The organism is uncultured Piscinibacter sp., from assembly GCF_937952055.1.
Taxonomy (GTDB): Bacteria; Pseudomonadota; Gammaproteobacteria; order Burkholderiales; family Burkholderiaceae_C; genus Piscinibacter.
Genome location: NZ_CALFYO010000019.1, coordinates 277,999 through 332,821 on the forward strand (window position 1 = coordinate 277,999; position 54,823 = coordinate 332,821).

Genomic DNA, 54,823 nt, shown 5'->3' on the forward strand with positions numbered 1-54,823 from the left:
GAGCGAGCCGCTGGGGCTCGACCTGTACGCCGACGGGCTGATGGTGCAGTCGGCGATCGATCCGAAGCTGCAACGCATCGCCAACCAGGCGGTGGCGCGCCAGCTCGACGCGCTGCAGGCGGTGGCCGACGTCGAATGGGGGCGCAGCAGCGCCGCCTTGCTGTCCACGCGCAGCGCCGCCTACGTGCAGGCGCGCGGCAAGACCGAGCCGTTCGGCCACTTCTGGTCCACGCGCCGCGAACTGGTCGACGAGTTCGTGCGCGAGTCGCCGGAGTATGCCGAGCTCGTCGATGCCGGCCACTCGAAGGACGAGGCCGTGGCCGCGCTGCGCTCGGATGCCGGCTTCATGGCGGCGCTGCGCGAGCGCAAGACGCGGCTGGAGGCCGGCTTCGTGGCCATCGACCCGACCAGCGGCGCGGTGCGCGCCTGGGTGGGCAGCCGCGACCACGGGCTCGGTGCCTTCGATCACGTGCAGCGCTCGCGCCGCCAGCCCGGTTCCACCTTCAAGCCCTTCGTCTACGCGGCGGCGCTCGAGGCCGGCATCGCCCCGCAGCGCGAGTTCGACACGCGCGGCGTGAGCCTGCGCCTGCCCAACGGCACGCGCTGGCAGCCGCGCGACATGGGCGCCGCGCCCGACGGCCGTTCGACCATGGAAGATGGCCTGGTGTTCTCGCGCAACAGCGTCACGGCGCAACTGATCGGCGAGGTCGGCGCCGACACGGTGCAGCGCATGGCGCAGCGGCTCGGCGTGCGCGAGAGCCCGCTGGAGGCGGTGCCTTCGCTGGCGCTGGGCACCAGCCCGGTGAGCCTGCTGGAGATGACGAGTGCCTACGCGACCATCGCCGCGCAGGGCGAGTTCCACACACCGCTGCTGGTGACGAAGGTGAGCGACGCGAACGGCAGGCTGCTGATGCAGGTCGCCCCGGCGGCAGGCACGCCGGGCGAGCGCGTGATGGACAGCCGTGTCGCCGTGGAGCTGATCGACATGCTGCGCGGCGCGGTGGACCGCGGCACGGGGCAGGGCGTGCGCGGCACCTGGGGCATCCAGGCCGACGTGGCAGGCAAGACCGGCACCACGCAGAACAACACCGACGGCTGGTTCATCCTCATGCAGCCGCAGCTGGTTGCCGGCGCCTGGGTCGGATTCAACGACCCGCGCGTGACGTTGCGCAGCGAGCACTGGGGGCAGGGCGCGCACAACGCGCTGCACGTCGTCGGTGACGCGATGCGCCAGGCGCTGGCGCAGCGCCTGGTCGACCCGCGCGCCGAGTTCCCTTCGGCGGCGGGTGCGGCGCTGCGCGAGTTCGTGCGCAGCGCCGGCGAGACGCTGCGGCGCTGGTTCGGCATCGCGGAACCTTGAGGCGACGCGCGCGCCTATCGCCTCGACGCCGGCGGCGTTGCGGCCGCACGAGCCAGGTTGGCGGCGATCAGCGCCGCCGCCAGTGTCACCAGCCACGAGAAGTACAGCCACAGCAGGAAGACCGGAAAGACCGCGAAGGCGCCGTAGACCGCCTTGTAGGTCGGGATCTTCAGCAGGTAGGCCGTGAAGCCGCGCTTACCCAGCTCGAGCGCGACGCTGGCGATCAGGCCGCCGGCGATCGCATCGCGCCGCCGCACTCTGGTGTTCGGCATGAAGTAGAACAGGCACGCCAGGCCTGCCCAGCTCAGCAGGGCCGGGCCCAGGTCGAGCACGAACCGCGCCCGCGGCGGCAGGGGCCCGATCCAGCCGAGCGACGCCCCCAGCACGGTCGACGTGGCCCAGAGGCTCACCCCGAGTGCGGGCGGGCCGACGGCGAGCATCACCAGGTACAGGCCGACACGCCGCAGGAGCGGCCGGCGCCGCTTCACGTTCCAGATCTGGTTGAGCGCGTTCTCCACCGTCAGCAGCATCGCGACCGCCGTGCCCAGCAGGAAGAGCGCGCCCAGCCAGGTCAGGCCGCTGGCATTGGCGGCGAACTGCCTCAAGGTCTCGAGCACGGTGCGCGAGATCTCGACCGGCAGCAGGCTCCTCAGCAGATGCTCCTCGAGCGCCGCCTGGAACCGGCCGAACGCCGGGAAGCGGGTGAACAGCGCCAGGCTGACGGCCAGCAGCGGAACCGCGGACAGCAGGCTGGTGAACGCCAGCGTGCCCGCCACCTGGGGCAGGCGTTCCTGCCGTGCACGGCGCAGGGTGAGGCGGGTCAGGCTGAACATGTGGCTCGGGCGCCCGGTGCGAACGGGGGTGGGGCGGCAACGGGGATTGTGAGTGTCTCTGACCGGCCAGCACCGGTCAGCCGCCCCAGTGCCGACGACCCACTCCAGTCCCGGGGCGCTCAAGGTCGCCACGGATCAATGCGAGCATGCGCAAGCCATTCGCGTCAGAACGCCTCATGCCAATGCAACGTCGCCGTCGATGATCTAGACCAACAGATCCGATGTGTGCCGACCCGGGGGCACTCTCAACGGACGCTAGCCGGGCGGTGGCTTCGGAAGCGCATCGAGGACATCTTTGCCTAGCTGGACCACGAGATTCCGCAGCAGCTGACTTCCAATGTCCGGATTCTTGGCCCATTGCGCGACCGACAGCGAGCTCGCTCTGTCCAGCATGACGCTCGGGGTCGACGTCACGTCCGTGCCTGGAGACGCCAAGCGCATCTCCGCCGAGACCCGCATCCGCATCGAACATGTCTTAGGCTGCGGTTCGATATTGAAGGACACGTCGGCGACCACGAGCAGGGGGGCGGAGAGTCTCCTGCCGACTTCCTCCAACGCCTGAGCGCCTTGCGGGTTCGCCGCACCTTTTGGCTCAACCTCGAGCGTCAACTCGCGACCACGCCGGGCAAGATCCAGTCGCACGGCCTCTTCAAGCAACTTGAGCGCGGTACGCCGAACCTCTGGTGGATCGAGCCACTGGGGCGGGTTCGTCACCGTCAATTCGACCCAGCTGTCTGCGCATTCCGGCGGGAGGTCCAGAACCAAGGTCCCGTGGCGTTCGAGGACGTCAGGCGTCTGAGCCAACGCCCCGCCAAATGTCAAGAGCCCCGTGATCGACATCCAAAACAGCTCTCCGCCCAGTCCGGAGGTGTACCCGGCCCGCGTCGGCGCCCTCATATTCACCGCGACAGTGCCCGGGCGCAGAACGAGAGGCGCCCGCCACGCATCCGAGTCAGCGCCAAGCGGAAGTTGCTTCATTGGAGGGTCGTTCTGGATTGCGCACCCTTGCGAGACCAGAATCGACATCAGAGCCAGCATCGCACTGAAGAGCCTCGCTGGACGCACAGAAACTCCCGTCGAATTTACTTCGCGACAAACGCTACAAGGGGCGGGCAGGCTGGCGCCTGCGTCAACTCAAGCTGTCGTATCAGCGGCTTCAGGCTTCCGTCAACAGCTGGACCGGGCGAAACGGCTGCCCGCAGGTCAGCAAGCACAAGGGCTGATGCTTGTGACAACGTCTGACGCTCAGTGGCGCACTTCACTGGACTTTCGGCGCCCCCGCTGGAAGCCGCCTCGGACAGCGCTCTAGCGGAGCCCAGACGAGGCTTCGCAGGGTTCGTAGCGAACCACGCGCGGTATGTCCGCTTCGGGTCGAGCCTGTGTGCAAACGCTTGTTGAAGGCGCCGAGGCCGTCGCCTAGATTCTGGCAACGCCACGAAGCGGGCCAGGGCATGAAGCGATTCATCGAAGGGGAAGAGCGAAGCCAGGTCACGCTGCTGCCAGAGTGCGTGGACGACTACATCGGCGAGGACAACCCGGTGCGTGTGGTCGACGCCTTTGTCGACGAGCTTCGACTTCAGAAGCTGGGCTTTGACGGTGCCGCACGCGCCGCCACCGGGCGGCCGTCTTATCACCCTGCGGTCCTCCTCAAGATCTACATCTACGGCTATCTCAACCGTGTGCAGTCCAGCCGGCGCCTGGAACGCGAGGCACAACGCAACGTCGAACTGATGTGGCTGACCGGACGCCTGGCGCCCGACTTCAAGACCATCGCCGACTTCCGCAAGGACCACGGCGAGGCGATCCGCAAGGTCTGCCGCGAGTTCGTGGTGCTGTGCCGTCGGCTGAAGCTGTTCACCGATGGCATCGTCGCCATCGACGGCAGCAAGTTCAAGGCGGTCAACAACCGCGACAAGAACTTCACCGACCGCAAGCTGCAGGCGCGAATGCAGCAACTCGAGGACAGCATCAAGCGCTACCTGGTCGAACTCGACCGAGCCGATCGCGAGCCCACGACAGTCCTTCCCAGCCGAGTCGATCACCTCAAGGAGAAGATCGCCAAGGTCAAGCAGCAGATGCAGGCCTTGGACGAGATCGGCGAGCGGATGAAGGCGTCAGAAGATGGACAACTCTCTCTGACCGACCCCGATGCGCGCTCCATGGCCACCAGCGGGCGAGGCACCGGCATCGTGGGCTACAACGTTCAGACGGCCGTGGACGCCAAGCATCACATGATCGTCGCCCATGAGGTCACCAATGTCGGCCACGACCGAGAGCAACTGGCCCACATGGCCAAGCTCGCCAAGCGCGCCACCGGCCATGCCGATCTGATCGCCTTGGCGGACCGCGGCTACTACGAGGGCTACGAGATTCTCAAGTGCGAGCAGACTGGCGTCGCCGCGATCCTGCCCAAGCCGATGACCTCGAACAGCCAGGCCCAGGGGTACTTCGACAAGCGGGACTTCGTGTACGACGAGCGCAAGGATGAGTACCGCTGTCCGGCCGGGCAGATCGCCATCTACCGGTTCACGGCGGTCGAACACGGCAAGACGTTGCACAAGTACTGGACCTCGGCCTGCCCGAACTGCCCGATCAAGTCCAAGTGCACACGCGGCGACTACAGACGCATCACGCGATGGGAGCACGAGCGCATCCTGGACATGGTGCAGGAGAGGCTGGACGGCGCTCCCGAGGCCATGCAAATTCGCCGGCAGACCGTCGAGCACGTGTTCGGAACGCTAAAGGCCTGGATGGGGTCGACCCACTTCCTGACCAAGACGCTGCCACGAGTACGAACCGAGATGAGCTTGCAGGTTCTGGCCTACAACCTGAAGCGAGCGATGAAGATACTCGGAACGCAGCCGCTGATCGCGGCGATTAGGTTGTAGAGGAACGTAGGGACGAGCTACAAGCCCTCGAAGGTCAACGCTCTCCGTCTGAACGAGATCGTCAAGCCAGGGACGTCAGCCCGCGCTTGCAGTAGCGGTAGCGCGCACCGGCACTGCTGCCAAGACGTTTACACACGGCCTCGGTCGGCAGCGGTCGGTCAGACGATGCCGACGCGCCTCCGCTCGCGGCCGGACACGGACATCGGGGCCCAGCGACAGTTGTCGTCCGATTCCGAGACTCGGCCTGTTCCGCCCTGGACATGGCCGGGCTCAAGTCCCGAGCGGTTCGCGTCGCGCGAGGGCGGCGTAGATCGCCAGGCCGAACAGGAGCGCCGCGGCAGCGGCGTGCAGCGACCAGGCGAAGCCCTCGGCGGGGTTGGCGCCGCGCCGCAACAGCCAGGCCACCATCGGCGGCCCGGCGATCTGCCCGAGGCCATAGGCGGCCGTCAGCAGACCAATGAGCGCCGAGGCGTTGTGCGGCCACAGTCGCCGTGCCTCCTGCATCGCGAACAGCGTGATGGCCGTGAATGGCAGCCCGAGCAACAGGCTGCCAAGCGCAAAGCCCGCCAGCGTCGGCCACCACACACCCAGCAGCACACCCGCGGCCTGCATGCCGTAACAGGTCATCAGCAGGTGGCGGCGATCCCAGTGCACCGGCAATCGCACCGTGAGCAGCGCCCCGATCGAGACGCCGATGCCGAAGATCGGCCAGAACAGATCGAGCCATATCGAGCCCGGCAGCGCCTGCCGCGCGATCACCGGCAGGAAGGTGGCGGTGACGATGTAGCCGAAACCTGCCAGCCCGTAGGCCAGCGAGAAGGCTGCGATCGCGCTGCGAGGCGGAGGGTCTCTCTCGGTGGCGGCACTCGACGACACCTTGGCCACGCCTCGCAGCTGCGGCCATGCCAGCGCCGTCAGCACGAGGGCCAGCAGCGCGAAGACGGCCCACCCGGTCGCAGCGCGCATGCCGTGCGCCACCATTGCCGTCGCTGCGAACCCGCTCACGGCAATGCCCAGGCCGGGGCCGACGTAGATGATGCCGGACAGCGTCGGTACCCCCAGTGCACTGAGCCGCGCGAGGCACCAGCCGGAGACGTAGACGAACACCAACGCGCTGGCCACGCCCGCGAGGCCGCGCCACAGTGCCCACGGCGCCGACCACGGCACCGCCATGCCGAGCGTGAGCAGCACCGTGGCCACGAGCCCGATGCGGACCATGGCCGTATGCACCAGGGGCGCACGCCCCCAGCGACGCCACAGCGTCGGCTGTAACGCACAGCCCATCGCGCCGATCCAGTAGCCGAGGTAGTTGGCAGTGGCCAGCCAGCTGGCGCCGTCCAGGTCGACGACGCCGTCGTGCAGCATCATCGGCAACAGCGGCGTGAAGGCGAAGCGGCCGATGCCCATCGCGATGGCCAGCGCGAGCAGGCCGGCAAGCGCGATGGCGATGGGACTGGGGTCGTGGACGTTTCGAGTCGGCATGCGGGGATTGTCACTGCCGCTCGCCGCGTACCGTCGGGATGCTGCCAAGCGCCGCGAGGAACGGAACGACCGTGGACGAACGCGGGACGTGCTGCAACGTCGACCTCGAAGCACGGTCCTCCGAGTGTCCTGGCAGGTCGCCGTGATCCAGGAAGCACAGGAGTTCGGCGAGCCATGCGCCGTCGCTGCCGGGGCTGGAGACGAATGGGGCAGCCGCCACGGACCGCCAAACGGCCTTCGCGACCCTTCGGCGACATGCGCTGCCTCGACCTGGCGCTCAGCGCGAGACGGGCGGCAGCGCCTCGGGCACGCGGTTCTTCACCGGCACAACGGTGCGCAAGTAGGCGTACACCGACGCAAGGTCGGCGTCGCTGAGGTTGTTGTAGACCGGCACCGGCATCGGCGGCAGCACCTCGCGACCGCGGCCCATGCGCTTGCCGGTGCGGAAGGTCTGCACGAAGTCGCGCAGCGTCCAGTCGCCCAGGCCGGTCTCGGGGTCGGGGGTCAGGTTCGCGGTGAAACTCACTCCCCAGGGACCGCTGAAGGCGGTGTTGGTGGCGGCCATCGCGACCTGCCACGGGCCCTTGCCGAGGTCCGGCGCGGGCGGCATGACCAACTGCGCCGGGTGGCCCGACAGCGCGCGGCTCATGTCGGGCTCGGGGCCCTTCGGCCCCGGCTTCCAGGGTGTATGGCAGTCGTGGCAGCCAGCTGTCGAGACGATGTACTGGCCGCGCGCGATCTGCGCGGACAGCGGCGTCGGCTGGGCCTGGGCAGGGGTGCCGGCGGCCAGGGCCAGCGCGGCGAGGAGCGATTGCAGGGTCGGGTACATGGTCAGTTCTCCGAGGTTGGCAGGGACGTGATCCAGCGCTCGACGAGCGCCAGGCCGTCGGCATCGGGCACTTCGGTGCCCAGCGGCGGCATGCGGGTCCGCGGCGCGCGCGTGGCCATGCGCTGCAACAGCAGGCTGGCCGGCGCATCGCCGGGAACGACGACCGGCCCGCCGTGGCGGCGTGCCGGAAGATGGGTCAGCGAGCGCAGCGCCGCAGCCGCTGCGCCGGCCGGGTCGGCCGCCGACTGCGCCAGCGTCAACGGCACGGGCACCCGGTTGACGCTGCGGTTGTGGCAGTGGCCGCAGTTCGCGTGCAGCAGACCGAGCGCAGCGCGTTCGACGTCGGAACGTGCGAACGACATCGGCATGGCGCGGTGGTTGCGCAGCCATCCGCGGGCCACGAGCGTGGACGCGTCGATGCCGTCCACGGCTGGCCGGGGGGGCGACAGCTGCACCGCGCCAGCCCCGAGCACCGGCACCGCGGCGCTGCCGTGGCAGGCCAGGCAGTCGTCGCGAGACGGAATGCGCCAGCGGCCGCCCGGTGCGCCTTGCACGCCGCTCAGCTCGGCGCCGGCCTCGGGCACGAGCCGGGCCTCGTGGCCGTCGGCGCTCCAGGCATAGGCGGCGAAACGCCAGCTGCCGTCGGGCAGGCGCTCGATCAGCCGCGTCTCGAGCCTGCGGCCGCCGAGCGCAAACTCCTTCCAGAGCTTCGTGCCGGGCGGGAAGACCCAGGCGTCGGCGTCCGACGCGTCGATCGTGCGGCCGCGCGGCACGTGCAGCCAGCGGCGCTTGGCCGCGCCATCGGACCACAGCGGGTACTGCGGGGTGAACAGCAGTCGGTCCGCCTCGTCGAAGCCGGTCTGCGCGAGCGTGGTGGGCGGCGCCGGCGGCGCGGCGGCCGCGGCGAGCAGCAGCGCCACGGCGGCGAGCGCCCACGACGCGAAGCGGCGCGTGTCCATCGCAGACCGATCGGCGGCTGTCAGGCTGCGATCCGTGGCGCGACCGGGATGCGCGCCGCGTTGGCGCGCAGCCAGGTCTCGAAGTCCATCAGCCCGGGGTGCAGCGCGCGGCTGGCGGCCACGTCGCGCGCGGCGCGGAACTCGGCCTCGAAGTCCTGCTTGAAGCGGAACATGTTGGCCAGGTCGTCGGCACCGGGGAAGCCGAGGGCCGCATAGGCTTCGCGCGACAGCGCGACGTGGCGCACCGGTTCGCCCAGCGCACGTGCGAGCGCGTCGGCCATCTGCGCGCCGGTCAGGTGTTCGCCGGCGATGCCGATGCTGCGGCCGATGGCGGCTTCGCCCCGGCGGAAGAGGGCGGCTGCGCAGGGACCGATGTCGGCCGCGGCGATGCCCGGCAAGGCCGCGTCTCCCATGGGCAGCACGAAGCCGAGCTGGCCGTTGGCATCGCGCTGCGGCTGCATGCCGAAGTGGATCAGGTTGTCCCAGTAGAACGAGGTCAGCAGGCGGGTCAGCGGCAGGCCGCGACCGATGAAGAGCGCGTCGGCTTCGCCTTTGGCGTCGAAGTGCGGCACGTTGTAGTGTTGCTGCAGCACCGGCAGCGAGCTGCCGTCGGGTTCGACGAACCGCCGGGTGTCCTCCAGCGTCGACCAGATCACGTGGCGGACGCCGGCGCGCCGTGCCGCCTCGGCCAGGGTGTCGGCCTGCGCGAGTTCGCGCTCGGCGCTGAAGTGGGCCCAGAAGTTCGTCACGCAGAAGGCGCCGTATGCGCCCCGCATCGCGCGCTCGACGCTGGCCGGGTCGTCGAGGTCGGCGGCGAAGATCTCCGCGCCGCGCTCCGACAGTGCGCGTGCCGCGTCGCTGCCCGGCTGGCGGGTGACGGCGCGCACGCGGAAGTCGCGCGGGCCGTCGTCGAGCAGGGCGCGGGCGAGTCCACCGCCCTGGGCACCAGTGGCGCCGAAGATGGTGATCAGGGGTTTGCTCATGGGGGTGCTCCGAAGCTGCACGGCGCCGCGGCTGCAGCGCCTGGGCCGGCAGTCTCGGAGCCGGGCGATGCGCGCGCATCGCCCGAAAGGAGCCAGTGCGGGCCTGGCCCGCCGCAGCGTCAGCGCGGCTGGGCGTGGAACCAGGACGCTGCCTGGCCGCGCGAGACGACGCCGAGCTTGCCGAGCGCGTTGGCGACGTGCCGCTTCACGGTGTGCGGGCTCAGGGCAAGCGTGCGGGCGATGAGCTTGTTGCTCTGGCCGCGCGCGATCAGCGCGACGACCTCGAGCTCGCGGGCGGACAGCCGCTCCCCTGTCGGTGCCAGCGCGCCGCCGGGCGCATCGGCGGAGGCGGGCGCGACCTCCGCGGTGGCCACCGGCGCGGCCAGCGCCGTGGCCCAGCGGCGCAGCGTCGCGGTCTGCGCCGAGGTGAGCCGGTCGGCCCACTCGACGGCGGCGAGCGCGGCCAGTGCGGCGCCCGCGAGCACCGCGCCGCGCGGCCCGTCGTCGGGCCGGTCCAGCGGCGCGGCGAGCACGGCGGCGGCCTCGTCGCGGCGGCCCTGCTGGCACAGCTGCTGTGCCAGCCGCACGCGCACCTCGGGCGCATGACCCAGCAGGTCGGCGCTCGGGCCATGGTCGAGCGCGGCGCGCCACCAGCGCTCGGCGCCGGCGGCGTCGCCGTCGAGCAGCGCGAGATGGCCGCGCAGCCCGTCCATCGGATGCAGGCGCGCCGGCAGGAGATCGGTCAAGGTCGGCTCCAGCGCGTCGAGGCGCTGCACGAAGTCGCCGAGCGCGTCGCGCCGGCCGACCGCGGCCGCGATGCGCGCGCCGTAATACAGCACGTGCCACAGACCCCAGCCGCCGTAGGTCGATGGCTGCGACGCGATGCGCGCCTGCGCCGCATCCAGCGCCTCGTCGAAGGCGCCGCGCAGCACGTGCAACGCGGCGCGCAGCGACAGCGTGTGGTTGCGCGCGATCACCTCGTGGCCGCCCCAGGCCGCGTCGGCGGCAGCGCGGTCCAGCCAGCGCTGCGCTTCGGTCGGCAGGCCCAGCCACAAGGCGCGCCAGCCCAGCGTGAGCTGGGCATAGGCGCGCAGCGGGGTGTTCGTGTCACCGACGACGGCCAGCGCGCCGTTCGCCCACTTCAGCGTCAGCGCCGCCATGCCGGGACAGGCTGTCTGGCGCGGCGCCGGCAGGTTCGACCAGTCCGGAACGGTGTGGCAGCCCAGCAGCAGGTCGACGAGCGCACCGAACGCCGGAGCGACGCGGTCGGTCTCGCCGAGCTCGGAGTGCCGCCAGCCGAGCGCGGTGGTCGCCAGCACGCGCGCCTCGGTCTGCACGAGGGGCACCTCCTGGAGGCGCTCGAGCAGCCCCGTGGCTTCCGCGAGCCGGCCGAGCGCGACGAGCTGGCAGGCGCGGCGCCCCACCATCGACAGCGCGGTGTCGGGCTCGCCGCGTGCACGGTAGAGCCGTTCCGCGAGCAGGAAGTGGCGCTCGGACTCGGGCAGCCGCCAGACCGTCTGCGTCGCATAGCCGGCCACACGCTGCCACTCGGGCGAGGTCTCGGCGAAGGCAGGTGGGAAGGCGTCGAGCAGGCGCAGCACCGTCTGGACCGCGCCGCCGGTGTTCATGTCCGGCGCGACGGCGAGCAGGTCGCGCGCCGCCTCGTCGGGCGCGCCGGCCGACAGCAGCAGTGCCTGACGCCGCACCGGGTCGGTCTCGAGCCGCGCGGCGCGCAGCCGCAGCTGTGCCTCGTCCTCGGGACGCTCGATGCGCAGCCGGTGCTGCAGCGCATCGCGGAACAGGTCGTGCAGGCGCAGCGTGCCGGCGCCCTCGTCGACGACCGTGACGAACAGGCTGCGGCGTTCGATCTCGTCGAGCCAGCGTGCGGCGCGCGCGTCGCCTGTCAGCGCGCTGCAGCGTGCGTGGTCCAGCTCGTGGAGCATGCTGCAGTCGAGCAGGAACGTGCGCAGACCGGTGTCGAGATGGGCGAGGACCTCGGTGGCGAGGTAGTCGAACGCGGCCCGGTCAATCGTCGCCGAGGGCGCCGGCCCGCGTGCGCCGCTCAGCGCCAGGCGAAGCCCGGCGGCCCAGCCGGCGGTGCGCGCGTGCAGCGTGTGCGAGGTCTCTGCGGGCAGGCCGAGGTCGGCGCACCAGGCCGCCACCTCGTCGGGGCCGAAGCGCAGATCGGCCTCGCCGAAGCTCGCGAGTTCGCCGGCCGCCGCGGTGCGCGCGAGCAGCGCGGCCGGCGTCTCGCGACTCGCGAGCACCAGCGTCCACTGCGGCGGCAGCCGTTCGAGCAGCCGTGCGAGCCAGTGCTGAGCGGCGTCGTCGACCAGGTGGTGCAGATCATCGAGCACGATCGCGCCCCGCTCGAGATCCGAGGCCGCGAGGGCTGCGGCAAGCACGTCGGCCGCCTGCTGGCGACCGCCCGCTTCGGCCAGACCGTCGCCGAGCAGGCCTTCGGGTGCCACCCGCCAGGGCAGGTCGAAGGGGTCGAGCGCAGCGAGCAGGCATTCGAGCAGGCGGTGCAGATCGTCGCCCGGGTCGAGCGAGACCCAGGCGACGTCATGGCCGGCCGGCGGCGGCAGCAATGCGCGCACCAGCAGCGCCGTCTTGCCCGAGCCGGCCGGCGCGGCGAGCAGCACGGCGCGATGCGCGGCGAGCGCGTCGCGCAACCGGCCTTCGAGCGTCGGGCGTGCGAGCAGCCGGCCGCGGCGCGGCGCGGGCGGTTGGATCTTGGCGGGCGCGAAGCTCACGCGGAATCATAGGCAGCCTGTGGTTCAGGTGGCCCGTTTCCGGCGATGCGCGTGCGTTGCCGAGACCGACGCCGGCGATCTGATCCTGCCCCCGCCCGACCTCGCGTCGGCCCCGACCTCGAGAAAGCGACGGCGCCGAACGCCGCTGCGCCGCGGCCCGGAGGTGCGCGGACTCAGGCCAGCGCGGGCTCGGCCAGCGTGGAGGCGATCAGCTCGTCAAGCAGTTCCTGGCCCGGCGTCGGGATGGCGGGCGCGCCGGCGAGGCCGCGCAGGCGGTCGAAGGCGTTGTCGAGCTGGCGGCCGCGCAGCACCGGGCCATGTGCCGACGCAACGGTCCGAGCGCCGAAGGCCTCGACCGCGTCGACGTGGCGCGCGTAGGCCGCGCGGTCCAGCCAGGCGTGCCAGGGCGACACGGCGCTGTTCATCGCCGACATCTGCGCGAGTTCGTCGTCGCTCAGGTCCGCGGCGTCGAGCGAGCCCGGCGTCAGGCAGGCGAAGGTGTCGACGATCCACATCGCGTGGGTCCGGCTGTCGAACAGGCCGCGCGTCGTCGGGCCGTCGAAGATCGGCGGCCGGAACAGCTGCAGCACGCGATCGCCGGCGTCGACGCTGCCGCCGGGTTCGATCCAGCGCATCCGGTGCAGCGGCAGCGCGGGCTTCTCGAGTGCGAGCCGCTCGACGCTGAAGAAGTTGGTGACCAGCGTCGCCCGCGGGCAGCGCTCCAGCGCGTCGAGCAGGCCGCCGGTGTGGTCGCCGTCGTCGTGCGACAGGAAGATCCAGCGCACGTCTTCGGGTTCGACGACCGAGAACACCTTGTCGAGCCACTGCGCGCGGTGCATGGGCGCGCCGGTGTCGACGATCACCGGCTCGCGGCCACGGATCACCATCGAGTTCACCGGCAGGTACAGCCCCGGCCCGGCGGGCGCGAGGTTGGGGATCAGGAAGGTGTCGGGCGCGATGTGCGCGGTCGCGGTCGCGGGCACGTCGAAGAAGGAAGGGGCATTCATCGTTCAGGTCCTTGGTTCGGTGGATGGCGCGTTCGATGGCGGTCATGGTGCCCAGCCGGCCGCGTCCAGGCATCGCCCGTAAAGAGCCATTGCGACCAGAGCACAGACGACCTCCTCGTCGGTGCCGCGCGCTTGTCGGGAACGAGAGCGCATCGGAAGCTCGAAGACCATCTGCAAGGCACCATGGTCGGTGCCCGAACCGCCTCGCGGCGCCCTCGAGCGGCTCGGTCCGGGGCGCATGGACGGGCCTCGAGGACCGTGTCGTGCTGCGCCGCCGGGTCTGCCGTGACCGCTGCGACGCCCCGCTCTCGACGCCGTCCTAGAACTCCGGCGCCATCCCGCCCCCAGGCATGCCCGCCGCCTTCGGCGCCGGCGCGTTGGCGATCATGCAGTCGGTGGTGAGGATCAGCGCGGCGATGGAGGCGGCGTTCTGCAGCGCCAGCCGCGTCACCTTGGCGGGGTCGATCACGCCCATCTGCAGCAGGTCGCCGTACTCGCGCGTGGCGGCGTTGTAGCCCTGCGCCACGCCGTCGGACCGCTCGACGCGGTGCAGCACGACCGACGGCTCGTCTCCGGCGTTGACGACGATGCGGCGCAGCGGTTCCTCGAGCGCGCGCGCGACGATGCGGACGCCGGAGTCATGGTCCAGCGACGGTCCCTTCAGGTCGGCGAGCACGCGGCGGCAGCGCAGCAGCGCCACGCCGCCGCCGGGCACGATGCCTTCCTCCACCGCGGCTCGGGTGGCGTGCAGCGCATCCTCGACGCGGATCTTGCGTTCCTTCAGTTCGGTCTCGGTGGCCGCGCCGACCTTGATCAGCGCCACGCCGCCGGAGAGCTTGGCGATGCGCTCGTCGAGCTTCTCGCGGTCGTAGTCGCTGCTGGCGGCGTCGCGCTCCTTCCGGATGCTGGCGATGCGGTCCTTGATCGCCGACGCGTCGCCCACGCCGCCGATGATGGTGGTGTCGTCCTTGCCCACCTCGACGCGCTTGGCGCGGCCCAGATTCGACAGCCGCGCCTTGGCGAGCGTGAGTCCGAGCTCGTCGCTGACCACCTGGCCGCCGGTGAGCACGGCGATGTCCTGCAACATCGCCTTGCGCCGGTCGCCGAATCCCGGCGCCTTCACCGCGCAGGTCTTGAGGGTGCCGCGGATGGTGTTGATCACGAGGGTGGCCAGCGCGTCGCTCTCCACCTCCTCGGCGATGACCAGCAGCGGCCGGCCGGCCTTCACCACCTCTTCCAGCAGCGGCAGCAGGTCCTGCAGCGAGGCGAGGTGCTTGTCGCAGAGCAGGATCGCCGCGTCTTCCAGCACGGCCGTCTGGCGCTCGGGGTTGTTCATGAAGTAGGGCGACAGGAAGCCGCGGTCGAACTGCAGGCCCTCCACCACCTCCAGTTCGCTGGCCAGGCCCGAGCCGTCCTCGATCGAGATCGCGCCCTCGCGGCCGACCTTGTCGATCGCGCCGGCGAGCAGCTCGCCGATCGAGCGGTCGTTGTTGGCCGAGATGGCGGCCACGTGGGCGATCTCCTGCGAGGTCTCGCACGGCCGCGCCAGCCGCCTGAGCTCCTCGACCACGGCGTCGACCGCTTGCTCCATGCCGCGCTTGAGGTCCATCGGGTTCATGCCGCCGGCGAGGAAGCGCATGCCCTCGTCGATCATGGCGTGCGCCAGCACGGTGGCGGTGGTGGTGCCGTCGCCGGCCTTCTCGCTGGTGCGAGCGGCCACCTCGCGCAGCATCTGCGCGCCCATGTTCTCGAAGCGGTCTTCCAGCTCGACCGACTTGGCCACCAGCACGCCCGAGTTGACGATCTGCGGCGGCCCGAAGTCACGCTCCAGGATCACCGTGCGGCCGCGTGGGCCGAGCGTCACCTTGACCGCCTCGGCCAGGGTGTCGATGCCGTGGCGCATGCGCTCGCGTGCGTCATCGCCGAACAGGAGTCGTTTCGCTGCCATGGTGTGCCTCTTCTGGTATCAGGTCACTCGGAAGTTCTTGAACTGCCAGGGGTCGGACGTGTCGAGGTCCTCGGCGAAGAGCCGGCCCCGGCCTTCCAGCGGCGTCCACTCGGTGAACACGCCGAACAGCTCGCCGAGGTAGGGACGGCACATCGCCAGGATCTCGTCGTGCGGCAGGTCGTCGGGCTCGACCACGTCGTGCCGCGGGTTGCGCATCGCCCAGATCACGCCGGCCATCACCGCCGCGGCGACCTGCAGGCTGGTGGCGCTGTTCTCCGGCGCCAGCGCGCGGGCCTGCTCGATCGACAAGCGCGAGCCGTACCAGTAGGCGCCCTGCGCCGGGCCCATCAGCAGCACGCCCAGTTCGTCGACGCCGCTGGCTATGTCGTCCTTCAGCACGCGCGAGCGCGGCTGCATGCGCCAGTTGCGCCCGGCCAGTTCGTGCAGCGACAACAGCGCATCGTCGCAGGGGTGGTAGGCGTAGTGCACCGTGGGGCGGTAATCGGGCCGTTGCGGGTCGCCGAGCGTGAGGTGGTCGGCGATCGAGATCGACTCGCCGTGGGTGATCAGGAAGGCGTGCTGCGCGCCGCACAGCGGCGTCCAGCTCCTGACCTGCGTCGCGGCACCGGGCCGCTCGAGGTAGATGGCGGCCGGCGAGCCCTGTGCGTGGCGCCGGCCGTCGGCGGGAAAGTGGCGCTCGTGCGTGCCCCAGCCCAGCTCGGCCGGCTGGCAACCCTCGCTGACGAAGGCAAGGGCCGACCAGGTGTTGACGAACTCGCCCGGTGCCTTGCGGCGCGGCGCCATCTGCGTGTCGCGCTCGGCGATGTGGACGACCTTCACGCCCAGCCTCTGCGCGAGACGCGCCCAGCGACCGGGCGCCGCCTCGTCCAGGAGGCCCGCGTCAACGCCCGGGGCGAGGTCGAGCAGCGCCTGCCGGACGAAGTGCGACACCAGGCCCGGATTGGCACCATGCGTCAGCACCGCGGTGGGTCCGCGGAGATCCGGCTCGCGCAGTGCCAGCGCGGCCTCGCGCAACGCGTGGTTGGTGCGCTGTGCCGACGGCCGTCCGGCATCGAAGTAGCCGCCGGCCCAGGGTTCGATGCAGGTGTCGAGGTACAGCGCTCCGAAGCGCCTGCAGAAGGTGATCAGCGCGGTGCTGCTCACGTCCACCGACAGGTTGAGCAGGAAGTCGCCTTCGCCGAGCAGCGGGCGCAGCACCTGCGCAAGGTTGTCCGCCGTCAGGTGGACCTTCAGCCGATGCACGCCGTAGGACTGCACCACCATGTCGCCTTCGTCGCCCGGGGCGACGATCAGCATCTGGCGAGCGCTCATCTCGATGTGGCGCAGCAGCAGGGGCACCACGCCCTGGCCGATGCAGCCGAAGCCGACCATCACCAACCGGCCACGGAACGCGCATTCCTTTCGCCACGGGTTCATGGCGGGCGCGCCACGCGGGCATCGGCCGTCAGGCCGCGGCAGCGAGCATGCGCGGCGCGCTGCGCTGCCGGCCGTTCGAGCCGTGGCGCGGCGCATCCTCGGGCAGGCCGCGGGTGTTGCGCGTGCACTGGCGCAGCGAGGCGACGTCGAGGATCTCCACTTCGCGGTTGTCCACGTGCAGGTAGCCCCAGTCGGACAGCGCGGTGAAGGACCGGCTCACCGTCTCGTGCGCCACGCCGAGCAGGCTGGCGATGTCGCGTCGGCTCATGCGCAGGTACAGCCGCCGAGGCGACTGTCCACGCTCGGCCATGCAGCCGGACAGCCAGACGAGGAACCGTGCCAGCCGCGTCTCGGCGGCCACCGCGGCCATCATCTCGGCGATCTCGCCGGCACGCGCCAACTGGCGGCTGAGCGCGAACTGCAGCGCGTGGTCCAGTGCGGGATGGTGCTGGCGCCAGCGGTCGAGATCGCGCAGCGGCAGCGAGAACACCGTCGCGTCCTCCAGCGCCACCGCGCTGCAGGTGTGGCGTCCGCGGCTGATCGCCTCGAAGCCGAGCACCTCCCCCGGACCGACGAAGGCCAGCACCTGTTCATAGCCGTCCTCCGAGGTCTTCACGCACTTGAAGCTGCCCGAGCGCACCACGTGCACCGTCTCCGGCTGCGCTCCCTCGTGCAGCAGCACGGCGCCGGAACGAGCGCGCCACACCGGCACGCTGAGCTCGTCTGTCGGCGCGGCAACGGCGGGCTCGGCTTCGCAGCCGACGGCGTGCAGCAACTCGTGCATCGGCGCCGGCGCCGAGGCGGTGAGCGCGCAGCGCTGCATGAACCAGCCGTCGTGCCCGGACAGGCTGGCGGCGGCGATCGACGGGACTGAAGACATGTTGGGCTCCTGAGCTGTCATTCGTGATCTGGCTCACAGCTTGGTATCCCCTGGCGCAGGCGGCAATCGGCGATGGGTGCGTTTCGCTGTGGGAATGCCCCGGAGCCGGCCTGCGGGCATTCCGAGTCGCCACTCGGAATATTCCTACCCTTGTGGGGGGAGGGCATCGCGCGCCTGCGTTGCGCGCCCTCAATTTCTCCCGCTTTTCAAGCGCGAGCATTCCGCTCCCGGGGGCGCAAGCCCTCATGCAACAGGAGAGAAGCAATGCACGAACTGCGCGTGAAGGATCTGTTCGAATTGGACCCGCTGGAGACCAGCTTCCGCAATCTGCTGCGCCCGTGGCGCTTCGAAGGCGCCGAGCGTGCGCCGCAGATCAAGATTGACCTCAGCGAGCACGACGACAGCTACCTCGTGAAGGCCGAGATCCCCGGCGTGAAGAAGGAAGACATCGACGTGCGCATCGATCGCAATCAGGTGACGATCAGCGCCGAGGTCAAGCAGGAGAAAGAGGAGAAGAAGGAAGGCCGCGTGCTGCGCAGCGAGCGCCAGTACGGCTTCGCCAGCCGCAGCTTCGCGCTGGCCAGTGACATCGACGATGCCAAGGCCGACGCCAAGTACCAGAACGGCGTGCTCGAACTCCGCCTGCCGAAGAAGGCGACGAGTTCCAGCAAGAAGCTGTCGGTTGGTTGAGCGCCGGGGCGCGCGGCGGCGAGCTTGCCCTCGCCGCCGCGCTCACTTCACCAGCATCACTGGCACGGTGGCGAGGTGCACGACGCGCTGCGCCACCGATCCGAGCAGCAGGCCGCCGAGCGCGTTCATGCCGCGCGTGCCCATGACGATGCAGTCGACACCGCGTTCCGCCGCGACGCGCGCGATCTCGCGCGCCGGCGGTCCGTCGGCAGCCTGTGTGGCCAGCGTCGTCAGCCCTGCAGCGCGCGCCTGAGTCAGCGCCGCCTCGAGCACGCTAGCCTGTCGCTCGCCCAGCGCCTTGTCCAGCGAGGCGTAGTCGAACGGCGGCAGTTCGCCGTAGTAGGCCGGGCTCTCGCGCACATTCAACAGCACGGCGTCGATGGCTGCGCCCTGCTGGGCGAGCCGCGCCGCGGTGTCGATGGCGCGGCGGGCATGGTCGGAACCGTCGATCGCGATCAAGACCTTCATCATGGCGCCTGTCCTTGCGGGGCGTGCGGGGCGCGGCCTCAGCCCGCAGCCAGCCGTTGCGCCAGATCGGCGTCGCTCAGCGTCGTGTAGTCGTGCGCCACCGTGCGCAGCACACGCTGGCGCGCCTGCGCGCCCAGGTGCGCCTTCAGGTGCCCCAGGAAGGGATTCGACGCCACCAGCACCAGCCCGGCACAGCGGCCGTCTGCGATGCCGGCGTCGAGCTTGCCGGCCAGTTCCGCGGCAAAGTGCTCGACCTCGCGCTCGTGGGGCTCGACGCGCGGCCGGTACTCGGCACTGCCGGCGCCATGCGCGCCGCTGGTGATGTGCCCGGGACGATCGAAGTCGAGCTCTCCGCCCTTCTGCCGGCTCTGCGGATGCACCAGGTCGTCCACGTACACGTAGCCCCGCCCCTCGTCCGCCTCTTCCAGCACGCGTGCGCGCGACGCGTTCGCCACCACCAGCCAGTTCTTCATCGACATGTCCTTTTGCCGCACCCCGCGGCGGCCTGCAGGCGAATCTAGGCCGGAGCGGGCGGGCCGGGTTGACCTGGCTCACTTGCGAGGTACGAACGTTCCAGTTCACCCGCACCGGGGCGGCGTGCACCGAGCCCCGCGCTGCGCCAGTGCCGGCCGTTCTGACCGCGTGGCGCAGCAGCTGAGGCTTCGCGCGGCCCGAGCCTGCGCCACCGCCGGCGGGCGGCTCGTTGGTGACGCCGCAGCTCCGGGACAGCAGCCCGATCTCGCCGCGGTGGTCCGTCTGGGTGGCCTCGCCCTCGAGGCCGTCGAGCTCGAGGAAGTCGTCGATCGCCATGGCCAGCCTCGCGGCGCGCAAGGGCAGGAATGCAGCGTATGGCGGATCGGGGCCGATCGGCAGCATCGTCTGCATTAGCATCGGTCAAGAGGCGCCGCCGCCGGCACCCGCGGTGCGCGCCGATGAATCGGCGGGCGATATGACCCACATCCCGGAGTTCGGCATGCGCAAGGGGATGCCGTGAGAGTCTTCCTCACCGGCGGCAGCGGCTTCCTCGGCGGCCACCTGCTGCGCGAACTGCGCGCCGCCGGCTGCGAGGTTCTCGCGCTGTCGCGCCGCACCGAGACGGACACCGCGCTGGCCGCGCTGGGCGGCGTGCCGGTGCGCGCCGAGCTTGCCGACGCGGGCTCGCTGGCGAAGGCGCTGGCCGGCTGCGAGGCGGTGTTCCACGCCGCCGGCGACACCAGCGTGTGGAAGCCGCGCGCCGCCGAGCAGACCGCCACCAACGTCACCGGCACGCAGGCGCTGCTGCGCGCCGCCGAGGCCGCGGGCGTGCAGGCCTTCGTGCACACCTCGTCGGTGTCGGCGTTCTCGCACCTCGTGCACGAGACGCTGACCGAGGCCGTGCCACAGCGCGGTGTCGACAGCTGGATCAACTACGAGCGCAGCAAGCACCTCGGCGAACAGGCGGTGCGCGCGAGCGCCTTGCCGTGGATCGTCTTCAACCCCTCGCACATCCTCGGCCCGGGCGACCGCCACAACTGGTCGCGGCTGATCGGCATGGTCGACCGCGAGGCGCTGCCGGGCATCCCGCCCGGCAGCGGCGCCTTCGCCGACGTGCGCGAGGTCGCCGCGGCGCAGGTGCGCGCCTGGCGGCAGCGCCGCTTCGGCGAGGCCTACCTCGTCGGTGGCGAACACGCCAGCTTCGCCGACTTCGTGCACCGCGTCGGCGCGATGCTCGGCCGGCGCACGCCCGCGCGCGCCACCCCGGCCTGGGTGCTGATGGCCTACGCGCGGCTGCTCGACGGCTGGTCGCGCGTGAGCGGCCGCGAGCCCGAGGTCACGCCGGAGGGCGCGACGCTGACCTGCCACCACCTGCGCGTCGATTCGTCCAAGGCGAAGCGCGAGCTCGGCTACCGCGAGACGCCGCTGGACGCACTGCTCGCCGACACGCTCGAGTGGATGCGCGCCGAGGGCTTGATCGGCCGGCGCTGAGCCGCGTTATCGTCACCGCTCTTCTTCACCTCCTCGGGAGCGCGACATGGGCTGGTTCTCCAAGGCCGACGACGGCTTCTTCCTTGCCACCATCCAGCCGAACGGCGAGGCGGCGCGCGTCGACAGGTACCTCGGCGTGGTCAATGGCGAGGCGATCATCGGCGCGAACATCTTCCGCGACATGTTCTCGTCGATCCGCGACGTGGTCGGTGGCCGTGCAGGCGGCTACGAGCGGGCGCTGGCCAGCGCGCGCGACGCCGCGCTGGCGGACATGAAGGAGGCGGCGAAGGACATGGGCGCCGACGGCGTGGTCGGCATCGACTTCGACTACGAGGTGCTCGGCGAGACCAACGGCATGATGATGGTGTCGGTCAGCGGCACCGCGGTGAAGATGGGCTGAGGCCCGACGCGGCGGGTTCGACCGCCGCCGCTCAGCTCGTCGCCAGCCACTCGCGGATCTGCGCCTGCACGTGCGGCTCGGACAGCCCGGTGCGCGGGTCGCAGATGATCAGCTCGGGCGGCGGCGGGTCGCCGAAGGCGAGCGGCGAGTCGTCGAGGATGCGGTAGGACGATACCGTGGGGTGGCGCGCCAGCCAGGCCAGGATGCTGGCGTAGCGGTCGCCCGGCGGCGTGCAGCCGAGGTAGCGCGGGCCGAGGTCGCCGAGCAGCGCGCCGATTTGCTCGGGCGAGTGGGCGTAGCGCCAGTTGGAGTGCACCACCACGAAGGCGTCGTCGTGGCCCGCCAGCAACCCGGGCAGGATGTCGAACCAGCAGAACGCCTCCAGGCTGACGCCGCTGACCGGCGCGGCACGGGCGGCGGCGTCCGCGCCGGCCGGATGGGTCACGCCGCCGAAGTCGAGGAAGACGATGCGCATGGTGGGGAATGTCCCTGGGTCACACTCGAGGCATGGACGAACACTCGCAGATCCTGGTTCCGGAAGCCTTCGTCGCGTTGTACCTTCGCCCCGGGCGCAGCAAGCCGATTCTGCCGATGCAGGAGCTGGCGGCGCGCCATGAATTCTGCGAGGACCTCGCGCAGGCGATGGTGGAGCATGCGCGTGCGATGCTCTTCGGCGCCGGACTGTGCGAGGACGAGGTGCTGCTGCGCTGCCACCGCGGCCTGCTCGGCGAGGACGCGGGCGTGAGCGCCGCCGAGGCGCTCTGGGTGGTGCGGCGGCTGGCCGAACTGCTGGACTGGCCGCAGCCCGAACTGCCTGACGAGGGCTGAGGCCGGCTCGGTGACAATGGCGCCCGTCCTGTCGTTGGGGGACGCCTCCCCCTGGATCAACCAAGGAACGCCATGAAAACCTATCAGGCCGTACGAGCGCAGATCGCAAAGCTCGAGAAGGAAGCCGAGGAACTGCGGCGCCAGGAACTCAGGACCATCATCGCGCAGGTGCGCCAGGTGATCGCCGACTATGGCCTCACGGCGGCAGACCTCGGCCTCGGCGGCGCTCGTGCCGCGGGCCGCAAGCGTGCCGCCGCTGCGCGCGGTGCCGCCGCGGGCGTGGCGAAGTACCGCGACCCGAAGACCGGCCAGACCTGGACCGGTCGAGGTCGGCCGCCGGCGTGGATCGCCGACGCCAAGAATCGCGATGCCTTCCTGATCGACGCCCCTGCGGCGGCGCCCGGCGCGAAGAAGCGTGCGGCCAAGGTCGGGACCGCGGCGAAGAATCGCGCCGCCAAGGCGAAGCCGTCGGCGCGCGGTCGCAAGGGCCGCGCCGTGAAGACGGCGGCGGTGGAGATCGAGTCGGGCGTGGCGATGGAGTAGTCGCATTCCCCGCGTCCTTCAGAAGGCGCGCCGCACGCGCGCCATCAGGTCGATCGCGGGCAGCGCCGCAGCCGGCGTCTCGGCCGGCTGTGCCGCCATTGGCGCGACGCGGTCGAAGTGCTGCTGCGCCAGCGCCTGCGGGATGAAGCGCGTCAGCGATCCATAGAGGTGGCGGTCGCCGTACTTCGACTGCTGTGTGACGTGGAACTTCTGCGGCACAAGCAGGGCGAGGTGGTGCTTGGCGCGCGTCATGGCCACGTAGAGCAGGCGGCGCTCTTCCTCGATCTCCGCCGCATGGCCGGTGGCCAGGTCGGCCGGCATGCAGCCGTCGACCGCGTTGAGCACGTGCACCGAACTCCATTCCTGGCCCTTGGCGGAATGCATGGTCGAGAGGATCAGGTAGTCCTCGTCGCGGTGCGGCTGGTCGGCTTCGTCGCTCGTCGCCTCCGGCGGGTCCAGCGTCAGGTCAGCGAGGAAGCGCTCGCGGCTGGGCGACTGCGCGGCAATGCGCTCGAGCTGCGCCAGGTCGGCGCGGCGGATGGCGGCGTCCTCGTGCAGGCGCTCCAGATGCGGCTCGTACCAGCGCAGCGCGAGGCCGATGGCCCCGGGCCAGGGCGCTTCGGCCAAGGCACGGTGCGCGACGAGCCAGGCGCTCCACTCGTGCGCGGCGGCCGCGGGCGGCTTGAACGCGTGCATCGCCTGCAGCGGATCGGCCGCCGAGTCCATGGCATCGAGCAGCCGTCGCGACGAGGCCGGGCCCAGCCCAGGAATGAGTTGCGAGACGCGGAAGCCGGCCAGCCGGCCGCGCGGGTTCTGCACCCAGCGCAGCACCGAGAGCAGGTCCTTCACATGCGCGGCCTCGAGGAACTTCAGGCCGCCGAACTTCACGAACGGGATGCCGCGGCGCGTCAGTTCCAGCTCCAGTGCCGCGCTGTGGTGGCCGGTGCGGAACAGCACCGCCTGGCGCTTCAGCGGCAGCCCGCCTTCGCGCAGCAGCAGCACCTCGTCGGCGACCCAGCGCGCCTGCGCCATCTCGTCGGCCACCGTCACCAAGCGCGGCTTTGCGCCGCCGCGCTCGCTGTGCAGGTCTTTCGTGAAGCGCTCGGCGGCCAGCGCGATGACTGCGTTCGAGGCATCGAGGATGGGCTGCGTGGAGCGGTAGTTGCGCGTCAGCGTGACCACCCGCGCCGGCGGCTCGAACTGCGCCGGGAACTCGAGGATGTTGCGCACCTCGGCGGCGCGGAACGAATAGATCGCCTGCGCGTCGTCGCCGACCACGGTGAGTCCGCGGCCATCGGGCTTGAGCGCGCGCAGCACGGCCGCCTGCAGCCGGTTGGTGTCCTGGTATTCGTCGACCAGCACCTGGTCGAAGCGCGCGCCGATCGCCCGCGCGAGCGCGGGCTCCTCCATCATCTGCTGCCAGTACAGCAGCAGGTCGTCGTAGTCGAGCACCTGCTGCTGCTGCTTGGCGTCGACATAGGCGCGGAACAGCCGCTTCAACTCGCTCTCCCAGCCCAGGCACCAGGGGAAGAGCGTCCGTACCACCTCCGCCACGCCCTGCTGCGCGTTGACCACGCGGGAGTAGATCGCCAGGCAGGTGCCCTTGAGGGGAAAGCGCTGGCCGCTGGCACCGAGCTCGAGCCCCTGGCGCACCAGGCCCATCAGGTCCTCGGCATCGCCGCGGTCGAGGATGGTGAACTGCGGCGCAAGGCCGAGCGAGGCGGCGTGCTCGCGCAGCAGCCGCGCTCCGATCGAATGGAAGGTGCCCGACCAGGGCAGGGCGGGCGCGGCCTGCGTGGCGCGCAGGCCGAGCGCGCCGTGCAGCAGCCGGCCGGCACGGCGCTCCATTTCCTGCGCGGCACGGCGCGAGAAGGTGAGCAGCAGCAGGCGGTTCGGGTCGGCGCCGCCGAGCACCAGGCGGGCTACGCGCGCGGCCAGCGTCATCGTCTTGCCGGTGCCGGCGCCGGCGATGACCAGCAGGGGCCCGCCGGGCGCGCCCGCGAGGCCGTGCTCGACGGCGCAGCGCTGCTCGTCGTTGAGCGAGGCGAACGGATCGGCGGGCGGGGCGAGGGCGGTCGAAACCATGACGCGGCGGTGCAGGATGGGGACTGTATACGCATCCAGTCCTGTTGCATCGGAACCCCTCCGGCGTGGAAGAATCAGCACCCCATGGCCTTGGTGTATTCGACCGACGGTGGGCGCATGTGCCCGCAATGCCGACAGCCGCTGGCAGCCTGCCGCTGCGCACAGCGGGCACAGGCCGCACCGCGCGGCAGTGGCCAGGTGCGCGTCAGCCGCGAGAGCAAGGGTCGCGGCGGCAAGACGGTGACGCTGGTGCGCGGCCTCGCGCTCGACGGCGAGGGGATGACTGCGCTCGGCAAGCGACTGCGCAGCGCCTGCGGTGCCGGCGGTGCGCTGAAGGACGGCGTGCTCGAGATCCAGGGCGACCATGTGGACCGCGTGCTGCAACTGCTGGCCGACGAAGGCCATGCGGCCAAGCGTGCCGGCGGCTGAAGGCGGGACCGCGGCCATGATCGATGCACGGCGCCGTGGCCTGCTGCAGGGATTGGCAGCCGCCGTGCCGGCGCTCGCGGTGCCGAGCGCGTTCGCCCAGGTTCCGGCCGTGGCCACCAAGCCCATTCCCTCCAGCGGCGAGCGCCTGCCTGTTGTCGGCCTCGGCAGCTGGATCACCTTCAACGTCGGCAATGACCCGCAAGCGCGCGACGCCTGCGCCGAGGTGATGCGTTCCTTCTTCGACGCTGGCGGTCGCATGATCGACTCTTCGCCGATGTACGGCTCCTCGCAGTCCGTGATCGGCCATGGCCTGGCCAGGCTGGGCCGCGCGGCGCCGGTGTTCTCGGCCGACAAGGTGTGGACCGGCGCGGGCGCCAGGGGCCCTGAGCAGATCGAGGCTTCGCGCCGCCACTGGGGCGTGCCGCGCTTCGACCTGCTGCAGGTGCACAACCTGCTCGCGTGGGAGGAGCACCTGCCGACGCTGTTCGCCATGAAGGCCGCCGGCCGGCTGCGCTATGTCGGCATCACCACCTCCGAAGGCCGCCGCCACGCCGAGATCGAGAAACTGATGGGCACGCAGCCGCTCGACTTCGTGCAGGTCAGCTACAACCCGCTGGACCGCGAGGTCGAGCAGCGCATCCTGCCGCTGGCGCGGGAGCGCGGCATCGCCGTCATCGCCAACCGGCCGTTTCGCGAGGGTGCGCTGCTGCGCCAACTGCAGCGCCACAGGCTGCCGCCCTGGGCGGGGGAACTCGGCGTGGACGGCTGGGCGCAGTTCGTCCTGAAGTTCATCGTCTCGCACCCGGCGGTGACCTGCGCGATCCCGGCCACCAGCAGCGTGGCGCACGTGCGACAGAACCTCGGCGCGGCGCGCGGCGCGATGCCCGATGACGCGACGCGTGCGCGCATGTCCGCGCATGTCGCGTCGCTGTAGCCGGATCGCCGCGGTGCCGCCATGACCGAGTGGTGGACCTACCGGCTGTCCGACTTCCTGCTCTTCTCGCCGCGCACCTACTTCCGGCTGTTCGAGCTGTACCACCAGTGGCTGTGGCCGGCGCAGCCGCTGGTGGCGGCGCTGTGGGGGCTGCTGCTCGTGGCGCTGTGGCGCGGTGCCGCCTGGGCGCCGCGGGCGCTGCTGCTCGCGCTGGCGCTGTCCTGGGCCTGGATCGCCTGGGCCTTCCACTGGGTGCGCTACGCGCCGATCAACTGGGCGGCTCAGGGTTTCGCCGCTGCCTTTGCCCTGCAGGCACTGCTGCTGGCACTGGCCGCCGTCAGGGTGCGCCGCATCGCTCGGCCGTCGGCCCTCGGACCGGGGCTGCTGCTGGCTGCGCTGGTCGTCATGCCGCTGCTCCCCCCGGCCTTCGGCCGCGCCTGGATTGAAACCGAGAGTTTCGGCCTGACGCCCGATGCCACTGTCCTGGGCACGCTCGGCGTGTTACTGATGTTCGTGCCCGCTTACCGCGCAGTCGCGATGTTCTGGTGGGTAATTCCGTTAGTCTGGAGCCTGGTCAGCGGTGCGACGCTGTGGGCGATGGACCTTCTGCCCTGGGCGCTGGTGTTACCGGCGGGGAGCATCGGGACGGTGATTGCCCATAGGCAACGCCGGATCGAATGTGCATACTGACCATTCAGCAAGAGTGAATCAGCGGAGAACCCATGCCCATCGAAGAACACGCGTCGACCCTCTGGGCAGTCAGCTCGTTTGACCGGCTGCACGAGCAGTCGCAACGGGGTCTGGACGGCCCGACCATGCTGTCGAGCACCCTGATGGCGGAGGTCACCGCGTTGGAGCGCCGCCACGAGGAATCCGACGCGCTCGAGGTGCTGGCTGCCTGCGTGCGCCTGCAGGAGCCGGCGCTGGTCTACCTGCGGTTTGCCGAACTGGTCTGGCCGGTGACCATCTTCCCGGCGCAGATGATCTACCACTCGCCGCGCCCGCTGACCGAAGCGCCCGAGGGCTCGCTGGCGCGCGTCACCGCGATGGGCATCGAGCCACCGGCCTTTCGCCCGCCCGGACATCCGATGAGCGACCGCGTCGCCGCCGATGACTGCTACTACTCGCTCGCCCCGGCGCTGTGGCGCCTCGCCCTGCACGGCCCGCGTGGCCGCTTGCTGCAGGAGATCGGCGGCACGGCGGCCTATCGGGTGCTGCGCAACCTGCGCGTCGACGATCTGAACTTGCCCGGTGCGCTGGGCGCCGCCGCCGAGCGCCTGCGCCGCGAGGCCGCTTCGCTCAAGCAGATCGCCGCCTGGCCCGGCATGAGCGCCGAGCGAGGTGCGCGCATGCTCAATGCGCTGTACCTCGCCTCGAACCTGATGGTCACGCGCAGCAGCACGATCGCCCAGGCCGAGCCGCGCCGCAGCCTGTTCGGCTGGCTCGGCCGCTGAGCGCGGGGCCGGCTCGCGCGGGCAGAATGGGGCATCGCCATGCCCCAGGAGAATTGCCCGTGAGCGACCAGAGCAGCGGCCCGGCCGCGTGGAAGTACGACGGCGTGCGCGTCGTTCCCGGCGACCGCCTCGACCCGAACACCGCCCAGACGCCGGGCATGGACCGCAAGGCAGCGATCAACTTCGCACGCATGGGGGCGCGCAAGCTGTGGGCCGGCACGGTGCACATCCATGCCAATGCCAAGACCGGCGCCCACCACCATGGGCCGCTAGAGAGCGTGATCTACGTCGTCAAGGGCCGCGCACGCATGCGCTGGGGCGAGAAGCTCGAATTCACCGCGGAGGCCGGCCCGGGCGACTTCATCTACGTGCCGCCCTTCGTGCCGCACCAGGAGATCAACGCCAGCCCGACCGAGACGCTCGAGTGCGTGCTGGTGCGCAGCGACGGCGAGGCGGTGGCGGTCAACCTCGACATCGATCCTGCCGAGCCGCCCGAGAACGTGCCCTGGGTGGACCCGACCCACCCCGCCTGAGCTGCCTTCGCGCTTGTGCGCGATCAATCCGGCAAGGCGCGCCGTGCGCGATGCTTGGTCGTATGAAACCGACCCCGGCCTCGATGCTCGCGCTGGCCCTCCTCGCTGCCTCCGCCAGCCCCGGCGCGCGGGCGCAGTCGCGCGGCGAACTGCTCTACGGCACGCACTGCATCGCCTGCCACAGCACGCAGATGCACTGGCGCGACAAGCGCCTCGCCACCGACTGGGCGAGTCTGAAGGCGCAGGTGCGACGCTGGCAGGGCGTGGCGCAACTCGGCTGGAGCGAGGAGGACATCCTCGAGGTGGCCCGGCACCTCAACGAACGCATCTACCGCTATCCGCAGACGGGCGACAAGCTGACCACGGCGCCGCTGCCGTCACGGACCGGTCACCGCGCCTTCACGTCCGCGTCACTCCAGCCGGCCAGCATGCCCGGCATTGCTGGAGATGCCGATGCGGGAACTGCCCCTGCCCACCTTGCCCCTGTCGGACCTGGTTGCGCCCGCGCCGGCGCCACGGAGGTCACTTCACCCGCCTCCTGAGCGGCACGAGCCAACGCGCTTCGCGGTGGCTTGGGCACGCGATGAGGCGGATGTTCGCGCCGCGCAGCGCCTGAGGTATGCCGTCTTCGCCGAAGAGCTGGGCGCGCGCCTGATCGTGCCCCAGGGCGCGCCGTCCCGCCACGACATCGATGTCTTCGATCCCTTTTGCGAGCACCTCCTGGTGCGCGCACCGGCTGCGGCCGACGGCGAGCCCGGCGAGGTGATCGGCACCTACCGCGTGCTCACGCCGGCAGCGGCGCGTCGCGTCGGCGGCCTGTACAGCGACACCGAGTTCGACCTCACCAGGCTGCGCCCCCTGCGGGCCCGCATGGTCGAGCTCGGCCGTTCGTGCGTGCATCGTGACTGGCGCTCCGGCGGCGTGATCCTTGCGCTGTGGGGCGCGCTGGCGGAATTCATGGCGCGCAACGGGCTCGAGACGATGATCGGCTGCGCCAGCGTCGGCATGCGCGACGGCGGCCATGTCGCGGCCAGCCTGTGGGCGCAGCTGCGACGCACCCACCTGGTCTCGATCGAGTGGCGGGCGCGGCCTCGTCTGGCGCTGCCGGTGGAGGAACTGCGCAGCGATCTCGCCGTGGAGCCTCCGCCGCTGATCAAGGGCTATCTGCGCTGCGGCGCGAAGTTGCTTGGCGCACCGGCCTGGGACCCGGACTTCGGCACCGCCGATCTGCCGTTGCTGATGCGCATCGCCGACCTGCCGCCGCGCTACCGACGGCACCTCGTCGGCGCCTGAACCCCGTCGGCGTCAGCGCGAGCCCGCCACCAGCGCGATGCGCCGGCGCAGCCGCTGCGCTTCCTCCGTGGCGCCGGCGCGTTCGGCGCGCATCGCCTGCACCTCCAGCCAGGCGAGCAGGGGGCGCCGCCAACCCTGTGCCGAGGCGGTGTCGCTGGCCAGCGCGATCGTCGCCGGGTCGGCCAGGCCGGCGCGGAACAGCAGGGCCGCGGCGATCAGGCGCGACTGCGCGTCTTCGACGGCCTGAACCGCGACCGGCGTCTTCGCGGCGATCGCCGCGGCCACGCCGCGCTGTGCCGGGGGCAACTGCTCGATCTGTGCCTTCGACAAGGCCAGACCGGCGAGATGGTCGGCGTAGCTGCGCTCGGCCTCGGCCGCATCGCTGCGCCAGCGCTCGAAGCCCTCGCAGGGCGTGAAATCCAGGCTGGCCACCTGCGCGGCGCAGCGCATCAGCTCGGCACGAGCGACGAGCGCCGGCTGGCCGGTGCGCGCGAGCAGGCCGCGGGCCCGTTCGAACTCGCGCTGCGCGCTGCGGCTGTCGCCGCCCAGGTGGGCCGACACCGCCGCCTCCAGGGCCGGTTTGGCCTGCAGCTGCCAGTCGGGCGGCAGCGGGCCGCTCGAGCATGCCGCGAGCCACGCCGACGCGGACAAGGCGATCGCAGCGGCCCTCATTTGAGCTTCAGCTCCGTGTCGCGCCGGAATGGCCACTTGCGATTCACCTCGTCGACGAGCTGGTCGACCTTGCGCATCGTCGCGTCGACCTCGCCGCGCAGGGCATCGAGGTCGTTGGTGGCGCCGCGCACGTTGCCGGCCACCGCCTGCGCCTCGACGAGCACCGCGTCGACCTTCTTCAGCGTCTCGCGCGCATCGCCGAGCAGCGCGTTGAGCTGGCCCACCGTGGCGCGGCCTTCCTGGACCAGCCCCTGGGGGCCGAGCACCTGCGCGTCCGCTTTCACCGCCATGCCGTTGATGCGCGCGAGCAGCGTGTTCACGCGGTCCAGCGCCTCGCCGACCTTCCTCGCGTCGGCGTCGCCCATCAGCGCTCCGGAGGCGCCGCGCGGACCGCTGGCGCGCTCGGTGATCGACTGCACGTTGGCCAGGCTCAGTGCCAGCGGGGAATCAGCGGCGGTCAGCCGCGTCAGGTTCTGGATCAGCGCGCGCGCGTCGGACACCAGCCGCGGCAGCTCGGCGGTGGCGTCGCCGACGAGCACGCGGCGCTCGGCGCCGTCGCCCAGCGGCGGGTCGCTGAGCACGCCGCTGTACGCCTTCAGGCTGGCGCCGCCGACCAGGCTGCGCGCCAGCGTGAACACGCTGCTCTCGCGCAGCCAATGGGCGTCCTTGCGCGGCACGTCGAGGATGATGCGCGCGCTGCCGTCGGGGCCGAGCTCGATGCGGCGCACGCGGCCGATGGGGAAGCCGGCGAAGGTCATGTCCATGCCGACGCGCACGCCCTCCGAGTCATCGGCGACGAGCACGAGGCGTTGCGTCGCCTCGAAGGTGCCGCGCGAATAGAGCAGGTACAGCACTGTGGCCGCGACCAGCGCGACGAACAGACCGAGCAGCAGCGCGGCCTTGAGCTCCAGGTTCTTCGCGTCGTCCTTCATGCGCTCAGTAGTAGTTGCCGACGAGCGAGGCCGCCTCGATGAGCACGATGATGAGGAACATGCGCACCAGCCCCTGCAGCTCGGCGCTGGTGTTCGGCCGGCGCCGCGGCACCGCGTCGAGCACCGAGGCGATCGGCATCAGCGCCACCGTCAGACTCAGCAGCAGGATCTTCAACAGGAAGATCAGCGCCACGGCCGGCGCGAACACGCGGCCGACGGTGTGCGTGTAGGCGTCGAAGCCCGCGCCAGTGAAGCCGTAGACCGACAGGTAGGCCACCACCAGCGTGACCACGCAGCTCACCGCCGCGAGCATCAGCGCGCAGAACGAACCGGCCACGACGCGCGGCAGGACCTCGCGGCGCAGCGGGTCGACACCCCGCGTGGCCAATGCGTCCCAGCCGTCGCCGCTGCGCAGCTCGGCCACCTCGGCGCCCAGCGGGATGGTGCAGCGCAGCGCCGCGAACAGCGCCGCCGCCAGCGGGATCAGTTCAAGCACCAGCACGCGCACCACCATCTCCAGCGCGTATTGCGACAGGCCGTAGCTGACCGCGGTGACGAGCACGATGCGGATGACGACGATGCTGATCAGCATCGACAGCAGCGTGAACCACAGCAGCGACTGCGCCGTGCCGAGGTAGAGGTGCCGGGCCATGGCGCGACGGCTGTCGGCACCGTAGCTCGACGGCGAAAGCGCCAGCACGCTGAGCAGCGCAGCGAGGTGGATGGTGCGCCACCAGCCCAGGAGCCACTGGCCGGCGCCGCGCGCCAACTCGGCGAACGTTCCTTGCGGCGAGGTCATCGGCGACATGCCTGGATCATAGGCCGCGCTGCCGGCGCGGCTCGCGCGGCGCGGGCAGCTCGGCATCGATCGGGCGCGACAGGGTGCGCAGTGCCTCGTCGTGCAGCGCGTCCACCGCCGGCGAGCGGCGCGATGCCGGGCTGCGCAGCAGTGACACCTCCATTGCCGGCAGCGATGGCAGGCCGTGCCGGTCCTGCTGCAGCACCATCAGTCCCGGTGGCACGCTGCAGCGGGTCAGCACCGCCACGGCGAGGCCGCTCTCCACCGCCGCGATCTGGCCGGCCAGACTGGAGCTGTTGTAGACGACGCGGTGGGCGCGCCGCTGCGCGCCGAGCGCGGCCAGCGCGGCCTGGCGCGCCAGGCTGCGCGGCTCGTAGACGGCCACCGGCAGCGGGTCGCGGCGCCAGGCTTCGTGCGCAGCCGCGCCGACCCAGACGAGCGGCTCGCGAAACAGCAGCGTGCCGCGTGTCGGCCGGTCACGCGAGACCAGCGCCAGATCGAGCTCTCCGCGCTGCACGCGCGGGATCAGCGAGGTCGACTGCTCGCAGTCGAGCACGATCTCGACGCCCGCGTGGCGGCCGGCAAAGTTGCGCAAGACCGGGGTGAGGTAACGGGCCGCGTAGTCGTCGGGCACGCCGAGGCGCACGCGGCCGCTGAGCTGCGGGCCGTGCAGCGCGGCCAGAGCCTCACCGTGCAGCTCGAGCAGGCGCCGCGCGTAGCCGAGCAATTCCACGCCGGTGGCGGTGAGCTCCAGGTGGCGCGGACCGCGCAGCAGCACCGGGCGGCCGATCGCTTCCTCGAGCTTGAGCAGTTGCATGCTCACTGCCGACTGCGAACGGTGGATGCGCGGTGCCGCCGCCGACAGCGAGCCCGCGTCGACCACGGCGACGAAGGCACGCAGCCAGTCGAGTTGCAGATCGTGCATGTGAAGCGGTCGCAAGATATTCGATAAACGAATGGTAATGTGAAGAACAATCCGCTTCACGGAACTGCCCGCGGGCCCGACCATGCGGGCCATGTCAGACCAAGCCACCGCCGGCGGCCCTGCCGGCAGCGAACGCCAGGGCCTGTGGCTGATGGCCGCCGGTGGCGTGCTGCTCGGCACCCTCGGGGTGTTCCTCGAAGAGGCCGGTCAGCCGCCGATGACGGCTGTCTGGTTCCGCTGCGCCTTCGGCCTGCTGGCGTTGCTGGCCTGGGGCGCCGCGAGCGGACGGCTCGGCGAGCTGCACCTGCGCGGGCGCATGCTCGCCGCCGCGCTGGGCGCCGGCGTGCTGGTGCTCCTCAACTGGGTGACGTTCTTTGCGGCCATCGAGCGCACGTCGATCGGCGTGGCCACCGTCGTCGTCCACGTACAGCCGATCTGGGTGATGCTGATCGGCGCGTGGTGGTGGCGCGAGCGAGTGTCGCCGCGCCGGGCCGTGGCCGTGGCGGTGGCGCTGGTGGGGCTGGCGCTGGCCAGTGGCCTGCTCGACGTGCGGCCCGCGGCGATCGACCGTGCCTACGTGATCGGGCTGCTGCTCTGCCTGGGCGGTTCGCTCAGCTATGCCCTGGTGACGCTGCTGGCCAAGGCGGCGCAGGGTGTCGGCTCCTTCGCGTTTGCCACCTGGCAATGCGGCGTCGGCACGGTGCTGCTGGCGTGGTGGCCGTGGGCACAGGGCTGGCCGCCGGTCGGCACCGCCTGGGGCTGGCTGGCCGGCCTGGGCGTGCTGCACACCGGCCTGGCCTACGTGCTGCTCTACGGCGGCATGGCGAGGCTGCCGACGGCGCGCATCGCCGTGCTGCAGTTCGTCTACCCGGGCGCGGCGGTGATCGTCGACCTCGCGGTCTACGGCCGCGCGCTCACCCCGGTGCAGACGGCGGGCGTGCTGCTGATGGGCCTGGCGCTGTGGTCGGCGAACCGGTCCGCGGCGCAAGGGGACGGCCGGGCTGGCAAGATAGCGCGCCGGCGTCCGGCGCCTGCGTCCTTGAACCCCCTCGACCCCCGTCCATGACCCAATCCTTCCTCGGCCGGCGCGGCATTGCCGTCGCGCCGCACAGCCTGGCGTCCGAAGCGGCGCTTCGTGTCCTGCGCGAAGGCGGCAACGCCCTCGAGGCGATGATCGCCGCCGCCGCTTCCATCGCCGTCGTCTACCCGCACATGAACTCGATCGGCGGCGACGGCTTCTGGGTCATCGGCGGCCCGAGCGGGCCGCTGGCGGGCATCGACGCCAGCGGCGCCAGCGCGGCAGCAGCCACGCTGGAGCAGTACGCGCAGCGCGGCGTGAGCGGCAGCATCCCGTTCCGCGGAGGCATCGCCGCGCTCACCGTCGCCGGCACGGTGTCGGGCTGGGGGGCGGCGCATGCACTGTCGCGCGAATGGGGCGGCAGGCTGCCACTGTCGCGGCTGCTGGAGGATGCGATCTGGTATGCGCGAGAGGGCATCCCGGTCACGCACAGCCAATGGGCGGCGACGAGCGCGAAGCGCGCCGAGCTTGCGCCCGTCGCCGGCTTCGCCGAGACCTTCCTCGTCGACGGCGAGGCGCCGGCGGCCTTCAGCCGCTTCCGCCAGCGGCGCCTGGCGGCCACGCTGCAGCGCATCGCCGAGCACGGCTGCGACGACTTCTACCGTGGTGCGCTGGCCAGGCAACTCGCCGACGAACTCGCCGCTGTCGGCAGCCCCTTGACCGCCGCCGACCTTGCCGCACACCAGGCCAGGCGCGTCGACCCGCTCACGCTGGCCGTTCCCGGCGCCACGCTGGCCAACATGACGCCGCCCTCGCAGGGTGTGGTGTCGCTGATGATCCTCGGCATCATGCAGCGCCTCGCCGCCTGGGATGCCGACCCACTCGGCCCGGCCTTCGTGCACGCGCAGGTCGAGGCGACCAAGCAGGCCTTCACGCTGCGCGACCGGCATGTCACCGACCCGGCGTTCATGCGCATCGCCCCGGCCGAACTGCTGCGGGCCGAGCTGCTCGACGAACTCGCCGCGGCCATCGACCCGCGCCGCGCCGCGCCCTGGGGTCGGCGCACCGACCCCGGCGACACGGTGTGGATGGGCGTGATCGACGGCGAGGGCCGCGCGGTGTCGTTCATCCAGAGCATCTACCACGAGTTCGGTGCCGGCGTGGTGCTGGCCGGATCCGGCGTCAACTGGCAGAACCGCGGCTGCGGCTTCAGCCTCGATCCAGCGCACATCAACGTGCTCGAGCCGGGCAAGCGCCCGTTCCATACGCTGAATCCGGCGCTCGCCAGGCTGGCCGACGGAAGGCTGATGGTCTACGGCACGATGGGTGGCGACGGCCAGCCGCAGACGCAGGCCACGGTGTTCAACCGGATCCAGCGCTTCGGCATGGAGCCGCAGGCGGCGATCGAGATGCCGCGCTGGCTGCTCGGCCGCACCTGGGGCATGGCCAGCGACAGCCTCAAGCTCGAGGCGCGCTTTCCGGCCACCACCGTCGAGGCGCTGCGCGCGATCGGGCACGAGGTGGAACTGCTGGACGAGTGGGACGAGTCGGTCGGCCATGCCGGTGCGCTGATCCGCCATCCCGACGGCCTGCTGATGGGCGGCTTCGATCCGCGCAGCAACGGCTCGGTGGCGGCGTTCTGATGATGGTGCCGACCGGCGAGCCGGGGACCTCGGTGGCCACGCTGGCCAACGGCGTGCGCGTGGTGGTGATCGACATGCCCGGCGTGGGCAGCGCCAGCGTCAGCGTGTTCGTGCGCACCGGCAGCGCCCACGAGGGGCCACGCCTGAACGGTATCAGCCATGTCGTCGAGCACATGGCCTTCAAGGGCACGCGCACGCGCGACTGCCAGCGCATCAACCTCGATGCCGAGCGGCTCGGCGCCGAGGTCAACGCGCACACCGACAAGGACCACACCGCCTTCCACATGCGCGGCCTGGCACCGCATGCGCCGCGCTTCGTGCGCATGCTCGGCGACATCGTGCGCGAGAGCACCTTCCCCGAGGAGGAACTGGAACGGGAGCGCCGGGTCATCCTGCACGAGATCGCCGACGACGAGGACGATCCGCTGACAATCGCCTTCCAGCTGTTCGATCGCGAGTGCTTCGGCACGCATCCGGCCGCCCTGCCGGTGATCGGGCGGCGCGCCAACATCGAGCGCTTCACGCGCGACGACCTGCTCGGCTACGTGCAGCGCCAGTACGGCGGCGCCAACGTGGTGGTCGGCGTGGCCGGCGGCGTCGACGCACAGGCCGTCGTCGCGGCCGTGCAGTCGACCTTCGGCGACCTGCCGCGCGGCGAGGAGAACCGGCTGGAGGCGCCCGCGTGGGTGGGCGGCATCGCCGCCAGGCGCCTGGTCGGCAGCAGCCAGACGCACGTCGTCGTCGGTTACCCGATCCCCGCGCTGGTCGACGACGACCCCGTCGGCACCGTCGCCGCGGCCATCCTCGGCGAGGGCATGAGCTCGCCGCTGCTCGACCGCATCCGCGAGCGCCGCGGCCTGGCCTATTACACCAATTGCTCCGCCGACCTGCTCAGCGCCTGGGGCCAGTTCGTCATCGAGGCCTCGACCTCGCCGGAGCACCTGGACGAGTTCTGCACCGAGGTGCGCGCGATCCTGCGCGAGCATGCCCGTCGCATCGATCCGGTTCACCTCGAGCGCGCGCGCAACCAGATCGCGGTGCGCTCGCTGCGCTCGCAGGAGCAGCCGTTCCGTCGCGTCGAGGAGGCGGCGCTGGACCTGCTGGTGCTCGGCCGCGTGCGGCCGCGTGCGCAGTCGCTGGCGCGCATCCGGCGCGTGACGGCGGCGCGGCTGAAGGACGGCTTCGCGCAGATGCTCGCGCAGCCGGTCGCTGCGGCAGTCACCGGCCGGCTGCCGCGCCACGCGCGCGAGCGCGTCGCGGCGGGCCTGCATGGCTGAGCCCACCCCCGACCCGCGCCTGCTCGCCGCACTGCTGACGGTCGTCGAGGCGATGGCGACGGTCGCCTTCGCGCTGTCGGGCCTGCTGGAGGCGGCGCGCAAGCGCCTTGACGCGGTGGGGGTGTGCGTGGTCGCCGGTCTGGCCGCCTTCGGCGGCGGCACGTTGCGTGACGTGCTGCTCGACCGGCGTCCCTTCTTCTGGGTCGAGCACGCGGCCTGGCTGTGGGGCTTGCTGGGCCTGTGCATCGCCGCGATGGCCGTGCTGCGCGCCCGGCACTTCGCGCCGACCGAGCGTGCGATGCAGTGGCCCGATGCGCTGGGCCTGGGCCTGTTCAGCGCCGGCGGCACGCAGCTCGCCCTGGCGCAAGGCATGCCCGCGATCGTCGCGGTGCTGATGGGCGTGGTCACCGCCACCTTCGGTGGCGTGCTGCGAGACATTGTCTGCAACGAGATTCCCAGTGCCTTCAGCGACCACCGGCCCTACGCCGTCTGCGCCTTCGCAGGCGGCTGGGTGCTGGTGGCGGCGCTTGCCCTCGGCGCGCCGGACAGCGCCGCGGTGCTGCTGGCCGCAGGCACGGCCAGCGGCCTGCGCGCGCTGGCGCTGCTCACCGACTTCAGGCTGCCGCAGTGGTCGTCGGGCCACGAGCCGCGCGACTGACGGCCATCAGCGCCATGCGGTCAGTGTGGCCATCAGGCCGAGCAGCGCACAGGCGCCGAGCAGCGGCATCACGCCGAGCTTGAAGCGGAACAGCGCGAGTGCCGCGGCCACCATCAGCAGCGCCGAGAACAGGTCGAAGTGCCCCTGCACACCCAGCGGCCAGAGCACGTGGTAGGCGAAGAACAGCGCCAGGTTGAGGATCACGCCGACCACCGCGGCGGTGATCGCCGACAGCGGCGCGGTGAAGCCGAGCTTGCCGTGGGTGGCCTCGACCAGCGGCCCGCCGGCCAGGATGAAGATGAACGAGGGCAGGAAGGTGAAGAAGGTCACCACCGCCGCGGCGAGCGCGCCGCCGAGGAACAGTGCGTCCGGCCCGAGCGCGGCCTGGCCCCAGCCGCCGACGAAACCGACGAAGGCCACCACCATGATCAGCGGCCCGGGCGTCGTCTCGCCGAGCGCGAGGCCGTCGATCATCTGCGCGCCGGTGAGCCACTGGTGCGTCTCCACCGCGCCCTGGTAGACATAGGGCAGCACCGCATAGGCTCCGCCGAAGGTGAGCAGCGCCGCCTTGGTGAAGAACCAGCCCATCTGCACCAGCGCGCCGTGCCAGCCGTTCACGGCGACCAGCGCAGCCATCGCCACCGCCCACAGGCCCAGGCCGACGGCGAGCACGCGTGCGAGATGGCCTTTCGCGAAGCGGGCATGCACCGGCGTCGGCGTGTGGTCGTCGATCAGCGCCGGACCGTGGCTCGCCCTGGTCTGCGCGTGCCCGCTGCCGAGCGCGAACAGTTGCGGGACGCGCTTCGCGCCGATCCAGCCGATCGCCGCCGCCGCCGCGACGATGGCGGGGAAGGGCACGTCGAAGGCGAAGATGGCGACGAAGGCCAGCGCCGCGATGCCCCACATCCAGCGGTTCTTCAGCGCACGGCTGCCGATGCGCCAGGCGGCGTGCAGCACCAGCGCCGTCACCGCCGGCTTCAGGCCGGCGAACAGGCCGGCCACCCAGGGAACGCTTCCGAAGCGCAGGTAGACCCAGCTCAGCGTGATCAGGATGAACAACGAGGGCAGCACGAACAGCGCGCCGGCGACGATGCCGCCCCAGGTCCGGTGCATCAGCCAGCCGATGTAGGTGGCGAGCTGCTGTGCCTCCGGGCCGGGCAGCAGCATGCAGTAGTTCAGCGCGTGCAGAAAGCGTCGCTCGCTGAGCCAGCGGCGCCGCTCGACCAGCTCGGCATGCATGATGGCGATCTGCCCCGCCGGTCCGCCAAAGCTGATAAAGCCGAGCTGGAGCCAGAAGCGGAAGGCCTCGCCGAAGCTGACAGGGGCAGGCGGAGCCTCGGACGGGGCGGCGGGCATGCGTCAAGGGTATCCGAGCCGGCCACATCGTGTTTCACGGCGGCCGCGGAAGCGGGTTACGCTGCGCGGTTGTTGCGAACCCGAACCCGAAGAAGACGCCCATGTGGGGACAGAACAAACCCGTCGTCCTGTCGTACGGCCGGCCGCGATCGCGCTGGTCGCTGCCGCCTTGGCTGGTGCTGCTGATCCTCGGTGCCGCCGCCGGCGCCGCGGGCGTGATCTACGTGCAGGAGAAGCACCTGCCGCCGCGCCTGAGCGCCTCGGCCTCGACCGAGCTGCGCACCGCGTACGAGCAGGCGGAAGCCGAGCGCAGCAGGCTCGCAGCCGACCTCGCCGAGACGACGAAGAAACTCGACGCTGCGCTGGCCGACTCCAAACGCCTGGCCGATGATCTGGCCGCGGCGCGCGACGGCGCCGAGAAGCTGCGCCAAGACCTGGAATTCACCGCCGAAGCACTGCCGCCCGACCCGCGCGGCGGCGTGGTCGAGGTGCGCGCCGCGCGCATGCTGCGCAAGGGCGCGGCGCTCGCGTACGAAGTGGCGCTGACGCGCAGCGGGGGCAGCAAGCCGATGAACGCGGTGGTGCAGCTCGCCGTCGCCGGCACCGGCGCGAACGGCGCCGAGTTGCGCGTGGTCGGCAAGCCCCTCCCGATCAGCATCGGCAGCCAGGAGGTGGTGCGCGGCACGCATGCGCTGCCGGACGGCTTCGTGCCGCGGCAGACAAGCATCACCGTGCTCGACCGGCCCGAAGGCCGCCAGCTCGGCATGCGGGTGATGCTGGTGAAGTGAGCGTGGAGCGCACCCTGCGCATCGCCGAGCTGCGCCAGCGCCTGCGCGCGCTCGGTGCCAAGCCTGCCCACGAGGAGCGCGTGCTGCGCCTGTGGTCGCAGGCGCGGCCGCAGACCAGCGGTCGGCGACGCATCGAGAACTGGCTGCCGCTCGGACTGCGCGAGGCGCTGCCATCGCTCGAAGCCGAACTCGCGTCGCTGGCTCGCCTGCGCTCGGCGCATGGCGGCGACGATGGCTCGCAGCGCCTGCTCGTCGAGCTCGGCGACGGCCAGACAGTGGAGAGCGTGCTGCTGCCGCGCGACGGGCTGTGCGTGTCGACTCAGGCCGGCTGCGCGGTGGGCTGCGTGTTCTGCATGACCGGCCGCGATGGCCTGCTGCGCCAGCTCGGCAGCGCCGAGATCGTCGCGCAGGTGGCGCTGGCGCGACGGCAACGCGCGGTGCGCAAGGTCGTCTTCATGGGCATGGGCGAGCCGGCCCACAACCTCGACAACGTGATGGAGGCGATCGAGCTGCTCGGCACGGCCGGCGGCATCGCCCACAAGCAGCTCGTGTTCTCGACCGTCGGCGACCCGCGCGTGTTCGAGCGGCTGCCGCAGGGTCGCGTCAAGCCGGCGCTGGCCCTCTCGCTGCACACCACCCGTCCCGGGCTGCGCGCGCAGCTGCTGCCGCGGGCGCCGCGGTTCGATCCGGCGGACCTTGTCGAGGCCGGCGAACGCTACGCGCGCGCCACCGGCTACCCGATCCAGTACCAGTGGACGCTGATCGAGGGCGTCAACGACGGTGACGACGAGGTCGATGGCATCGTCACCCTGCTCAAGGGCCGCTACGCGATCATGAACATGATCCCGTTCAATGCCGTCGACGGCCTGGACTTCCGCCGCCCCTCGGCCGAGCGTGCCGGCGCGATCATGCGTGCGCTCAACCACCGCGGCGTGCTGGCAAGGCTGCGCCAGTCGGCCGGGCAGGACGTGGAGGCGGGCTGCGGCCAGCTGCGCTCTCGCGAGCTGGCGCGGGAGCGGATCGAGATCCGTCCCGTCGTGGCCTAGCGCTCTTCAGCGCACGACGAGTCGCGGCGCATCGGCAGACGACACCTCGCCGACCACGGCGGCATGCTCGAAGCCATGCCGCCGGAACGTCGCCAGCACCTCGTTCACCGACGCCGGCGTGCACGACACGAGCAGGCCGCCGCTGGTCTGCGGGTCGGTGAGCAGCGCGCGGTCCTCGGCGGGAAAGCCTTCGGGCAGCGACACGTCGTGGCCATAGCCGGCCCAGTTGCGCCCCGAGGCGCCGGTGACGAAACCCTGCGATGCCAGTTCGCGCACGCCGGCCAGCAGCGGCACCCGCGGCCAGTCGAGGTGCACGGCGCAACGCGCGCCGCGAGCGAGTTCGAGGCCGTGGCCGGCAAGGCCGAAGCCGGTGACGTCGGTCAGCGCATGCACGCCGGACAGCGCGGCGAGCTCGGGGCCGGCCGTGTTGAGCTTGGTCGTGCTGGCGATCATCTGCGCGTAGCCCGCGTCGCCGAGCTTCTCCTTCTTCAGCGCCGCGGACATCACGCCCACGCCGAGCGGCTTGCCGAGCACGAGCAGGTCACCGGGCCTGGCATCGGCATTTCGCTTGACATGCTTCGGATGCACCAGGCCCAGTGCGACCAGGCCGTAGATGGCCTCCACCGAGTCGATGGTATGGCCGCCCGCGATCGGGATGCCGGCGGTGCGGCACACCGACGCGCCTCCTTCGAGGATGCGGCCGATGGTCTGCGTGGACAGCACGTTGATCGGCATGCCGACGAGCGCCAGCGCGAGGATCGGCCGGCCGCCCATCGCGTAGACATCGCTGATCGCGTTGGTGGCGGCGATGCGCCCGAAGTCGAACGGGTCGTCGACGATGGGCATGAAGAAGTCGGTGGTGGCGATCAGCGCCTGCTCGTCGTTGAGCTGGTAGACCGCAGCGTCGTCGGCGGTTTCGATGCCGACCAGCAGTTCCTTGGGCACCGGCAGCGCGGCCGTGCCCTTGAGGATCTCCGAGAGCACCCCGGGAGCGATCTTGCAGCCGCAGCCGCCGCCGTGCGAAAGCGAGGTCAGGCGCGGTTCGGCGGGCTTGTCGGATGCATTCATGTTAGGTCTCCGTGTCGGGCGCCGGCGAGCAACTCGCCGACGATGGCATTCAGGGTCTGGCGTTCGCGCTCTGGGCGGAACGACTCGGCGCGCAGGGCGCAAGCCGCTCTCAGCCTCGCCAGCATATCCGGCTCGTCGCGGCAGCGCTGCAGCAGGGTTGCGAGCCCGGCGGCGTCGCCGCAGTCGAAGTAGCCGGCATAGTCCTCGCCGAGCAAGCCGACGTTGCCGTCGATGCGCGAGGCGATCACCGGCGTGCCGCTGGTCACCGCTTCGATGACCACGTGCGCGCCACCTTCCATCCGGCTGGGGTGGACGAGCAGGTGGGCGCGCTGGATGCGCCGTCGTGTGGCCTCATGCGGCAGCGCGCCGAGCCAGCGGTAGCTCGGGCACTGCGCGGCGAGCCGGCGTGCTTCGTCGGCGAGCGCGGTGTCGAGCGGACCGCCGATGTGGTCGAGGTGGATGTCCGGTCGCGCTGCCAGCAGGCGCGCGGCCTCGAAGTAGGTGCGCGGCGACTTCTCCTCGCGCAGGTGGCCGACCATCAGCGCACGCAGCCGCCGGCCGCTCTTGGCCAGCGCCCGCCGAGCCGGACTGGACTGCACGCACACGCGCGCCTTGGCGCGCATCGTCGCGGGCAGGCTGGCGGTGCCCAGCGGCTGCAGCACGACCAGCCGGTCGGCCAACGCGAGCGAGCGCTGCGCCTCGGTGTCGACGGCGATGTCGCGGTAGAGGTCGGTACCGGTGAGCACGACGATCAGCGGCCGCCGCGGATGCACCGCGCGCCACGCGGCAACGGAGGTGGCCGAGCGTCGCGCGTGCAGCGCGATCATCAGGCGCTCGTCGCCGCCTTGCCAGCCGTCCGTGAGCCTCGGCCGATAATCGCCCGACAACATGCGCGCCCAGCGCTGCGCCGTCTGCCAGTTGCCATTGTTGGCGGCGGCCAGTGCCGGGGTCACGATGACGATGTCGTGCAGGGTCACGGCGGTGGAGACGATCTTCGATGCCCGGTGCGGCTGAGAGAGAGAACATGATGCGCCATGCGGCACCGGCCGCGCTGGCCGAGGCATTGCGCGCGAGCCGCGAGGATACGCTGCGCACGTTCGCCGACTACCGTCGGGCGCTGCCCGACCTGCGCGTGCCGCAGGACGCCGCACTGAACCCGCCCTTGTGGGAACTGGGCCACATCGGCTGGTTCCAGGAATACTGGATCGCACGCAATCCGCAGCGTGCGCTCGGCCCGCGCGCGGACCCCGATGCCGCGCGCGCAGCGCCGCTGCGCAAGGATGCCGATGCGCTCTACAACTCCAGCCGCGTGGCCCACGGGCGCCGATGGTCGCTGCCGCTGCCGGACGCCGAGGCGACGCTCGCCGACCTCGAACGGCAGTTTGCGGGCACGATCGCGCTGCTCGCCGCCACGCCGGGCGAGGACGAGGCGTTGTACTTCTTCCGCCTCGCGCTGGCGCACGAGGACATGCACCACGAGGCCGCGATCTACATGGCGCAGACGCTGGCCATCGATGTCGAGCAGCCGGCGGCGCCGCAGCCCCTGCCGGTGCCGGGGGGCGAGCTCGAACTGCCGGCCGGATTCTTCCACCTCGGCAGCGGCTCGCAGGGCTTCGCCTTCGACAACGAGCTCGGGACGCACGAGGTCGAAGTCGGCGCGTTCCGCATCGACCGGTGCGCGCGGCGCTGGCGCGACGTCCTGCCCTTCGTCGAGTCGGGCGGCTATGCCCAGCCGCAATGGTGGAGCGACGCAGGCCGCGCCTGGCTGCAGGCCAGCGGCTTGCGTCATCCTCGCCACCTGCGCCGTGCCGGCAGCGGCTGGCAGCGGCGCGTCGGCAGCGGCTGGCAGCCGCTGGATGCCGACGCGCCGGCCTGCCACCTGAGCGCCCACGAGGCCGCGGCCTGGTGCGCCTGGGCCGGTCGGCGCCTGCCCAGCGAGGCGCAGTGGGAGCGTGCCGCGATCGAGGCGCCCGAGGCTTTCGCCTGGGGCGAGGTGTGGGAGTGGACCTCGAGCCCGTTCCGGCCTTACCCGGGTTTCTCCGCTCACCCCTATCGCGACTACTCCGCGCCCTGGTTCGACGGCCGACCGGTGCTGCGCGGCGCCTCCTTCGCCACCTCGGCGCGGCTGCGCCACCCGCGTTACCGCAACTACTTCACCGCCGAGCGCAACGACATCTTTGCCGGCCTGCGCAGTTGCGCCGTCGACCCGCCGTGACGGAATGCGCTTGCGTCGCGTGCTGGCATTCCGTTACCGTGCGCGATCCTCGCCGCCGACACCGGGCGACGACCACAAAGAAGTGATGCCGATGACGCACGCCGTTCCCGATGAATTGCTCGACCGTGCCCAGTGGCAGACCGATCCGCTGGCCGACCAGACGATGGCCGACATCCTCGGCCCGTGGGAATCGCCTGAGTCGACCGCCGGCCTCGCCGAGCTGGAGGCAAAGTATGCAGATCACTGGCAGCGCATCGAGATCGTCAACGAGGTGATTGCACGATGGCAGGACAACGCCAGTCTCGAGCACTGGCATGCCCGGTTGCCCACCGTGCCCGCGCCGATCGCCGATGCGCTGCGTGACTACGTGGCGGCCGCGCGTGGCCTGCCCGACTGGGCCGATCGCGCGATGATCGAGCGTGCCGAGGAGATCTTCTTCGACCAAGGCGTGCTGTCCTGCACGTTGCTGTTCTGCGCCAGCCTGCCCGAGTGCTATGTCGTGCCGGATCTCGCCGAGGTGCTGCACACCACCGGCCAACTCGAGCAGCGCACCGACTACCGCATCCGCAGCACTGCGGCCATGGTCTTCCCGGTGATGATGCGCGGCGGCCTCACCGAGCCCTCCGGGGGCGGCATCGCGCAGGTGCTCAAGGTGCGGCTGATCCACGCGATGGTGCGCAACCTGATCCTGCGGCGCAGTCCGCAGGAAGCCGCGGCGCTGCGCGAGCGCGGGCTGCTCTCGGCGCCGGTGCCGACACTGCGGGCGGCCATGGGCAGCGGCAAGATGCACCACGCCCTCTTCGCGCACGGCTGGGACATGAGCCGCGGCCTGCCCTGCAACCAGGAGGAGCAGGCGTACACGCTGCTGACCTTCGGCTATGTCTACCTGCGCGGCCTGCGCACGCTGGGCGTGGGGCTGGACGAGCACGACGAGCGGGCGGTGCTGCATGCCTGGAACGTGGTCGGCCATCTGGTGGGCATCCGCCGCGAGCTGATGGCGTTCGGTATGCCCGAGGCCGAGGCGCTGTTCGCCCGCATGCAGGCACGGGGCCGCGCCGAGCTGGTCGAACCGGATCCCCGGCCCGGGCTGGCGGGCGCGCTGTTTCGCAACCTCGCCGGCGTGATTCCCTGGACGGTGGCCAAGCCCTTCCCGATGCTGCTGTCGCGGCGTCTGATCGGCACGAGGGCCTCGGCCGACCTGGGCATGGGCGGCTCGGTGTCGCTCGCCTCGCGGCTGCTGTTCGCGCTGCTGCTCGGACTCGCTCGAGTGATCGACACGGTGGGCCGGTTGTTCTCGCCCGACTTCACGATCTCCCGTCTCGTCACCCGCGTGCTCGGCTACCATCTGCTGACCAAGCTGCTGATGGACGAGACGCGACCGCTCAAGCTGCCGCAGGGCCTGCTCGAGCAGGCGCAGGCGATGATGCGCGACTGGGGCGACGATCGTGGTGCGCCCGGCTGGCTGAACACGCTGGAAGACCACTTCACCGTCGCCGGCCGCTGGTCCGGGGCCTCGCGGCCATGATCGACCGCCTGCTGCGTCTGCTCGTGCTCGCCGGCCTGTGCGCGGTGGCGCTGGCCGTTCGTGCCGCCGAGCCGGGGCTGCTGATCGACGGCAGCACGCAGCGCGTCGAGGCCTGGCCGGCGGTGACCGTGCTGGCCGAGACGGACGGCGAGATGGACATCGCTGCGGCGATGGCGCTGGCCGACCGCTTCGAGGTGCCGCGCTCGGCGTATGCCACGCTGGGTCTGCGCAAGACACCGATGTGGCTGCGCATCCCGGTGAGCTGGACAGGCGCCGGCGGGCCGAACTGGATGCTCGACATCGACTATGCGGTGCTGAACCGCGTCGATGTCTACCTGGTGCGCGAAGGTCAGGTGGTGCAGCGCGCGCGCCTGGGCAACATGCAGCCGTTCTCGCAGCGCCCGGTGCCGAGCCGCTCGCACGCGCTGCCGTTGGAGCTCAGGCCGGGCATCACCCACGAGCTCTACCTTCGCGTGCAGACGCAAGGCGCGATGATTCTGCCGATCACCATCATGCGGCCGCAGGCCTTCCACGCCGAGGCGCTGGACGAGCACATCCTGCAGGGATTTCTTGCCGGCCTCGGCCTGTGCCTGGTGATCTACAGCCTGGTGCAGTGGATCAGCACGCGCGAGCCGTTGTTCCTCAAGTACGCGATGCTGACCACCGGCAGCCTGATGTTCTCGGTGGTCCAGTTCGGCATCGGCGGCATGTACCTGTGGCGCGACCAGCTCTGGTTCGAGATGCACGGCGCCGCGTTGATGGCGCTGCTCGCCTCGGGTTCGACCTTCCTGTTCGTCGAGGAGGTGCTGCGCGGTCCGGAGATGAGCCGCCACTTCAGCCGCGTCATGTACGCCGGCGCGGCGGCGCTGGGCCTGACCGCCGTCCTCTATGCGCTGGACCTGATCCACATCCACACCGTGAGCTCGGTGATCGGCTCGCTGGGCCTGCTGCCCGCGCTGATGGGTTTGCCCGGCGCGATCCGGCGCGCGCGCCGCGGCGACCCGATCGGCTGGTACTTCCTCTGGGCCTGGCTGGGCTACTTCGTCGCCACGGCGATCATGGTCGGGGTGATCCGCGGCTACATCGACGCCAGCCTGTGGACGCTGCACGCCTTCCAGGCCGGCGCCACGCTGGACATGATCATCTTCATGCGCGTGCTCGGCCTGCGCATGCGCGCCATCCACAACGAGGCGCGCAGCGCCGTGCGCGAGCGCGACACCTTCGTCTCGATGGCCCACACCGACCCGCTCACCGGCCTGCCGAATCGCCGCGGACTGGACGCGCGGCTGGCCGCCGAGATGGCGAAGACGGCAGCCAACAGGCTGCTGGCGGTCTACATGATCGACCTCGATGGCTTCAAGCAGGTGAACGACCAGCACGGCCACGAGCTGGGCGATGAGCTGCTCATCGCGGTGGGCCGGCGCCTCGGCTCGCAGTTGCGCTCGACCGACGTCGTCGCGCGGCTTGGCGGCGACGAGTTCGTCGTCACCGCTGGGGGGCTGGCCGACGAGCGCCAGGCGCGGGACCTCGGCCTCAAGCTGGTCGAGGCCTTCCGCGAGCCCTTCCTGCTCTCCGCAGGTCGGCAGTGCAGCGTCGGGCTGACGATCGGCTACGTGCTCGTGCCGCTGGATGGTACCGACCCGGTCCGGCTGCTGCGCCAGGCCGACGCGGCCATGTATGCCGGCAAGCAGGGTGGCAAGGGCTGCGTGCGTCGAGCCCAGGCGATGGCCTGATCAGGCCGGCAGGGTGTAGCGCGTCGCCGGCCCCTTGCCGGTCTGCACCAACAGGCCGCGCTCGGCCAGCGTGACGAGATGCTTCGACGCGGTGGCCGGGCTCAACGCGCACAGCTCGGCATAGCCGCTCTTGTTCAGCGAGCCGGCGCGGAACAGCTGCTCCAGCACCGCGGCGCATCGCTGCGCGCTGATCAGGTCGGCGGTGGCATCGCGCCACTGCGCGGCGAGCTTCTGCTCGCGCGTCAGCGTGCGCTCGAAGGTCGTGCGCAGCGCGTCCAGGTCGGCGGCGAAGCCGTCGCCGAGTGCGTGCCGGTCGATCAGGGCGAGCGCGGCCTCGCGCTCCTTCATCGCGATGGCGAGATAGGCCTGCGCGATCGCCAGGTGGGCGCGCACATGCGCCTGCGGCGCACCGGGCAGGGTGAGCAGGTCGCGCTGCCGCTGCACCTCGGCAATCTCGGCGTAGTGCGCCGCGGCCTCGGCGGGCAGCAGGCGGTCGCGCGCGCGCTCGTCGCCGGGGCCGAGGATGTCGCGCTTCAGCCGTTTCGTCGCTTCGGTGTGCGTCGGATCGCTCTCGTGCGGCCAGATGGCCACGGCGGCGGCGGCGTGGGCATCGCCGCGTGCCTCGTCCTGCGGGTCGGCCGACTGCTTGAATTGCAGATAGGCCACTTCGGCGAGGTTGTAGTGCGCCAGGCCGGCGACACGGTGCAGCCGCTGGCGCATCGCGATGTCCAGCGCCCGCTGGTACTCCTGCCGGGCCTGTGCGTAGTCGGCCTGCCAGAAGCAGGCCACGCCCAGGTTCATGTGCGTGCTGGCGAGAATCTCCGGCTCCACCGTCATCGTGTCGGCCAGCGCGAGCACGCGGCGTGCGTACTCGCTGGCGCGCGCGAAGTCCTTCGCCTCGCCGTAGACGAGGCTGAGGTTGCTGCAGGTCTTCAAGATGGCCTGGCGGTCGTCGATGCGCTCGTAAAGCAGCAGGGCACGGTGCTTGTGCTCCAGCGCACGCGGCAGGTCGCCGGCGCGGCGCAGGCATTCGCCCCAGGTCTGCGCCAGCATGGCCTGCGTCGTTGCCGACAGCGGGTGTCGTGCGCAAAGCCCCTGCGCGCGTTCGAGCAGTGCCTTGGCGCGCGGGTCGTTGCGCAGCACGTACAGCCAGGCCAGACGCACCAGCGTGGTCACGTACTCCTCGATCGCCTCGACCGCCGTTCCCTCTTCGTCGCCGAGGCCGGAGCGGCGCAGGCAGTCGGTGCTGTCCTGGTAGTACGCGAATGCGCGGTCGAGGTCACGCGGTTCGTGGAACTTGCCCAAGGCACCGTAGACGATGCCGAGCAGCAGCGCATCGTCGGCGTCGGCGGCGAGGCGTAGCGCCTGCTCGTAGTGGGCCTGCTCGCGCGCCGCGTCGCCGCGCATGCGCGCCAGCGAGCCGCGCGCGAGCAGCAGGTCGAAGCGTTCGCGCGCTCCCTGCGCCGCAGAGGCGACCAGGTCGACGAGCCCGTCGGTTTCTGCGTCGTTGGCGAGCTCGACGCTGTGGCGCTGCAGTGCGCGGATGAAGCCGGCGATGTCGCCTGCCTGGGCGAGGTGCCACAGCGCCGCGACGCTGTCGTCGGCGGCCTGCGCGGCCGCGGCCTGGCGGGCGTGCCAGGCGCAGCGATCGTCCGCCGAGGCCGATTCCGACTGCTGCCAGACGAACTCAGAGGCGGCCCTTCGCAGTGCCAGTCGCCGCTCGGCCGGCACCGGTACCTCGCGCAACAGCTGTGCCAATGCGCGCTTGCCCTTGTCGAGGTAGCGGTAGTAGGTGCTCGCCCCCACCGACCACAGGCCGCACAAGTGGCTGGCTGCCGGCTCCTCGGCGTGGCCGCGGTAGCGATCGCGGAACGCCGGCACCGGTGCAAAGCCGAACTGGCAGGCCAGCGCGAGCACCGGACGCCAGCTCGTGCGGTCCAGCCATGCCTCGCGCGGAATGGGCTCGCCCAGCGTGCCGCGGTCCGGCCGCAACTGGCCCACCGCCCAGCGCAGCAGCAGGGCCACTGCAGCGGCCGCATGGGCGGTGGCCAGCCCTTCGCCCGCCGCGCCCTGCAGCGGCCGCAGCCAGTGCCGCGCCAGCCAGCGAGCCAGGCGGCGGTGCCGGGTCAGCCACTCGTCCAGCGTGCCAGCCTTGTGCGCCGCGAGCAGCCCTTCGACCACCGCCTCGGCCACGCGCAGCGGCGGTGGGCGTGGCCGCGGGGGAGCGAAGGTGTCAGCAGATGTTTCCATGTTGGCATGGAATCGTCTCATGATCGTCTGATTGACCGCCATCCCACCGAAGGACGAATGCTTGTGAATGGGATGGTCCGCGGCATACCGTTGGCGCTACCGTTCGCGCGCCACGCCGGCTCTGCGTCCACCGCCAAGAAAGAGGACCGACCATGAAGCTGCCCCGCCTGCTGCCGGAGAAGTCCGGTGACCCCACGCGTACCGACAGCGTGCTGTTCGCCGTCTACGCGCCGTTCGGCACCGACGAGACCCTTTCCACCTACCCCGACGGCGGCTCGCGCGACCTGGCGCAGCACCCGCTCTACCAGGGATTGCTCAAGGTGGCGGCCCAGGGCATCCATGTGGCGGCGTTGATCGATCGCGCGCAGGACGACACCTACCTGGTCGAGATCGAGGCGGGCAAGCCGGCCGAGGTGAAGGTCAGCTCGCGCTGGAAGCAGGATATGGCCGCCCCCGCCAACCTGGCCGGCTTCCTGCGCCATGCGCACCAGAGCCGGCCCGGTGCGGCGATCGTGCTCGCCCTCGAAGGCCATGGCGCGGGCTACCTGCCGGAGATCGACCGCCGCCAGCTCAGCGTGGCCACGCTGACGCGCCGCGGCGCCTTCGAGTGGCGCATCAGCGCCGACGCCGGCGCGCCGATCCTGCCGGCGGGATCACCGCTGCTTCCTGCGGGGTCGCCGCTCTTGCCCGCGGGTTCGCCACTGCTGCCTGCGGGGTCGCCGTTGCTGCCGTCGAACCACATGCCGATGTCGACCTGGGGCCTGGGTTCGGCGCTGAAGGCGGCGCTCGATGCCGGCGTGCCCAAGCTCTCGGTGATCCACTTCGACAACTGCTTCAACATGGCGGCGGAGGTGCTGCACACCGTCGCCCCCTATGCGGATTACGCCGCCGGCTACCCGAACTACAACTTCTTCACCGCCGGTGAGGGCTACGCCGGCGTGTTCGCCAAGCTCGCCCGGCAGGGCACGGCCAGCGCACAGGAACTCGCGCATGGTTTTGCCGAGGCCAACCGGCAGATCCTCGAAGGCAAGGGCAACCACCCGACACTGGGCTGCGTGGTGCGCCTGGCGCGCATGCACACCATCGCCGAGTGCGTGGACGACCTCGCCGACGCACTGCTCGCGGCGCTGCGCGGTGCGACCGACCCGCTGGCGCGGCAGGCGGTGGTGCAGCGCATCCGCAGCGCCATCGTGCTGGCGCAGCAGTTCGACACCGATGCCAGCTTCCGCCTCGAGACGCCCGACCAGCTCACCGACCTGTTCAGCCTCGCCAACGCATTGCTCGGCTTCGACTTCCGTCCGCACCCGGTGCACCCGGCGGCGCGCGCGCTGAGGGACGCGCTGCAGGGCATCAAGGCCTACGGCTCGAACGACCAGCCCTGGGTGGCAGCGGGCAGCAGCATCTTCTGGAACTTCAGCTCGCCCTACCTGGCGATGAACATCTTCCTGCCCGACCCGCTGCTGCGCGGCTTGTGGGACTGGCGCTCGCCGTTCTACCTCGACGTCAACCCCGACCCGACGCTGCCGCCGGTGCAGCCGCACATCATCGATTTCGTCAAGGTCACCGATTGGGTGGACTTCCTCATCGAGTACCACAAGGACAGCCAGCAGTGGGTGCGGCTGCTGCCCGCGGCGATCCCCGAGTACCCGGTGTTCAACGCGGGGTTCGACCCGAAGGCGAACCCGCCTTGCGGGCACGACAAGCCGGGCGGCAAGCCGAATCCGGCCGGCGCTCGCTGAATCGTCTGGCCATCGTCTGTCGAACGGCGGCAAATCAGTCGGCAGGGGCGTCGCATTGGGAAGGGCCCTGGACTGAAATGGAGAGCAGGACGACACGACAGCGGCCGTCCTCGTCAACCGATCCAGAGGAATCCACCATGATGAACACGCAATTGCTCCACAGACTTCCCGTCGAACAGGCCCGCTGCCGCGAGCTGGTGCGCAAGTACGTGGCCATCGGCTCGGCCGGGGCTTTCGCCAGCGCGCTCATCGAGGCGTCGCTGCGGCGCGCCGACCGGGCGGTGATCCACGGCGACGAAGACGACATCCGCCGCGCGCTGGACGAGTTGCAGGGCTACGAGGGCGCACGACGCGAGCCGCTGCGGCTGGCGGCCTGAAATCTGCTTCCTCCGGGGGCGGCCGGCGTACCATGCCGCCGTCACCTGGAGGCCTTGCATGAAATCCGGAAAGATCCTCGTCGCACAGGGTGGCGGCCCGACCGCCGTGATCAACCAGTCGCTCGTCGGCGTCGCGCTCGAGGCACGGCGCTTCGGCGAGGTGCGACGCATCTACGGCGCGCACCACGGAGTGCGCGGCATCGTCAACGAGGACTTCGTCGATCTCACGCAGGAGACCAGCCACAACCTCGAGCAGGTGGCCAACACGCCGTCCTCGGCACTGGGCTCGACGCGCGACAAGCCCGACCTCAAGTACTGCCAGGAGATCTTCAAGGTCCTGCAGGCGCACGAGATCGAGCACTTCTTCTACATCGGCGGCAACGACTCCTCGGACACGGTGCGCATCGTCAGCGAGGAGGCACACAAGGCGGGCTACCCGCTGCGCAGCATCCACATCCCGAAGACGATCGACAACGACCTGGTCGGCAACGACCACACGCCCGGATTCCCGTCGGCGGCACGTTTCGTCGCGCAGGCCTTCGCCGGTGCCAACCTCGACAACGCCTCGCTGCCGGGCGTCTACCTCGCCGTGGTGATGGGACGGCACGCCGGTTTCCTCACCGCCGCCTCAGCGCTGGGCAAGAAGTTTCCCGACGATGGCCCGCACCTGATCTACCTGCCGGAGCGCACCTTCGTGCTCGAGCGCTTCCTCGCCGACGTCAAGGCGGTGTACGAGCGCCACGGCCGCTGCGTGATCGCGGTGTCGGAGGGCATCCACGACGAGAGCGGCGCGCCGATCGCCGCCCAACTCGCCAAGAACCTGGAGCACGACGCGCATGGCAACGTGCAGCTCTCCGGCAGCGGCGCGCTCGCCGACCTGCTGTGCGAGGAGATCAAGACGCGGCTGAAGATCAAGCGCGTGCGCGGCGACACCTTCGGCTACGTGCAGCGCAGCTTCATCGGCTGCGTCAGCGACGTCGACCAGCGCGAGGCGCGCGAGGTCGGCGAAAAGGCGGTGCAGTACGCGATGTGGGGTCAGCACGACGGCTCGGTGGCGATCAAGCGCACCGGCTTCTACTCGGTGGACTACGAGCTGGTGCCGCTGGAGACGGTAGCCGGCAAGACGCGCACGATGGACGACGCCTTCATCAGCGACAGCGGCACCGACGTCACCGACGCGTTCCGCCTCTACCTGCGCCCGCTGCTCGGATCGGGCATGCCCGACGCGTTCCGGCTGCGCACGCATCCAGTGGCGAAGGTGCTCAAGCGCGGATGAGCGAGCTCGCTCACGGTCGCACGCCCGGCGTTTCCAGCCGCATGCCGCGGGCGCGCTCCATCAGGTACAGCTCCAGCTCGACCAGTTCCGGCGCACCGAAGGCATAGGGCTCGGCACGCACGCCGCTCATGCAGCCGCGCAGGCGGCGCTGCAGCGAACCCAGCGTCTGCCACTCGAGGCGGTAGAGGGGGTAGCCGGTCGGGTGGGCCTGCGGAATCGTGCTGCCGCCCAGCCGGCCGCCGGCCAGCGCATCGTGGCACTGCGTGCAGGCCAGGTTCAGCTGGCCGATGCGCCGCTCGTACAACTCTCGGCCGCGCTCGCGGAACGGTGCCAGCCGCGGGTCGGCATCGGGCGCGATGGCCAGGCCACGCGATTGATGGGCGACGAAGGCCTGCAGCGCGAGGTGTTCGTCGCTGTCGGGCGCCGCTGCCGGCATGCCCTGCCGCACGCGGCACGAGGCGATGCGCTCGCCCAGCCCGACCGGCCGGCCGAGGGCGTTGTCGAAGCGCGGGTAGCGGGTGGCCACGTCACGCATCGACCGCGTCGCATCGCCGTGACAGTCGGCACAGGACCTGCCGCTCGCACCCGCCGCGCCCGACCACAGCGCTTCGCCCTCTCGCACCCAGAGCATGCCGGGGTTCTGCGTGTCGTCCATCTGCAGCGCCTGCGTGGCCGGCGTCATGAAGGCCAGGCCCGAGCGTCGTGTGTCGGGCGGCGCGGTGCAGGCCACCAGCAGCGTGCCGAGCACGGCAACCAGCCGCCTCATGTGACCACGATCGCGCGGCTCTCGGTCTGCGAGAAGCCGTTGTCGCCCTCCCAGGTGAAACTGAGCGTGCCGCTGGCCACCGCGACGGTGTGGAAGGCGATGTAGGGGTTGGCCGAGACGGCCGCGTGCAGCTCGGCGCTGAACACGACTTCGCCGTCGTAGCGACAGGTGAAGCGGCGGATGATGTCGCGCGGCAGCAGCTGGCCGTCGCTGTCGCGCCGGTAGCCGGTTTCCATCGTGTGGCTGACGATGGTGCGGATCTCGATCACCTCGCCGCGGCGAATGGTGGCGGGCAGGTTGATGATGGCGCGCGCCATCGGCTCAGCCTTCGACGCAGGCGGCGAGCGTGACCACCACCTCGACGGTCTTCGTCCAGTGGCTGCCGTCCGACAGCCGCGCCACCGCGGTGAGCTGCTGCGAGGTGGCCAGGCGGATGCGCGTGTTCACCACCGCCTTGCCGGCGCGCGGGCCGAGGTGGAACTCGGCCACCTGCGGCTGTGGATTGCCGCCGTTGAACACCGCGATCGCCTGCACGTGCTCGGCCGCGCTCATCGGGCTGTCGACGGACAGCGTGATCGGCACGGTGTTGCCGTTCTCCACCAGTGGCGCGATCTCGAAGCCGACCTTGCCCTCGTGCAGCGGCGCATCGCCGGTGAAGGCTGCCACCGCCGCCTCCATCTCGGCGGGCGTGGCGGTGGCACGCCCACTCACCGCCAGGCCCAGGCCGGCGACGAGCAGATCGCGTCGATGCAGGCTCATTGTCAATCGTCGCGCAGGGTCAGCAGCCAGGCCACCACATCCTCGACCTGTTGCGCGTCGAGCACCGGCCTGCGCTGCCACGGGGCGCCGACGCGCTGCAGTCCTTCGGTGCTGTGGAAGGGCGGCATGGTGGTGCCGGGGTTGATGCGCCGCGCGTCGACGATGCGCGCGCGCAGTTGCGCCGCCGTCCAGCGCGAGCCGGCGCCGGCGAGCGACGGCGCGAGATTGCCCTGGAAGCGCTCCTCGGGGATGGGCGCGGCATGGCAGAGCAGGCACAGGCCCTGCTGGCGGCTCACCGCGATGGCACGGCCGCGTCCCGCATCGCCCGGCTGGGCGGTGAGCGGCGCGGGGATGGCGTCACCCACCCACACCGGCTGCGCGAGCGCCGGCGCCGTCAGCGCGGCCCATGTCAGTGCCATCGCGGTCCTCACGCCTGCTTCAGGTCGTGGTGCTTGAGCGGCAGCTCGCGGACGCGCTTGCCCGTCGCCGCGAACACCGCATTGAGCACCGCCGGCGCGGCCACCGCGATGGTCGGCTCGCCCACGCCTCCCCAGAAGCCGCCGCTGGGCATGACGATGGTCTCGACCCTGGGCATCTCGTCGATCCTCATCACCGGATAGGTGTCGAAGTTCGCCTGCTCGATGCGGCCGTGCTTCACCGTGCACTCGCCGTACAGCGCGGCCGACAGGCCGTAGACGAAGGAGCCCTCGACCTGTGCCTCGATCTGCTGCGGGTTGACCGCATGCCCGCAATCGGTGGCGGCGACGATGCGGTGGATCTTCAGCCTACCCTCCCTGCTCACCGACACCTCGGCGCAGGCGGCTACGTAGCTGCCGAAGCCCATGGTCTGCGCCAGCCCGCGGAACACGCCGCGTGCGGCCGGCTTGTTCCAGCCGACGCGTTCGGCCACGGCATCGAGCACGGCGAGGTGCCTGGGGTGGTTCGCCATCAACCGGCGGCGCAGCGCCAGCGGATCCTGCTTCGTCGCGTGTGCCACCTCGTCGAGGAAGCACTCGA

General features: G+C 71.2%; 55 protein-coding genes (2 of these 55 running past the window's edge). 27 read left to right on the forward strand and 28 right to left on the reverse strand.

What is annotated here, in order from left to right:
- Positions 1 to 1,360, forward strand: the 3' portion of a protein-coding gene (locus tag Q0599_RS08725; protein ID WP_298828418.1) for a transglycosylase domain-containing protein. 869 nt of this gene lie to the left of the window's left edge; only the last 1,360 of its 2,229 coding nucleotides appear in the window; the start codon falls outside the window, past its left edge; the stop codon is at positions 1,358 to 1,360.
- Positions 1,361 to 1,374: 14 nt separating this feature from the next.
- Here Q0599_RS08725 and Q0599_RS08730 read toward each other — a convergent pair whose 3' ends face one another.
- Together Q0599_RS08730 and Q0599_RS08735 are read right to left on the reverse strand one after the other, a co-directional pair.
- Entirely contained in the window at positions 1,375 to 2,193 is an 819-nt protein-coding gene (locus Q0599_RS08730) for a YihY family inner membrane protein (protein WP_298828421.1), read from the reverse strand.
- Positions 2,194 to 2,448: 255 nt separating this feature from the next.
- Entirely contained in the window at positions 2,449 to 3,033 is a 585-nt protein-coding gene (locus Q0599_RS08735) for a hypothetical protein (RefSeq protein ID WP_298828424.1), read from the reverse strand.
- A 611-nt stretch (positions 3,034 to 3,644) separates the two neighbouring features.
- Here Q0599_RS08735 and Q0599_RS08740 point away from each other — a divergent pair.
- Positions 3,645 to 5,081 carry an IS1182 family transposase gene (locus Q0599_RS08740; protein WP_298828427.1) on the forward strand — a complete coding sequence of 479 codons (1,437 nt, stop codon included), beginning with the start codon at positions 3,645 to 3,647 and terminating at the stop codon, positions 5,079 to 5,081.
- Positions 5,082 to 5,351: 270 nt separating this feature from the next.
- Here the strand turns inward: Q0599_RS08740 and Q0599_RS08745 are convergent, their stop codons facing one another.
- The 9 genes from Q0599_RS08745 to Q0599_RS08785 form a co-directional block, all read right to left on the reverse strand.
- Positions 5,352 to 6,563 (reverse strand): YbfB/YjiJ family MFS transporter, encoded by a 1,212-nt coding sequence (locus Q0599_RS08745; RefSeq protein WP_298828429.1) that lies wholly within the window; start codon positions 6,561 to 6,563, stop codon positions 5,352 to 5,354.
- A 277-nt stretch (positions 6,564 to 6,840) separates the two neighbouring features.
- Positions 6,841 to 7,392: a c-type cytochrome gene (locus Q0599_RS08750; protein ID WP_298828432.1), complete on the reverse strand. Its 552-nt coding sequence runs from the start codon at positions 7,390 to 7,392 to the stop codon at positions 6,841 to 6,843.
- A 2-nt stretch (positions 7,393 to 7,394) separates the two neighbouring features.
- A complete protein-coding gene (locus Q0599_RS08755) occupies positions 7,395 to 8,351 on the reverse strand; it encodes a c-type cytochrome domain-containing protein (RefSeq protein WP_298828434.1) in 957 nt (318 codons plus the stop codon).
- A 20-nt stretch (positions 8,352 to 8,371) separates the two neighbouring features.
- Positions 8,372 to 9,334, reverse strand: coding sequence for an NmrA/HSCARG family protein (locus tag Q0599_RS08760; RefSeq protein WP_298828436.1), 963 nt, complete (start codon positions 9,332 to 9,334; stop codon positions 8,372 to 8,374).
- 119 nt (positions 9,335 to 9,453) lie between these two features.
- Positions 9,454 to 12,090, reverse strand: coding sequence for a LuxR C-terminal-related transcriptional regulator (locus Q0599_RS08765; protein WP_298828439.1), 2,637 nt, complete (start codon positions 12,088 to 12,090; stop codon positions 9,454 to 9,456).
- 173 nt (positions 12,091 to 12,263) lie between these two features.
- Entirely contained in the window at positions 12,264 to 13,097 is an 834-nt protein-coding gene (locus tag Q0599_RS08770) for an MBL fold metallo-hydrolase (protein WP_298828441.1), read from the reverse strand.
- A gap of 319 nt (positions 13,098 to 13,416) precedes the next feature.
- Positions 13,417 to 15,045, reverse strand: coding sequence for a chaperonin GroEL (gene groL / locus Q0599_RS08775; protein ID WP_298828443.1), 1,629 nt, complete (start codon positions 15,043 to 15,045; stop codon positions 13,417 to 13,419).
- 18 nt (positions 15,046 to 15,063) lie between these two features.
- Entirely contained in the window at positions 15,064 to 16,482 is a 1,419-nt protein-coding gene (locus Q0599_RS08780) for a saccharopine dehydrogenase C-terminal domain-containing protein (RefSeq protein ID WP_298828445.1), read from the reverse strand.
- A 28-nt stretch (positions 16,483 to 16,510) separates the two neighbouring features.
- Positions 16,511 to 17,362, reverse strand: a complete 852-nt coding sequence (locus Q0599_RS08785; RefSeq protein ID WP_298828447.1) for a Crp/Fnr family transcriptional regulator — start codon at positions 17,360 to 17,362, stop codon at positions 16,511 to 16,513.
- A gap of 264 nt (positions 17,363 to 17,626) precedes the next feature.
- On the opposite strand from Q0599_RS08785, the gene Q0599_RS08790 reads away from it, so the two are divergent.
- Positions 17,627 to 18,052, forward strand: a complete 426-nt coding sequence (locus Q0599_RS08790) for an Hsp20/alpha crystallin family protein (RefSeq protein ID WP_298828449.1) — start codon at positions 17,627 to 17,629, stop codon at positions 18,050 to 18,052.
- A gap of 42 nt (positions 18,053 to 18,094) precedes the next feature.
- On the opposite strand, the gene Q0599_RS08795 is transcribed toward Q0599_RS08790, so the two are convergent.
- Positions 18,095 to 18,523, reverse strand: coding sequence for a universal stress protein (locus Q0599_RS08795; RefSeq protein ID WP_298828451.1), 429 nt, complete (start codon positions 18,521 to 18,523; stop codon positions 18,095 to 18,097).
- A 35-nt stretch (positions 18,524 to 18,558) separates the two neighbouring features.
- A complete protein-coding gene (locus Q0599_RS08800) occupies positions 18,559 to 18,993 on the reverse strand; it encodes a host attachment protein (RefSeq protein WP_298828454.1) in 435 nt (144 codons plus the stop codon).
- A gap of 335 nt (positions 18,994 to 19,328) precedes the next feature.
- On the opposite strand from Q0599_RS08800, the gene Q0599_RS08805 reads away from it, so the two are divergent.
- The 3 genes from Q0599_RS08805 to Q0599_RS08815 are packed head-to-tail and all read left to right on the forward strand — an operon-like array spanning position 19,329 to position 20,885.
- Positions 19,329 to 19,514 (forward strand): hypothetical protein, encoded by a 186-nt coding sequence (locus Q0599_RS08805; protein WP_298828457.1) that lies wholly within the window; start codon positions 19,329 to 19,331, stop codon positions 19,512 to 19,514.
- A complete protein-coding gene (locus tag Q0599_RS08810) occupies positions 19,511 to 20,485 on the forward strand; it encodes an NAD-dependent epimerase/dehydratase family protein (RefSeq protein WP_298828460.1) in 975 nt (324 codons plus the stop codon). Before Q0599_RS08805 ends, Q0599_RS08810 begins: the two co-directional genes overlap by 4 nt.
- Before the next feature lie 46 nt (positions 20,486 to 20,531).
- Positions 20,532 to 20,885, forward strand: coding sequence for a heavy metal-binding domain-containing protein (locus tag Q0599_RS08815; RefSeq protein ID WP_298828463.1), 354 nt, complete (start codon positions 20,532 to 20,534; stop codon positions 20,883 to 20,885).
- Between the two features lie 31 nt (positions 20,886 to 20,916).
- On the opposite strand, the gene Q0599_RS08820 is transcribed toward Q0599_RS08815, so the two are convergent.
- Entirely contained in the window at positions 20,917 to 21,360 is a 444-nt protein-coding gene (locus Q0599_RS08820) for an HAD domain-containing protein (protein ID WP_298828466.1), read from the reverse strand.
- Positions 21,361 to 21,392: 32 nt separating this feature from the next.
- On the opposite strand from Q0599_RS08820, the gene Q0599_RS08825 reads away from it, so the two are divergent.
- A complete protein-coding gene (locus Q0599_RS08825) occupies positions 21,393 to 21,713 on the forward strand; it encodes an ATPase with chaperone activity (protein ID WP_298828468.1) in 321 nt (106 codons plus the stop codon).
- A 72-nt stretch (positions 21,714 to 21,785) separates the two neighbouring features.
- Positions 21,786 to 22,256, forward strand: a complete 471-nt coding sequence (locus Q0599_RS08830) for an H-NS histone family protein (protein WP_298828470.1) — start codon at positions 21,786 to 21,788, stop codon at positions 22,254 to 22,256.
- Between the two features lie 18 nt (positions 22,257 to 22,274).
- Here the strand turns inward: Q0599_RS08830 and Q0599_RS08835 are convergent, their stop codons facing one another.
- Positions 22,275 to 24,341, reverse strand: a complete 2,067-nt coding sequence (locus Q0599_RS08835) for an ATP-dependent helicase (protein WP_298828473.1) — start codon at positions 24,339 to 24,341, stop codon at positions 22,275 to 22,277.
- Between the two features lie 84 nt (positions 24,342 to 24,425).
- Between Q0599_RS08835 and Q0599_RS08840 the strand changes: the two genes are divergently transcribed.
- The 7 genes from Q0599_RS08840 to Q0599_RS08870 all read left to right on the forward strand — a co-directional run bounded on the left by Q0599_RS08840 (position 24,426) and on the right by Q0599_RS08870 (position 28,984).
- Positions 24,426 to 24,770 carry a translation initiation factor Sui1 gene (locus Q0599_RS08840; protein WP_298828475.1) on the forward strand — a complete coding sequence of 115 codons (345 nt, stop codon included), beginning with the start codon at positions 24,426 to 24,428 and terminating at the stop codon, positions 24,768 to 24,770.
- Between the two features lie 16 nt (positions 24,771 to 24,786).
- Positions 24,787 to 25,704 carry an aldo/keto reductase gene (locus tag Q0599_RS08845; RefSeq protein WP_298828477.1) on the forward strand — a complete coding sequence of 306 codons (918 nt, stop codon included), beginning with the start codon at positions 24,787 to 24,789 and terminating at the stop codon, positions 25,702 to 25,704.
- 21 nt (positions 25,705 to 25,725) lie between these two features.
- Positions 25,726 to 26,394: a DUF6064 family protein gene (locus tag Q0599_RS08850; protein WP_298828480.1), complete on the forward strand. Its 669-nt coding sequence runs from the start codon at positions 25,726 to 25,728 to the stop codon at positions 26,392 to 26,394.
- A 32-nt stretch (positions 26,395 to 26,426) separates the two neighbouring features.
- Positions 26,427 to 27,158 (forward strand): hypothetical protein, encoded by a 732-nt coding sequence (locus Q0599_RS08855; protein ID WP_298828482.1) that lies wholly within the window; start codon positions 26,427 to 26,429, stop codon positions 27,156 to 27,158.
- Between the two features lie 59 nt (positions 27,159 to 27,217).
- Positions 27,218 to 27,691, forward strand: a complete 474-nt coding sequence (locus tag Q0599_RS08860) for a cupin domain-containing protein (RefSeq protein WP_298828485.1) — start codon at positions 27,218 to 27,220, stop codon at positions 27,689 to 27,691.
- A 62-nt stretch (positions 27,692 to 27,753) separates the two neighbouring features.
- Complete coding sequence (locus Q0599_RS08865; RefSeq protein WP_298828487.1) at positions 27,754 to 28,233, forward strand: hypothetical protein; 480 nt, start codon at positions 27,754 to 27,756, stop codon at positions 28,231 to 28,233.
- Positions 28,145 to 28,984 (forward strand): GNAT family N-acyltransferase, encoded by an 840-nt coding sequence (locus Q0599_RS08870; protein ID WP_298828491.1) that lies wholly within the window; start codon positions 28,145 to 28,147, stop codon positions 28,982 to 28,984. Before Q0599_RS08865 ends, Q0599_RS08870 begins: the two co-directional genes overlap by 89 nt.
- Positions 28,985 to 28,996: 12 nt before the next feature.
- On the opposite strand, the gene Q0599_RS08875 is transcribed toward Q0599_RS08870, so the two are convergent.
- The 4 genes from Q0599_RS08875 to Q0599_RS08890 are packed head-to-tail and all read right to left on the reverse strand — an operon-like array spanning position 28,997 to position 32,312.
- Positions 28,997 to 29,656 (reverse strand): hypothetical protein, encoded by a 660-nt coding sequence (locus Q0599_RS08875; protein WP_298828493.1) that lies wholly within the window; start codon positions 29,654 to 29,656, stop codon positions 28,997 to 28,999.
- Positions 29,653 to 30,588 (reverse strand): MlaD family protein, encoded by a 936-nt coding sequence (locus Q0599_RS08880; protein ID WP_298828495.1) that lies wholly within the window; start codon positions 30,586 to 30,588, stop codon positions 29,653 to 29,655. Before Q0599_RS08880 ends, Q0599_RS08875 begins: the two co-directional genes overlap by 4 nt.
- Positions 30,589 to 30,592: 4 nt before the next feature.
- Positions 30,593 to 31,396: an ABC transporter permease gene (locus Q0599_RS08885; RefSeq protein ID WP_298828498.1), complete on the reverse strand. Its 804-nt coding sequence runs from the start codon at positions 31,394 to 31,396 to the stop codon at positions 30,593 to 30,595.
- Between the two features lie 7 nt (positions 31,397 to 31,403).
- Positions 31,404 to 32,312: a LysR family transcriptional regulator gene (locus tag Q0599_RS08890; protein ID WP_298828501.1), complete on the reverse strand. Its 909-nt coding sequence runs from the start codon at positions 32,310 to 32,312 to the stop codon at positions 31,404 to 31,406.
- 91 nt (positions 32,313 to 32,403) lie between these two features.
- On the opposite strand from Q0599_RS08890, the gene Q0599_RS08895 reads away from it, so the two are divergent.
- Genes Q0599_RS08895 through Q0599_RS08910 form a run of 4 tightly spaced genes read left to right on the forward strand, consistent with a single transcriptional unit; the run spans position 32,404 to position 36,908 of the window.
- Positions 32,404 to 33,378 carry a DMT family transporter gene (locus Q0599_RS08895; protein ID WP_298828503.1) on the forward strand — a complete coding sequence of 325 codons (975 nt, stop codon included), beginning with the start codon at positions 32,404 to 32,406 and terminating at the stop codon, positions 33,376 to 33,378.
- Entirely contained in the window at positions 33,375 to 34,973 is a 1,599-nt protein-coding gene (locus Q0599_RS08900; RefSeq protein WP_298828505.1) for a gamma-glutamyltransferase family protein, read from the forward strand. Before Q0599_RS08895 ends, Q0599_RS08900 begins: the two co-directional genes overlap by 4 nt.
- Positions 34,973 to 36,250 (forward strand): pitrilysin family protein, encoded by a 1,278-nt coding sequence (locus Q0599_RS08905; RefSeq protein ID WP_298828508.1) that lies wholly within the window; start codon positions 34,973 to 34,975, stop codon positions 36,248 to 36,250. Before Q0599_RS08900 ends, Q0599_RS08905 begins: the two co-directional genes overlap by 1 nt.
- Positions 36,243 to 36,908 (forward strand): trimeric intracellular cation channel family protein, encoded by a 666-nt coding sequence (locus tag Q0599_RS08910; RefSeq protein ID WP_298828510.1) that lies wholly within the window; start codon positions 36,243 to 36,245, stop codon positions 36,906 to 36,908. The genes Q0599_RS08905 and Q0599_RS08910 overlap by 8 nt, the downstream gene beginning before the upstream one ends.
- Before the next feature lie 6 nt (positions 36,909 to 36,914).
- On the opposite strand, the gene chrA is transcribed toward Q0599_RS08910, so the two are convergent.
- Positions 36,915 to 38,264: a chromate efflux transporter gene (gene chrA, locus Q0599_RS08915; RefSeq protein ID WP_298828512.1), complete on the reverse strand. Its 1,350-nt coding sequence runs from the start codon at positions 38,262 to 38,264 to the stop codon at positions 36,915 to 36,917.
- Positions 38,265 to 38,365: 101 nt separating this feature from the next.
- Between chrA and Q0599_RS08920 the strand changes: the two genes are divergently transcribed.
- On the forward strand, positions 38,366 to 39,052 hold the full coding sequence (locus Q0599_RS08920) for a hypothetical protein (RefSeq protein WP_298828515.1): 687 nt from the start codon (positions 38,366 to 38,368) through the stop codon (positions 39,050 to 39,052).
- 14 nt (positions 39,053 to 39,066) lie between these two features.
- Complete coding sequence (locus tag Q0599_RS08925; RefSeq protein ID WP_298829328.1) at positions 39,067 to 40,098, forward strand: RNA methyltransferase; 1,032 nt, start codon at positions 39,067 to 39,069, stop codon at positions 40,096 to 40,098.
- Positions 40,099 to 40,104: 6 nt separating this feature from the next.
- Here Q0599_RS08925 and selD read toward each other — a convergent pair whose 3' ends face one another.
- Together selD and senB are read right to left on the reverse strand one after the other, a co-directional pair.
- Positions 40,105 to 41,166 (reverse strand): selenide, water dikinase SelD, encoded by a 1,062-nt coding sequence (selD, locus tag Q0599_RS08930; protein WP_298828518.1) that lies wholly within the window; start codon positions 41,164 to 41,166, stop codon positions 40,105 to 40,107.
- Entirely contained in the window at positions 41,163 to 42,143 is a 981-nt protein-coding gene (gene senB, locus Q0599_RS08935; RefSeq protein ID WP_298828521.1) for a selenoneine biosynthesis selenosugar synthase SenB, read from the reverse strand. Before senB ends, selD begins: the two co-directional genes overlap by 4 nt.
- Before the next feature lie 47 nt (positions 42,144 to 42,190).
- On the opposite strand from senB, the gene senA reads away from it, so the two are divergent.
- The 3 genes from senA (at position 42,191) to Q0599_RS08950 (ending at position 46,639) form a co-directional block, all read left to right on the forward strand.
- Positions 42,191 to 43,381 (forward strand): selenoneine synthase SenA, encoded by a 1,191-nt coding sequence (senA, locus tag Q0599_RS08940; protein ID WP_298828524.1) that lies wholly within the window; start codon positions 42,191 to 42,193, stop codon positions 43,379 to 43,381.
- Positions 43,382 to 43,472: 91 nt separating this feature from the next.
- Complete coding sequence (locus tag Q0599_RS08945) at positions 43,473 to 44,906, forward strand: oxygenase MpaB family protein (RefSeq protein ID WP_298828526.1); 1,434 nt, start codon at positions 43,473 to 43,475, stop codon at positions 44,904 to 44,906.
- Positions 44,903 to 46,639 (forward strand): diguanylate cyclase, encoded by a 1,737-nt coding sequence (locus Q0599_RS08950; RefSeq protein ID WP_298828528.1) that lies wholly within the window; start codon positions 44,903 to 44,905, stop codon positions 46,637 to 46,639. Before Q0599_RS08945 ends, Q0599_RS08950 begins: the two co-directional genes overlap by 4 nt.
- Here Q0599_RS08950 and Q0599_RS08955 read toward each other — a convergent pair whose 3' ends face one another.
- Positions 46,640 to 48,889, reverse strand: a complete 2,250-nt coding sequence (locus Q0599_RS08955) for a tetratricopeptide repeat protein (RefSeq protein ID WP_298828530.1) — start codon at positions 48,887 to 48,889, stop codon at positions 46,640 to 46,642.
- Between the two features lie 152 nt (positions 48,890 to 49,041).
- Between Q0599_RS08955 and Q0599_RS08960 the strand changes: the two genes are divergently transcribed.
- From Q0599_RS08960 to Q0599_RS08970, 3 genes are all read left to right on the forward strand, one after another.
- Positions 49,042 to 50,628, forward strand: coding sequence for a clostripain-related cysteine peptidase (locus tag Q0599_RS08960; protein WP_298828532.1), 1,587 nt, complete (start codon positions 49,042 to 49,044; stop codon positions 50,626 to 50,628).
- A 137-nt stretch (positions 50,629 to 50,765) separates the two neighbouring features.
- A complete protein-coding gene (locus Q0599_RS08965; RefSeq protein WP_298828534.1) occupies positions 50,766 to 51,005 on the forward strand; it encodes a hypothetical protein in 240 nt (79 codons plus the stop codon).
- Between the two features lie 58 nt (positions 51,006 to 51,063).
- Positions 51,064 to 52,281, forward strand: a complete 1,218-nt coding sequence (locus tag Q0599_RS08970; protein ID WP_298828537.1) for a 6-phosphofructokinase — start codon at positions 51,064 to 51,066, stop codon at positions 52,279 to 52,281.
- A gap of 10 nt (positions 52,282 to 52,291) precedes the next feature.
- On the opposite strand, the gene soxA is transcribed toward Q0599_RS08970, so the two are convergent.
- The 5 genes in view from soxA to Q0599_RS08995 are tightly spaced (at most 8 nt apart) and all read right to left on the reverse strand, a layout consistent with a single transcriptional unit that may run on beyond the window.
- The gene (soxA, locus tag Q0599_RS08975) at positions 52,292 to 53,047 is read right to left on the reverse strand and encodes a sulfur oxidation c-type cytochrome SoxA (RefSeq protein WP_298828540.1); all 756 of its coding nucleotides are present in this window, start codon (positions 53,045 to 53,047) and stop codon (positions 52,292 to 52,294) included.
- The gene (soxZ, locus tag Q0599_RS08980) at positions 53,044 to 53,364 is read right to left on the reverse strand and encodes a thiosulfate oxidation carrier complex protein SoxZ (RefSeq protein WP_298828543.1); all 321 of its coding nucleotides are present in this window, start codon (positions 53,362 to 53,364) and stop codon (positions 53,044 to 53,046) included. Before soxZ ends, soxA begins: the two co-directional genes overlap by 4 nt.
- Positions 53,365 to 53,368: 4 nt before the next feature.
- The gene (locus Q0599_RS08985; RefSeq protein ID WP_298828546.1) at positions 53,369 to 53,806 is read right to left on the reverse strand and encodes a SoxY-related AACIE arm protein; all 438 of its coding nucleotides are present in this window, start codon (positions 53,804 to 53,806) and stop codon (positions 53,369 to 53,371) included.
- A gap of 2 nt (positions 53,807 to 53,808) precedes the next feature.
- Positions 53,809 to 54,225, reverse strand: coding sequence for a sulfur oxidation c-type cytochrome SoxX (gene soxX / locus Q0599_RS08990; RefSeq protein ID WP_298828548.1), 417 nt, complete (start codon positions 54,223 to 54,225; stop codon positions 53,809 to 53,811).
- Between the two features lie 8 nt (positions 54,226 to 54,233).
- Positions 54,234 to 54,823, reverse strand: partial view of a molybdopterin cofactor-binding domain-containing protein gene (locus Q0599_RS08995; protein ID WP_298828550.1) — the final stretch only. 1,597 nt of this gene lie beyond the right edge of the window; the window shows 590 of its 2,187 coding nt (coding positions 1,598-2,187); its start codon lies off the right edge, out of view; the stop codon is at positions 54,234 to 54,236.

Coding starts and splice junctions, on each gene's coding strand:
- Q0599_RS08730 (WP_298828421.1), bottom strand. CDS start 2,193: ATGTTCAGCCTGACCCGCCTCACCCTGCGCCGTGCACGGCAGGAACGC.
- Q0599_RS08735 (WP_298828424.1), bottom strand. CDS start 3,033: ATGTCGATCACGGGGCTCTTGACATTTGGCGGGGCGTTGGCTCAGACG.
- Q0599_RS08740 (WP_298828427.1), top strand. CDS start 3,645: ATGAAGCGATTCATCGAAGGGGAAGAGCGAAGCCAGGTCACGCTGCTG.
- Q0599_RS08745 (WP_298828429.1), bottom strand. CDS start 6,563: ATGCCGACTCGAAACGTCCACGACCCCAGTCCCATCGCCATCGCGCTT.
- Q0599_RS08750 (WP_298828432.1), bottom strand. CDS start 7,392: ATGTACCCGACCCTGCAATCGCTCCTCGCCGCGCTGGCCCTGGCCGCC.
- Q0599_RS08755 (WP_298828434.1), bottom strand. CDS start 8,351: ATGGACACGCGCCGCTTCGCGTCGTGGGCGCTCGCCGCCGTGGCGCTG.
- Q0599_RS08760 (WP_298828436.1), bottom strand. CDS start 9,334: ATGAGCAAACCCCTGATCACCATCTTCGGCGCCACTGGTGCCCAGGGC.
- Q0599_RS08770 (WP_298828441.1), bottom strand. CDS start 13,097: ATGAATGCCCCTTCCTTCTTCGACGTGCCCGCGACCGCGACCGCGCAC.
- groL (WP_298828443.1), bottom strand. CDS start 15,045: ATGGCAGCGAAACGACTCCTGTTCGGCGATGACGCACGCGAGCGCATG.
- Q0599_RS08780 (WP_298828445.1), bottom strand. CDS start 16,482: ATGAACCCGTGGCGAAAGGAATGCGCGTTCCGTGGCCGGTTGGTGATG.
- Q0599_RS08785 (WP_298828447.1), bottom strand. CDS start 17,362: ATGTCTTCAGTCCCGTCGATCGCCGCCGCCAGCCTGTCCGGGCACGAC.
- Q0599_RS08790 (WP_298828449.1), top strand. CDS start 17,627: ATGCACGAACTGCGCGTGAAGGATCTGTTCGAATTGGACCCGCTGGAG.
- Q0599_RS08795 (WP_298828451.1), bottom strand. CDS start 18,523: ATGATGAAGGTCTTGATCGCGATCGACGGTTCCGACCATGCCCGCCGC.
- Q0599_RS08800 (WP_298828454.1), bottom strand. CDS start 18,993: ATGAAGAACTGGCTGGTGGTGGCGAACGCGTCGCGCGCACGCGTGCTG.
- Q0599_RS08805 (WP_298828457.1), top strand. CDS start 19,329: ATGGCCAGCCTCGCGGCGCGCAAGGGCAGGAATGCAGCGTATGGCGGA.
- Q0599_RS08815 (WP_298828463.1), top strand. CDS start 20,532: ATGGGCTGGTTCTCCAAGGCCGACGACGGCTTCTTCCTTGCCACCATC.
- Q0599_RS08820 (WP_298828466.1), bottom strand. CDS start 21,360: ATGCGCATCGTCTTCCTCGACTTCGGCGGCGTGACCCATCCGGCCGGC.
- Q0599_RS08825 (WP_298828468.1), top strand. CDS start 21,393: ATGGACGAACACTCGCAGATCCTGGTTCCGGAAGCCTTCGTCGCGTTG.
- Q0599_RS08830 (WP_298828470.1), top strand. CDS start 21,786: ATGAAAACCTATCAGGCCGTACGAGCGCAGATCGCAAAGCTCGAGAAG.
- Q0599_RS08835 (WP_298828473.1), bottom strand. CDS start 24,341: ATGGTTTCGACCGCCCTCGCCCCGCCCGCCGATCCGTTCGCCTCGCTC.
- Q0599_RS08840 (WP_298828475.1), top strand. CDS start 24,426: ATGGCCTTGGTGTATTCGACCGACGGTGGGCGCATGTGCCCGCAATGC.
- Q0599_RS08845 (WP_298828477.1), top strand. CDS start 24,787: ATGATCGATGCACGGCGCCGTGGCCTGCTGCAGGGATTGGCAGCCGCC.
- Q0599_RS08850 (WP_298828480.1), top strand. CDS start 25,726: ATGACCGAGTGGTGGACCTACCGGCTGTCCGACTTCCTGCTCTTCTCG.
- Q0599_RS08855 (WP_298828482.1), top strand. CDS start 26,427: ATGCCCATCGAAGAACACGCGTCGACCCTCTGGGCAGTCAGCTCGTTT.
- Q0599_RS08865 (WP_298828487.1), top strand. CDS start 27,754: ATGAAACCGACCCCGGCCTCGATGCTCGCGCTGGCCCTCCTCGCTGCC.
- Q0599_RS08870 (WP_298828491.1), top strand. CDS start 28,145: ATGCGGGAACTGCCCCTGCCCACCTTGCCCCTGTCGGACCTGGTTGCG.
- Q0599_RS08875 (WP_298828493.1), bottom strand. CDS start 29,656: ATGAGGGCCGCTGCGATCGCCTTGTCCGCGTCGGCGTGGCTCGCGGCA.
- Q0599_RS08880 (WP_298828495.1), bottom strand. CDS start 30,588: ATGAAGGACGACGCGAAGAACCTGGAGCTCAAGGCCGCGCTGCTGCTC.
- Q0599_RS08885 (WP_298828498.1), bottom strand. CDS start 31,396: ATGTCGCCGATGACCTCGCCGCAAGGAACGTTCGCCGAGTTGGCGCGC.
- Q0599_RS08890 (WP_298828501.1), bottom strand. CDS start 32,312: ATGCACGATCTGCAACTCGACTGGCTGCGTGCCTTCGTCGCCGTGGTC.
- Q0599_RS08895 (WP_298828503.1), top strand. CDS start 32,404: ATGTCAGACCAAGCCACCGCCGGCGGCCCTGCCGGCAGCGAACGCCAG.
- Q0599_RS08900 (WP_298828505.1), top strand. CDS start 33,375: ATGACCCAATCCTTCCTCGGCCGGCGCGGCATTGCCGTCGCGCCGCAC.
- Q0599_RS08905 (WP_298828508.1), top strand. CDS start 34,973: ATGATGGTGCCGACCGGCGAGCCGGGGACCTCGGTGGCCACGCTGGCC.
- Q0599_RS08910 (WP_298828510.1), top strand. CDS start 36,243: ATGGCTGAGCCCACCCCCGACCCGCGCCTGCTCGCCGCACTGCTGACG.
- chrA (WP_298828512.1), bottom strand. CDS start 38,264: ATGCCCGCCGCCCCGTCCGAGGCTCCGCCTGCCCCTGTCAGCTTCGGC.
- Q0599_RS08920 (WP_298828515.1), top strand. CDS start 38,366: ATGTGGGGACAGAACAAACCCGTCGTCCTGTCGTACGGCCGGCCGCGA.
- selD (WP_298828518.1), bottom strand. CDS start 41,166: ATGAATGCATCCGACAAGCCCGCCGAACCGCGCCTGACCTCGCTTTCG.
- senA (WP_298828524.1), top strand. CDS start 42,191: ATGATGCGCCATGCGGCACCGGCCGCGCTGGCCGAGGCATTGCGCGCG.
- Q0599_RS08945 (WP_298828526.1), top strand. CDS start 43,473: ATGACGCACGCCGTTCCCGATGAATTGCTCGACCGTGCCCAGTGGCAG.
- Q0599_RS08950 (WP_298828528.1), top strand. CDS start 44,903: ATGATCGACCGCCTGCTGCGTCTGCTCGTGCTCGCCGGCCTGTGCGCG.
- Q0599_RS08955 (WP_298828530.1), bottom strand. CDS start 48,889: ATGGAAACATCTGCTGACACCTTCGCTCCCCCGCGGCCACGCCCACCG.
- Q0599_RS08960 (WP_298828532.1), top strand. CDS start 49,042: ATGAAGCTGCCCCGCCTGCTGCCGGAGAAGTCCGGTGACCCCACGCGT.
- Q0599_RS08965 (WP_298828534.1), top strand. CDS start 50,766: ATGATGAACACGCAATTGCTCCACAGACTTCCCGTCGAACAGGCCCGC.
- Q0599_RS08970 (WP_298828537.1), top strand. CDS start 51,064: ATGAAATCCGGAAAGATCCTCGTCGCACAGGGTGGCGGCCCGACCGCC.
- soxA (WP_298828540.1), bottom strand. CDS start 53,047: ATGAGGCGGCTGGTTGCCGTGCTCGGCACGCTGCTGGTGGCCTGCACC.
- soxZ (WP_298828543.1), bottom strand. CDS start 53,364: ATGGCGCGCGCCATCATCAACCTGCCCGCCACCATTCGCCGCGGCGAG.
- Q0599_RS08985 (WP_298828546.1), bottom strand. CDS start 53,806: ATGAGCCTGCATCGACGCGATCTGCTCGTCGCCGGCCTGGGCCTGGCG.
- soxX (WP_298828548.1), bottom strand. CDS start 54,225: ATGGCACTGACATGGGCCGCGCTGACGGCGCCGGCGCTCGCGCAGCCG.